We start from the raw sequence: 55,905 nt of genomic DNA, 5'->3' as shown, positions 1-55,905 counted from the left end.
CGCCGCCGCGCACCGGTAAGACGGTGCTGCTGCAGAATATCGCCAAGGCGATCACCGACAATCATCCCGAGGTCTATCTCATCGTCCTCCTCGTGGACGAACGTCCCGAGGAAGTCACCGACATGCAGCGCAGCGTGAACGGCGAAGTCGTCTCTTCGACTTTCGACGAACCCGCGACGCGCCACGTCCAAGTCGCCGAAATGGTGATCGAAAAGGCGAAGCGCCTCGTCGAGCACAAGAAGGATGTCGTCATCCTGCTCGATTCGATCACCCGCCTCGGCCGCGCCTACAACACCGTCGTTCCCTCGTCGGGCAAGGTGCTGACCGGCGGCGTCGATGCCAACGCGCTGCAGCGTCCCAAGCGCTTCTTCGGCGCCGCGCGCAACATTGAGGAAGGCGGTTCGCTCTCGATCATCGCGACCGCGCTGATCGACACCGGCAGCCGCATGGACGAGGTCATCTTCGAAGAATTCAAGGGCACCGGTAACTCGGAAATCGTCCTCGACCGCAAGGTCGCCGACAAGCGCATCTTCCCGTCGCTCGACGTCGGCAAGTCGGGCACCCGCAAGGAAGAGCTGCTCGTCGAGAAGGACAAGCTGTCGAAAATGTGGGTGCTGCGCCGCATCCTCATGCAGATGGGCACCGTCGACGCGATGGAATTCCTGCTCGACAAGATCAAGGATTCGAAGACCAACGAGGATTTCTTCGACAGCATGAACCAGTAAGCCTGCTTGGTGGCCGTTCTCGAACACGCATTGCTTCCGGTTCGCGCCGGATGCGAAGCCGGGTTCGAGGCGGCGATGGCCGAGGCGCGGCCGCTGATCGAAGCGTCGCCGGGCTTTATCTCGCTTGAAATCCGTCGCCCGGTGACGACCGGACAGGTCTATCTGCTGCTGGTGAGGTGGCGGTCGGTCGAAGATCATCGTGACGGCTTCCGGCAATCGGATCGCTACCGGCAGTGGCGGGCATTGCTGCATCACTTTTATGACCCTATGCCAGAGATCGGCTATTTCGGAGATCCGCTGTGATATTGGAATTTTTGACCCAAGCGGCTTCCGCCGCGCCGAGCTTCGGTTCGCCTGCCGAAATCTGGCAGCATATCGTCAATGATTTCAGCAATATCGGATCGCCAGCGGCGATGTCGGCTTTTCTGCAGGTGCTGATGATCGACATCGTGCTGGCGGGCGACAATGCGATCGTCGTCGGCGCACTGGCTGCGGGATTGCCCGCCGACCAGCGGCGCAAGGTTATCGTCATCGGTGTGCTCGCAGCATTGGTGCTGCGGGTGGCGTTCGCGCTGGTCGTCCAGCAACTGATGGGCATCGTCGGTCTGATCTTCGTCGGGGGCCTACTGCTCGTCTGGGTGGCGTGGAAGATGTGGCGCGAACTGCGCGAAGGCGCGCACTCGGCGGGTTCGCCCGAGGTCGAAGGCGACGAACATTCGGGCCTCAAGCCGGCCAAGAGCTTTGCTGCCGCCGCCTGGGCGGTCGCCGTCGCCGACGTCAGCATGAGCCTCGACAATGTGCTCGCGGTCGCCGGCGCGGCACGCGACCACCCCGGCATCATGATCGTCGGCCTGATCGTTGCCGTTGCCCTGATGGGCGTCGCGGCGAACATCATCGCCAAATATATCGAGCGGTACCGCTGGATCGCCTACATCGGCCTTGCGGTGATCCTCTATGTCGCGGTCAAGATGATCTACGAAGGCTGGGTCGATCCTGGCGTCGGGATCGGAACCCTGTTCGGTTGATCGTCTTCAGCCTGAAATGAAAGAGCCGGCTCCGCGAGGGGCTGGCTTTTTTCTTGCCGGCTACCCATGTGACAATCGTGTCCCGGCTTCACATGACCCGCGTTGCTGTCGGCTGTGCCGACTATCCTGCGTTGCAAGCGCGGATCGCCACCTATGCGCAAGACGGCGAGATCCGTTTTGCAACGCGCTTCAAACCCAAGCGCGCCGACGAGCTGATCGGCGGCAAGCTGCATTTCATCGTCAAACATACGCTGGTCGCGCGCGTCACGATCTTGCGTTTCGAGGACCGCAGCGATGGACGGGTCGATATCGTTTGCGTCGCCGATCTCCAGCGTATCCATCCGCAGCCGAAACGGGCGCATCAAGGCTGGCGCTATCTCGCCGACAGCGATGCGCCAAAAGGGGTCGATGTGGGGGATGGACTTTCCGACCTGCCGCCCGAACTCTACCGCGAGCTCGCCGAGCTCAGCCTGATCTAGAGCGCCGCCCGGAAGCTGCCGGCGCGCGCCATCTTCCAGTAGCGAGCGCTGCGCACCGAATTTGGATCGTCAAGCAGCACGCCGCGCGGATAGAAATTATAGATGCGGTCGATCGAATCCGATCGCGCCGAGTTGAGCCGTTCGCTCAGGTGATGCGGCTGGATCTGCCAAGGCGTGTCGAGCCCCATCGCCGCGGTAATGTCCCATAGCGCCGATACCGTCGCGGCTTGGAAGCGGCGGACCCGGTCGGCCTTGTCCTCCACCACCAGCCCACGCTGCCGGCCCGGATCCTGCGTTGCGACGCCGGTCGGGCATTTGTCGGTATGGCATTTCAGCGACTGGACGCAGCCGAGCGAGAACATGAAGGCGCGCGCCGCGTTCGACCAGTCGGCGCCGAGCGCGCAATTGACGGCGAGACCGGCGCCCGAATGGACCTTGCCCGAAGCGGCGAGCCGCACCTCTTCCTTGAGCCCGCAGCCGACGAGCGCGTTGCGCACGAAGATCAGCCCCTCGCGCAAGGGCATGCCGAGACTGTTCGAAAATTCGACCGGCGCAGCGCCCGTCCCGCCCTCGGCGCCGTCGACGACGATATAGTCGAGCCGGATGCCGGTTTCGATCATCGCCTTCATGACGGCATAAATCTCGTGCGGCTGGCCGACGCACAATTTGATGCCGACCGGCTTGCCGCCCGACAGTTCGCGCAGCCGTGCGGCCCATTCGACCAGTTCGACCGGCGTCGCAAAGGCCGAATGCGCGGCGGGCGAGATGCAGTCATGGCCTTCGATCACGCCGCGCGTCGCGGCGATCTCGGCACTCACCTTGGGTCCGGGCAGCACGCCGCCGTGGCCGGGCTTGGCGCCCTGGCTCAGCTTGATCTCGATCATCCTGACTTGATCGCCCTGCGCGACGTCCCGGAAACGCACCGGGTCGAAGTGCCCGGCATCGTCGCGGCAGCCGAAATAGCCGCTCCCCAGCTCCCAGACGATGTCGCCGCCGTGCAGGCGATGATAGGGGCTGAGCCCGCCTTCGCCGGTATCGTGATAGAAATCGCCGAGTTTTGCGCCGAGGTTGAGCGCCTCGATGGCTTTCGCGCCCAGCGACCCGAAGCTCATCGCCGAAATGTTGAGCAGGGCGGCCGCATAGGGTCGGGTGCATTGCGACCCGCCGACCGCGACGCGCTGCGTGCGGTCGCTTTCCATCGCCGGGTCGATGCTGTGGCTCATCCACTCATATTCGTCCGAATAGACGTCGAGTTCGGTGCCGAACGGATGCGCATCGAGATCGCCCTTGGCGCGGGCGTAAATGAGGTCGCGCTCGCTGCGCGCGAACGGCCGGCCCTCGAGCGGACTTTCGACGACATAGGCGTAAAGGAACGGCCGGAGCGCTTCGAACAGCCAGCGGATGCGCGCAATCAGGGGGAAGTTGCGGCGCAGCGAATGCCGGCGCTGCACCGCATCATAGAATGCGACGAGCAGCAGCGGGATCCACAGCAGCAGCGTCCAGCGCGCCGGACCCCACGAGCCCGCGATCGCCGCTGCGGCGATCAGGACGGGAAAGGCGGCCCAGCGCAGCACGGGATCGCTTTAGCCGGCCTGCGCCGCAAGCATCGCCGCCATCTTTTCCCACACCTTGTTGATCGCCTTGAGCGGGCGAACCATCACCTTGAAATCGCTTATTTTTCCTTCGCCGTTCCAAAGGATGATATCGACGCCGTTGATCTGGATACCGTCGAGCTCGCTGGCGAATTCGAGCATCGCCTGATTGCCGTCGACAATTTCGCGGAGATAGCGGAAATTCTCGCCGCCGAGCACATGGCTCGCCGCGTGCAGATAGGCGAACACTTTGTCGCGCCCGACCTGCGGCGTGTGGACCACGGGCGAGTGGAACACCGCATCCTCGGCGAGCAGGTCTTTCAGCGCCTGCGGGTCGCCGCCGCCCGCCATATAGTCATGCCAGGCAGCGAGACCCGTCTGCGCGCTCATGCGAGATTCTCGGCGAAAAAGGCGCGAGTACGGCCGTCGGCGAGCTGTGCTCCCGCTTCGTTGCGACGATTACCCATCGTCGCGGCAAAACCGTGGTCGAGACCCTGATAATCGTGGATCGTCACCTTCGGATGCGGATCGAGACCCGCGTGAATCCGCTTCTGCGCATCGTGATCGACCAGATGGTCTTCGGTCGGGATGTGGAGCATCAGCGGATGCGCGATCGCGTGGCTCTCGTTCAGCATCTGGTCGATCATGACGCCATAATAGCCGACCGACGCGTGAACATCGGTGCGTGCCGCGGCCATATAGGCAAGCCGCCCGCCGAGGCAGAAACCGACGCAGCCGACCTTCGTTGCGCCCTGACCGTGAAGCCAGCGGATCGCCGCTTCGATATCCTTCACGCCGTCGTCGGCATCATATTGGCCGAAATAGCCGAAGGCTTCCTGCAATTCGGCCTCGATATCGGGGTTGAGCTCGACCCCGGGTGCGAAGCGCCAGAAGATGTCGGGCGCGATCGCCAGATAGCCTTCGGCCGCCCAGTCGTCGCACTTCTTGCGGATGCCGGCGTTGACGCCGAAAATCTCGGGAATGACGATGATCGCACGCGAGCTGTCCGCATCGGGACGCGCGACATAGGCCGGGATATCGCCCTCGCCGTCGAGCGCGGGGATGGTGGTGTTCGTCGCGGGCGTGTCTGACATGGGGAGCTCTCCTGACTCTTGCTTCTTGGCGGTGAAAGCGCGAAGCTAGCGGCGCGCGGAGCAGGGCTCAAGCGGCTAACCGGCATTTCGGGGTGGAGACAGGCGATGAAGTTCAATATCGAGATCGATTGCACCCCCGAAGAGGCGCGGCGGCTGGTCGGCCTTCCCGACCTCGAGCCGCTGCACGATATTTATCTGAGCCGGGTCAAGGAGTTGATGGCCAAGGGGATCACCCCCGACATGGTCCAGACGATGGTTAAGAGCTGGGTGCCGATGGGCGAAAGCGGGCTCGGGCTCGTCCAGTCGTTGCTCGGGCAGTTCGGTGGCGGGCTGATGGGCGGGGCCGGGAAGTCCGCCGACAAGGATGATGATGCCGACAAGCCGGCGCGGAGCCGGAAGAGCTGATCGAAGATATTGAAAATGATACGATATTTGCGCTGTCGAGCGGGGTTCCGCCGGCGGCGATTGCGGTCGTGCGCGTTAGCGGTAGCGCGGCCGGAGCGGCGTTGAAATTACTTGCGGGGCGGCTGCCTACCCCCCGCCGGGCGGTTCTGGCCGAACTTCGCGATAGCGATGGCGATGCCCTCGATCGAGCGCTGATATTGTGGTTCCCCGGCCCCGCGACGGCGACGGGGGAGGATCTGGCGGAGCTTCATCTACACGGTGGCCGCGCGGTGGTCGCGGCGGTCGAAACAGCGCTGGCCGCGATCCCGGGATTGCGCCGCGCGGAGGCCGGCGAATTCACGCGGCGCGCCTTCTTCAATGGGCGGATCGATCTTGCTGAAGCCGAAGGGCTCGCGGATCTGCTTGCGGCCGAGACCGAAAGCCAGCGAGTCCAGGCGCTCAGCCTCGCGAACGGCCATGTGTCGCGCGCGGTTGCGGGCTGGCAGGAGCAATTGCTGGGATTGATGGCGGCGGCAGAGGCCGAACTCAATTTTGCCGACGAGGATGATGTCGAGGTCGGTGAGGTCGTGGCGCAAGGGTTGATTTCCGGGATGGGCGCACTGGCGGCGGAACTCGGCGCGTGGCTGGCGCGGCCGGCGGCGGAGGTGATTGCCGAGGGGTTGTCGGTCGTGATCGCAGGGCCGCCGAATGCGGGAAAATCGACCTTGATCAACGCTTTGGCGCAGCGCGAGCTGGCGATCGTGTCGCCCATCGAAGGAACGACGCGCGACGTCATCGAAACCCCGCTGGCGCTCGACGGAATCGCGATGCGCTTTTCGGACACGGCGGGGCTGCGCGCCGAAGGTGCCGATGCGATCGAGGCGATCGGTATCGATCGCGCGAAGGCGGCGGTGGAGGCGGCGGATATCCTTCTGTGGCTCGGTCCTCCGGAGAATATGCCCGACCATCCGCGCGCCATTCGAATCGCGGCGCAAGCCGACCGCTGGCAGGGCGATGCCGAAGCTGAAGCGGCCGCGGCGCGCTGCGACCTGACGCTGTCGGCGGCGACGGGGACGGGGATGGACGGCCTGCACCGGCGGATCGTCGATATCGCCCGCACCCTGCTGCCGCGCGAAGGCGAAGCCGCGCTGCGCCAGCGCCAGCGCGTCGCGCTCGCCGAAGCAAGGGACTGGCTGACAATCGTGCGGGGGTCGCGCGAGGCGAGCGATCTGATCCTGCTCGCCGAACGGCTGCGGCTCGCCGGCGCGGCGCTCGACCGCATCACCGGGCGCGCCGGGGTCGAGGACATGCTCGACGCCCTGTTTGGGCGTTTCTGCATCGGGAAATGATGTTCCACGTGAAACATCGCATCGGTCGCAGCGCGGTGGATTTGCGTCGCGCTTTGCGGTAAAGGCGCCGCAATCATGCAGGATCGCGCAACTTTCGATGTCATCGTCGTCGGCGGTGGGCACGCCGGAACCGAGGCCGCCGCCGCCGCGGCGCGGCTTGGCGCGCGCGTCGCGCTGGTCAGTTTCGACCCCGCCCTGATCGGGACAATGTCGTGCAACCCGGCGATCGGGGGGCTCGGCAAAGGCCATCTGATGCGCGAGGTCGATGCGCTGGACGGCTGGATGGCACGCGCCGCCGACAGCGCCGCGATCCATTACCGGATGCTCAACGCGTCGAAGGGCGCGGCGGTGCAAGGGCCGCGCATTCAGGCCGACCGCAAACTCTATCGCGAGGCGATCCAGGCGCTGCTCGCCGCCGAGGGTGGCATAACCGTCGTCGCGGGCGAGGCGGCGGCACTTCGCCTGTCGGCCGACGGCGCGCGGGTCGAAGGTCTCGACCTTGGCGACGGGACGGCGCTGGACGCGCCGGCGGTCGTGCTCGCGACCGGAACCTTTCTCGGCGGGCGGTTGTTCCGCGGCGAAGATCGAATGGAAGGCGGCCGCATCGGCGAGGCCGGCGCCCATCGGCTCGCCGAACAGTTGCGCAGCGCAAATCTTCCGATGGCGCGGCTCAAGACGGGGACGCCGCCGCGGCTCGACGCGCGGACGATCGACTGGGCAAGGCTCGCCGAACAGCCTTCGGACAGCGCCGAGGGTGCGGGCTGGACCTGTTCCACGTGGAACAGCGAGCGGACGGTGCCACAAATCTTCTGTGCGATCACGCGGACGAATGCCGAATCGCACCGTATCATCGCCGACAATCTCGACCGCTCGCCGCTCTTCACCGGCGCGATCGGTGCGGCGGGTCCGCGCTATTGCCCGTCGATCGAGGACAAGATCCACCGTTTCGCCGATCGCGACGGGCATCAGGTGTTTCTCGAACCCGAGGGGCTCGACACGCATCTGGTCTATCCGAACGGTATTTCGACCTCGCTTCCCGCCGACGTCCAGCTCGCGATGCTGCGGACGATGGAGGGGCTCGAAACGGTCGAGATGGTCGTTCCGGGCTATGCCGTCGAATATGATCATATCGACCCGCGCGCGCTCGACCGGACCTTGCAGGTCCGCGCGGTCTCGGGGCTCTGGTGCGCGGGGCAGATCAACGGCACGACCGGATATGAAGAGGCGGCGGCGCAGGGCCTGATCGCCGGGGCGAATGCGGCGCTCGCCGTGCAGGGGCGGGCGCCGATGATTCTCGACCGGTCCGAATCCTATATCGGGGTGATGGTCGATGATCTTGTCCTGCAAGGGGTGACCGAACCCTATCGCATGCTCACCGCGCGCGCCGAATATCGCTTGCGACTGCGCGCCGACAACGCCACGACCCGATTGACGCCGAAGGGGATCGAGCTGGGATTGGTGCGGCCCGCGACTGCCACGTTGTTCGCGGCGCGCATGGCGGCGCGAGCGGACGCTGAAGCGCTGCTCGACGCGCCCGTCGCGACCGCCGATTATGCCGCGATCGGACTGGCGCTGCCTGGCGACGGAATCGCGCGCAAGCGGATCGACCTGCTGCGATACCCCGGGGTGACGATGGCAACGCTGGCACAGCTTGCGTCCAAGCTGGCGTCGATCGGTGAGGCCATTCTTTCGGAGGTCGCCGAGGACGCGCATTACGCCCCCTATATCGCGCGGCAGGATGCCGAGCTGCGCGCGCTCGCGGCGAACGAGGCGATCATGCTCGACGCATCGCTCGATTATGGCACGATCGGCGGATTGTCGCGCGAGATGGTCGAGCGTCTGTCGAGGGCGCGCCCCGAAACATTGGGCCAGGCGTCGCGTATCGACGGCGTGACCCCGGCGGCATTGACGGCGATCATGGTGCATAGCCGGCGGCGCGCGGCGTGAGCGACGCCGGAACGACGATGCTTCTGGAGAATGAGGACGCTGCACGCGCCTGGATCGGCGCCCGTTTCGCTCCCACGGAGACGGAGTTGGCCCGGCTCGATCGCTTCGCAGCCCTTCTCGTGGCCGAAAATGCCCGACAGAATCTGATCGCTGCGTCGACGGTGCCGATGCTGTGGGTGCGCCATATTGCTGACAGTGCACAGTTGCTCGCTCTCGACGAACGCGAAGGCGGCGGGCTCTGGATCGACCTCGGTAGCGGGCCAGGGCTACCCGGACTGGTGGTCGCGATTCTGAGCGAGCGTCCGATGATGCTCGTCGAATCGCGCAAGCGGCGGTGCGATTTTCTGCGCGCGGCTGCGGCGGATCTTGATCTCCGTCACGTCGAGGTCGTTGAAGCACCGCTCGAGCGGGTCGAAACGCTACCCGCAGCAACGATCAGCGCCCGCGCGTTCGCACCGCTCGGCCGACTGATCGACCTATCCGCGCGTTTTTCCACCGAATCGACGCGTTGGCTGCTGCCAAAAGGCCGAAACGCGGTTAAGGAACTGGCGTTGTTACCGGAAGCATGGCAGAGTCTGTTTCACGTGGAACAAAGCCGCACCGACGCCGAAAGCCGGATTTTGGTCGGGCAAGGAAATGTCGCGGCAAACCAGCGAGGAAAGCGATGATCCGCATTGCCGTGGCGAACCAGAAGGGCGGGGTCGGCAAGACGACGACCGCGATCAATCTCGCCACCGCGCTGGCGGCAACCGGTTGGCGGACGCTGATCATCGACCTCGACCCGCAGGGCAATGCCTCGACCGGGCTCGGGATCAAGCAGTCGCAGCGCGACTGTTCGAGCTACGAGCTGCTGCGCGGCGACGCGACGCTCGCCGAATGCGCTATCCCAACAGCGGTGCCGCGGCTCTATATCGTCCCGGCGACGGTCGATCTGTCGGGCGCCGAGATCGAGCTGATCGAATATGGCGATCGCCTGCACCGGCTGCAGCAGGCATTGTCGGGCGCCGAGGCGGGGCAATGGGACATTTGCCTGATCGACTGCCCGCCGTCGCTCGGTATGCTGACGCTCAATGCGCTGATCGCCGCCGAATCGTTGATCGTGCCGTTGCAATGCGAATTTTTCGCGCTCGAGGGATTGAGCCAGCTGCTGACAACCGTCGAACGCGTCCACGTCCGTTTCAACCAGAAATTATCGATCCTCGGCGTCGCGCTCACCATGTTCGACCGGCGCAACCGGCTGACCGACCAAGTGTCCGACGATGTTCGCGAGGTGTTGGGCCCCGTCGTGTTCGAAACGGTGATTCCGCGCAATGTCCGCCTGTCCGAAGCCCCGAGCCATGGCTTGCCGGCGCTGATCTACGATCATCGTTGCACTGGATCGGCGGCGTATATTGCGCTGGCGCGCGAATTGATCGACCGCCTGCCGAATATTCGCAAGGCGGCGTAAATGACTGATAATAATGACGAAATTGAAAGGGGTGCGGCGCCGGTGCGCAAGCGGCCCTCGGGGCTGGGGCGCGGGCTCAACGCACTGTTCGGCGACGCGGCGGTCGAGGCGCCGGTGCTGGCGAGCCCGGGTGCCGCCAAACCGGCACCCGCTGCTGGCGACGCAGTCCAGCATATCGCGGTCGGATCGATTCGCCCGCTGCCCGGCCAGCCGCGACGCCATTTCGACGAGGCGGCGATCGCCGAACTCGCCGATTCGATCGGCGCGCGCGGCTTGTTGCAACCGATCATCGTGCGCGCCGCGCCGGATGGTCAGGGATATCAGCTCGTCGCCGGCGAACGGCGCTGGCGCGCGGCGCAGCGCGCCGGACTGCACCAGATTCCCGCGCTCGTGCGCGAGCTCGACGACGCTGCGACCTATGAGATCGCGCTGGTCGAGAATATCCAGCGGCAGGACCTCAACGCGATCGAAGAGGCGACCGCCTATCGCCGCCTGATCGAGGATTTCGGGCACAGCCAGGAAGCGCTGGCCAAGCTGGTCGGCAAGTCGCGCAGCCATGTCGCGAACCTGATGCGCCTGCTCGATCTGCCGAAGGGCGTGCAGGATCTTGTCGGCGACGGGTCGCTGGCGATGGGCCATGCACGCGCGCTGATCGGCGCCACAGCGGCCGAGGAGATTGCACGCAAGGTCGTCAAGGACGGCCTGTCGGTGCGCGCGGTCGAGGCGCTGGTCCGGGCGGAGAAGGGCGGCGGCCGCAAAGCGCCGCTCGAATATAAGAGCATCGACGGCGCCGGCGGGCGCGACCCCGACATCGTCGCGGTCGAACGCCATCTGTCCGAGCTGCTCGGCATCGGCGTCGCGATTCAATATGCCGGCGACGGCAAGGGCGCGCTGACGCTGAAATTCGCTTCGCTCGACCAGCTGGACATGATCTGCCAGCGGCTTTCGGGCGAATCGATCTGACGCTTGCGCGAACGTCTGCCGGCGGTCCGATTTGTGCCAGCGTGGGCCGTCAGCGCCAGGCGCGCTCGCGGTATATCGTGGCTAAATATGGCATAAGATATTGAATTACTTGCCTTATTGTCGAAATTGTGCGCCAATCCTTATCGCGCTGTTAACCATGCTTGCTGGCAAAAGCTGAACCGGTCGCCGTTAGAGAGGCCCGTGAATGGGGTGGGATTTCCATTCGATTGTGGGTTTATCGAGTTCAAGGGACCAAATCATATGCGCAACTTTGGAATGAAGCGCGCCCTTCTGGGTGCCGCGATTGCTGCTCTCGCCATGAACGCCTCGGCGGCGCAGGCGGCGACGGCCACGGGTACGGCGAAGGCCAAGATCCTGCGCCAGATCACGCTCACCAACACCAGCGACTTGCAGTTTGCGACGATCATCAGCGGCGCGACCGCTTCGACTGTTGCGGTGTCGACCGCCGGCGCGGCGACCTGCGGCGCGGGTCTGACCTGCACCGGCACGACGACGGCGGCCAATTTCAACATCGCCGGTACCAATGGTGCGGTGGTGCTTGTCGGCGGCGATTCGTCGGTGACGCTCAACGGCTCGCTCGGCGGCACGATGAGCTCGACGCTCAGCTATTCGGCGACGAGCGTGACGCTCGGCGCGACCGGCGGCAGCTTCCAGGTCGGCGGCACGCTGAGCGTCGGTGCCAATCAGGCGTCGGGCGACTATTCGGGGACGTTCAACGTCACCGCCAACTACCAGTAAGCTATTACTTTTGGGGGGACGGCGAAGCGCGCTTCGCCGGATGACAAAGGGTCGCCGGACGCGGGTCCGGCGGCCCTTTTCGTGCGTGCGGCGCGGATACGGGGCGCGTGGTTAGCAAAATATCAACCATGTTGCTGCAGGCAGGAGGCGGACCAACGGTGCGGTGGGGACTGCGCCGGACAACGATTGTGGGGATCGTGAATGATGCGCTTTCTGAAGGGCTTCGGCCTGTCTTTCGCGGCTGCGTGCAGCGCCGCGTTTTCTTCTCCTGCTGCAGCTTCGGGTGATCTTCTCGTCGCGCCGACGCGCCTCGTCCTCGACGGGTCGCTCGGGACCGAGGTCGTGCTCAACAATATCGGTGCCGAGGCCGCGACCTATCGCATCAGCCTTGAGATCAAGCGGATGACCGCGGCGGGCGGGCTCGACGAGATTGCCGAGGAGGATGCAACCGATGCCGAAAAGGCGGCGCTGGCGATGATCGCCTTCAGCCCGCGGCGCGTTTCGCTGCTGCCCAACCAGCCGCAGGTGATCCGCGTCGGGGTGCGAGTGCCCGAGGGCACGCCGGCGGGCGAATATCGCGCGCACATGCTCTTCCGCGCCGTGCCCGATGCGGCGCCGGCGGTGGTGCCGGATGCGGCAAAGCCGTCGGGCGAGGGCGTCTCGATCGCGCTGACCCCGATCTATGGCATCACCATCCCGGTGATCGTTCGCGTCGGCGACCTTGGCGCCGAGGCGGTGATCGGCGACGCGTGGGTCAGCGAAGGCGGCGACGGCCCGGCATTTAATTTCGACCTGACGCGCACGGGCAGCCGCTCGGTCTATGGCGATATCGAGGTAACGCGGCCGGGGTTGCCCGAGCCGCTGCTCCTCGCGCGCGGCATCGCGGTCTATCCCGAGGTCCGCGCGCGCAAGGTGTCGCTGCGCGTCCCCCCCGAACTCGCGGCGAAGCTCAAGGGCCCGGTGCATATCCGCTACAGCGAGGATCGTGAGATCGGCGGGGGAATGATCGATCAGGCCGACAGGGTGGTGAAATAGGCCGGGCAAGGCCGAACTGCGGGCGCAGCCATGATCCGCGCCGCCCTGTCCCGATATTTTCCGGCGCTCGCCGCCGGGCTGGCGCTGGTCGGGCTCGTCCCTTCCGGCGCGCATGCCTTTGACAAGGCGCCGGTTGCGGTCGGGGCTGACGGCTGGGCGCCGAACGAGGACGATAGCTGGCTGTTCGACCTTCGTTCGGGCCAGTACCGGCTCGGCGACGGGGTGCGCGGCTACCAGACGCCGCAGGGGGTGTGCGTCGACCTCGCCGACATGGTGCTCGCGCTCGACCTCGCGGTGCGCGTCGACAAGAAGTTGCGCCGCGCAACCGGCTGGGTGTTCGACGAGCGGCGCAGCCTGACCATCGACCGCGAAACGGGCGAGGTGCGGGTCGGCAGCGTCAGCATGGAGCTCGCCGCGACGACGATCCGCGACACGCCCGCGGGCTGGTGCGTCGATTTGGACAGCCTTGGCAAATGGCTGGGCGTGCCGATCGCGGCCGACTTGTCGAACGCGGTGCTGCGTATCGACGCGAAGGAAAAGCTGCCGTTCCAGCTTGCCGCCGAGCGCCGCGCGCGCGCGGCCGGGATCCGTCCGCAGGCGAGCTTCGACCTTGCCAGCCTGCCGCAGGCGACGCGGCCGTATCAGATGTGGGCGACGCCCTCGGTCGATGTCGTCGCGTCGGCCGGCGTCGTCGCGGACAAGCGCGGCGGCAATCATGTTCAGGCGCGCTATGAGATTTTCGCGGCGGGTGAGGTGCTGGGGCAGAGCTTCGACGCGCGGCTGTCGTCGGATGATCAGGGGGTGCCCGACAGCCTGCGGATGCGGCTTTATCGCACCGATCCGGCGGGGCAGTTGCTCGGACCGCTCAAAGCCACCCATTATGCTGTCGGCGATGTCAGCCTGCTGTCGACGGGGCTGGTCGCGCAGTCGGCGCCGGGACGCGGCGCGGTGCTGACCAACCGTCCGGTCGAGCGCCCCGACAGCTTCGACAAGACGAGCTTTCGCGGCGATCTGCCGGCGGGCTGGGACGCCGAACTATACCGCAACGGGCAGTTGCTGGCTTTCACCAGCCCGAATGGCGACGGGCGCTACGAATTTCTCGACGTGCCGCTGCAATATGGCGCGAATCGCTTCGAGATCGTGCTTTACGGTCCGCAGGGGCAGATCCGGCGCGAAATCCGGCAGGTGCAGGTGGGCATGGATTCGATCCCGCCGCGCGAGACCTGGTATTGGGCGGGCGTCGCGCAGGAAAATGCCGACCTGATCGAATTCGGCAACCGGCGACAGACCTGGCAGCGCGGCTGGCGCGGCACGCTGGGGATCGAGCGCGGGCTCGACACGCGAACGTCGGTTGCCGGCTATTTCCACAGCCTGATGATCGAAAACATCCGCCGCAACTATGGCGAGGTCGCGCTGCGCCGTTCGATCGGCCCGACGCTGCTCGAGGTCGCGGGAAGCTATGCAGATGATGGCGGCGGTGCCGTCCGGGCAAGCTGGCTGGCGGGGTTCGGCGAAACCTATGTCCGCGCCGACGCGATGCGCGGTTGGGGCGGTTTCGTGTCGGATCGTTTCATCAACAATATCAACGGCCTGTACCAGATCTCGGTCGACCAGTCGGTGAAGCTCGGACGGACGGTGCTGCCGCTCCACTTCGATCTTGCAAAGACGGACCGGCGTTCGGGGATTTCGACCCTCGAAGCGTCGGCGCGCGCCTCGGCGAGCTTTCGCGCACTCACCTTTACCGGCCAGCTCGACTGGACGCGGACCACGGTGCCGGTCGGACCCGATCCCCCCGACAATCTGACCGCCAGCCTGCTCGCCAATGCCCGTATCGGGCGCGTCCGCCTGCGCGGCGAGGCGCGCTTTGCGCTGTCGGGCGCCAACGCCGATTCGCGGATGACGATGATCGCCGAATGGGCGGGGAAGGGCGATGCCGAATGGCGCGCCGAACTGGGCTATGATCGCGGCCTGGAGCGCGCCCGCGCCGGGATTGGCTATACGCGCCGTTTCAAGGCGTTGCAGCTTACCGGATTTGGCGAAGTGGCCAGCGACGGCTCGGTCGCGGCGTCGCTGTCGCTTGCCTTCAGCTTCGGGCCCAGGGTGAGCGGTAGCGGCTGGCGGATGTCGAGCGAGAAACTCGGCGGTCGCGGTCAGGTGATCGCCGATGTGTGGATGGACGACAATGGCGACGGCATCCGCCAGCCGGGCGAAGCCGCCTTGGCCGACGTACCGCTGACCGCGGGTACCGCCTTTGTCGATGCCGCGACCGGCAAGGACGGGCGTGCGGCGATCGACGGGCTCGAACCGTTTCGTCCGGTGATGATCGGCATCGATGCCGGCAGCTTGCCCGATCCCTATATCCAGCCGGCGTTGCCCGGCGTCGTCGTCACGCCGCGCCCCGGCGTCGCGACGCGCGTCGCTTTGCCGATGACCGCGGCGGGCGAGATCGAGGGCGTCGCGATGCGTGATGGCGGCAATGCGATCGAGGGGCTGAGCCTCGAGCTTGTCGACGCCGAAGGGCGTGTGCGCGCAACGACCCTCACCGAATTCGACGGATATTTCCTTTTCGAAAGCGTCGCTTACGGGCGTTATACGGTGCGGCTGGCGAAAGCATCGGCGGCGGCGTTGCGGCTCGATCCCGGCTTTGCATTGAGCGCGGTACCGGGCAAGGCCGGCCCGCGGGTGCGGCTGGGAACGCTGACGCTGAAGCCGGTGCGCAGCGCTGCCGCGGTGCAGGGCGATGCGGCGCAAGGCGGCGGGACCAGCGCGCGCGGGCCGCCGGAAGCGACAGGGGGCGGCCGTTAGGGACAGCCCCGCCGTTACCCCGCATCACATCAGAGCGCGATAGAGGCCGAAGGCGCTGGTCGCGGTCAGCACGACGCCCACAAGGGTGAGCATCAGCTTGACCGAGAAGCGCTTGGCCATAAAGGCGCCGAGCGGTGCGGCGAGGACGCCGCCGATCAGCAGGCCGAGCGTCGCGCCGGCGATATCGGCGATGCCGAGGTTCCAGATGAAGGTCGCCGAGACCGCGAGGGTCAGGAAGAATTCGACGCTGTTGACCGTGCCGACGACCTTGCGCGGTTCGGCGCCCTGGACGAGCAGGTTCGAGGTGACGACCGGTCCCCAGCCACCGCCGCCCGCGGCATCAAGGAAGCCGCCGACGAGGCCGAGCGGGGCGATGACCGTCGGCTTCTGGATCTTGGGCGGATAGAGCAGGCCGCGGACGAGCAGCCAGATGCCGATCGCGACCAGATAGGCGAGCACGAAGGGCTTCACGATATCGGCGTGCAACGAGGTGAGGACATAAGCGCCGAGCACGCCGCCGATGACGCCGGGAATGAGCAGTTTCCAGAACAGCGACCATTCGATGTTGCGATGGAGCAGATGGCTGATCCCCGACACGCCGGTCGTAAACACCTCGACGACATGGATGCGCGCCGAAGCGACCGCCGGGGGTACGCCGAGCACTGCGACGAGCAGGGTGTTGCAGATGACGCCGAAGGCCATGCCGAGCGCGCCGTCGACGAGCTGGGCAGCGAAGCCGATAAGGATGAAGGGCAGCAGCGCGGAAACGTCGATGGCCGCAAAATCTAGCATGATGTCATCCCAACCCGTTTAGTTGACAACTCGCTGCCGCCTTTTTGGAGGATTCGCCAGCGTAATTTTTCTGCGGGCGGCAAAGGGATTTGTTTCCACGTCGGAACGAGGCGGCCTGCCGCGCTATCCGGTAACGTCATCGGGCAGGTAATCGCGCACATAATCGATGAAGGCGCGCAGCTTCGGCATCACCTGTTTGCGGCTGGGATAATAGAGGAACAGGCCTGAGGTCGAGCAGGCATGGTCGCCGAGCACGAGTTCGAGTTCGCCCGCGGCGATCATCGCCTTGACCACCGGCTCGGCGGTCATGCCCATCGCGACCCCGGCGCGCACCGCGACCATCATCGCGGTGTAGTCGTTGACGATCACCGGCCCGGTCACCCCGACCTCGATCTCGCGATTCCCCTTCTCGAACGTCCATGGCATCAAAGCGCCGCTGCCCATGCGCATGCGCACGCAGCGGTGACCCCGCAGTTCGTCGGGGCTCGCTGGACGGCCATATTTTTCCAGATAACCCGGGGTGGCGACGGCGACGAAGCGGAACGGCCCGGTCAGGCGAACCGCGATCACGTCGGCGTCGAGCGATTCGCCCATGCGCACCCCGGCGTCGAAACCGCCGGCGCTGAGATCGGCGAGCGCGTCCTCGGCATAGATTTCGAGCTCGATCTCGGGGTAGGATTCGCAGAAGCCCGCGATGATCGGCTCGAACAGCGGTTGGACCGCACCGCGCATCAGGTTGATGCGGAGCCGGCCCGCCGGGCGGTTGCCGAGGTTGCGGGCGGCTTCATAGGCGTCGGCAAGGCCCGAATAGGCGGGGGCGGCGCGTTCGTGGAACATCTCGCCCGCCTGCGTCAGGCCGACGCTGCGCGTCGTGCGCATGAACAAAGGCGCGCCGACGCGCGCTTCGAGCGCCTTGATCGTCTGGCTGATGGCCGAGGGGGAAACGCCGAGATCGGCGGCCGCGGCGGAAAAGCTCCGCCTTTCCGCAACACGCAGGAAAGCTTCGATCCCGTCGAGCGCCCCATGGGGGATTGTTAAATCCTGCTTCAAGGCACTTGCAGATTATAGAGGATTATCTATTTGCGCAACCGCAGCTAAAAAGGTTGCACAACGAAACGAAAGGAACCTCTCCCATGGCCTATCAGCTCTCCTCTTTCCGCCGCTTCCCCTCCGCGTTCGCCATCGTCGCCGGTTCGGCGCTTGCTTTCGGCGGCCTGATCGCTTCGACTTCGCCGGCTTATGCGCAGTCGGGTGACTATCGCTGCACCGGCCTCGCCGAGCAGGCTTCGACCGCCGCCGAAGGCGCGAACGCCGGCCAGAAGGCCAGCGCCAAGCGCTTCGTCTCGACCGGCAAGAAGCTGTGCGAAGCGGGCAATGAACGCGCCGCCGCCAAGCAGTTCCGCGCCGCGCTGAAGATCGCCGGCGTCGCCGAACTCGAAGGCGACAGCCAGGTCGCGTCGCGCTGAACGATATCAGCCAGACGTACCAATCTCCGGCCCGTCCTCTCCCTCTCCCCGGCGGGCTCCCAAACTGGGGCGGCACTCATAACGAGGCCGCCCCATTTGTTTGTGCCGGGGTGGACGTCGCGTCGTTACTAGGCCGCCAACATCGTCTCGCCGCTGCGCAGGGTCAGCACCTCGACGCCATCGCCGGTCACCGCGACCGTATGTTCGAACTGGGCCGAGAGCTTGCGGTCGTTCGTTACCACCGTCCAGCCGTCCTTTTCGGTCGAAACCTTGCGCGTGCCCTGATTGATCATCGGTTCGATCGTGAAGACCATGCCTTCGCGCAGCTTCAACCCCGTTCCGCGGCGCCCGAAATTGAGCACCGACGGCTCCTCGTGCATCTCGCGCCCGATGCCGTGCCCGCAATAGTCGCGGACGACCGAATAGCCGTGCTTTTTTGCATGGCGTTCGATGGCAAAGCCGATGTCGCCCAGATGCGCGCCGGGGCGCACTTCGGCGATTCCCTTCCACATCGCTTCCTGCGCGACGCGGACGAGTCGCCGCGTCGCGGGCGGGACCTCGCCGACGATAAATGTCTTGCTCGAATCGGCGATGAAGCCGTTTTTTTCGAGCGTGATGTCGAGGTTGATGATGTCGCCGCCGCGGATGATCGCGTCCGGATCGGGGACGCCGTGGCAGACGACGTGGTTGATCGAGCAGTTGAGGACATATTGGAAGCCGTACTGGCCCTTGCTCGCGGGGCGCGCGGCAAGGTCGACGGTAATGAAATCCTCGACAAGGTCGTTGACCTCCATCGTCGACCGGCCGGCGAGATCTATCCCGTCGAGCATTTCGAACACCGATGCGAGCAGCTTGCCCGATATGCGCATCAGCGCCAGTTCGTCGGGCGTCTTGACCATGTCAGGCGGCCGCGAGTTCGGTCGCGCTGCCCTGCGCCGCGCCGAGTTGCATCGCGACGAGATGGTTGAACGACAGCGTCGGATTGGCCTCGGCCAGCATGCCGATTTTCATCCAATATTCGGCCTGCGCGTTGATCGAGCGGCACATCACGGTGCTGGCCCGGCGTGCACCCTCATGCAGCGCGTCGTCGATTTTCACGATACCCATAAAGCCTCTTGGCAACGGAGAATATACGGAGCGTATATGGTCCGTATATTCGTGCGTCAACCGGCGCCCGCGTCAAGCCGGGCGGAAAGCGAGCGCTGCGCCGTTCATGCAATAACGCTTGCCGGTCGGTTTCGGCCCGTCGTTGAAGACATGGCCGAGATGGCCGCCGCAGCGTTTGCAATGCACCTCAGTGCGCGGATACCCGAGTTCGTGGTCGGTGGAGGTGCCGATCGCGCCCTTGAGCGGCGCCCAGAAGCTCGGCCAGCCGGTGCCGCTGTCGAACTTGGTCTTGCTCGAATAGAGCGGCAGCGCGCAGCCCGCGCAGACAAAGGTACCGCTACGCTTTTCCTTGTCGAGCGGGCTGGTGAAGGGGCGCTCGGTCGCCGCTTCGCGCAGCACGCGATACGCCAGCGGCGACAGGCGCTTTTGCCATTCGGCGTCGGAAAGCCGCCAGCCGGGTTCGGCGAGCGGACGTTTGCCGGGCTTGGCGAACAGCAAAGGCGCGGCGACGAGCGCACCGCCAAGGGCCAAGCCGCCTATGAGATAGCGTCGTTCGATCATCGAAGGGCTCCTTACGCCCCCTGCTGCCGTGCCGAAATGGGCGCGACCGCGATAATCGTCAATAGCGCTCGAGTTCGACCTGCATATGGCGATAACCGTGGACGAAGCTCGCGTTGACGCGCTCGGGCTCCGCCAGCACGTTCACGCGCAGGCGGCGCTTCTGCATTTCGGAGATCAAAGTCGTGAGTTGCAGTTCGGCGACCCGCGCCCCGACGCAGCGATGGATGCCGTAACCGAAGGCAAGATGGCGGCGGGCGTTCTCGCGGTCGACGATGATCCGGTCGCCGTCGGGAAAGATGCTTTCGTCGCGGTTCGCCGAGGCGTACCAGAGCGCGATCTTGTCGCGCGCCCTGATCTGGTGGCCGAACAATTCGGTGTCTTCGAGCGCGGTGCGGCGCATATGCGCGAGCGGGGTCTGCCAGCGGATGATCTCGTGCATCGCGTTGACCGCAAGGTCGGGATCGTGATTCGCTTCGAGCTTCGCGCGCTCTTCGGGGAAGCAATGGAGGCCATAGGCATAGGCCGACATCGAATTGCGCGTCGTGTCGTTGCCGCCGACAATGAGCAGGATCAGATTGCCCATGAATTCCTCATGGCTCATGTGATTCATCGCGTCGGACTGGAGCATGATCGAGATGAGATCGTGCTTGCCAGGATTCTTCGCCTTGTGATCCCATAATTCCTTGAACGCGGCGCCCATTTCGAAGGCGGTGGCGAGGCGCTGCTGGCGTTCCTCGAGCGTGTTGAAGCTTTCGATATCGCCGAGCGCGTCGGACCAGCGGGTCAGATTGTGGCGGTTTTCCCAAGGGAAATCGAACAGGATCGCCAGCATGTCGGTCGTGAGTTCGATCGACAGCCGCTCGACCCAGTCGAACGCCTCGCCGACCGGCAGCGTGTCGATCAGCGCCGCGGTGCGCGCCTGCGTGTCGGCGCGCATGCGCTCGATTTCGGAGGGGCCGAAGGCGGGGGCGACGGTGCGGCGCTGCGCGGTGTGCTGCGGCGGGTCCATCGCGATGAACATCGGCATCGGGATTTCGCCCTCTTTCAGATGCTCGATGCCATCGCCGGCGACGGTGATGCCGCCATATTCCCATGACGAGGAGAAGATCTTGGGTAGCGCCTCGATATGCTGGATCGGCTTGTAGGTCGTCACCGACCAATAGGGGCCGAACTTCGAATCCTCGCAATAATAGATCGGCGATTCGGCGCGCAACTGGCGCATCGGTTCCTGCCACTGATCCTCGCGCCACAGATCGGCGCGCGACAGGTCGAGGGGATGAAGGTCGGCGGGGGTTTCGCGGATGACGGTAGCCATGGGGCGCTCCTCTGTCGAAAGGCCGTCTGGCGCGGCCGATTCCGTTTCAGAATGCCACTATTTACAGCTTTGTCAATCGAGGCCGTCCGGCGTCGCCGTGGCCGCTGCGCGCCGCGTCCGCTGCCAGAATTTCCAGCTCGCGCCGCTGCTCAATACCCCGGCGCGGAACAGGCGCACCGACAGCCAGACGACGAGTGCGACCCAGATTGCCTGCCAGCCGAGCGCGAGCAGGTGGATTGCCTTGTCGCCGTCGGTCGCGGCGCGCGCCGCCATCGCGAAGGGCGAGGAGAAGGGAAAAATCTGGGCGAAATGCGCAAGGCCGGTTCCCGGCGCGCTCGCCGCGGCAGCGGACAGGCTGAACATGCCGACCTGGAAAATGGTGATCGGCAGGCTGAGCATCTGGATTTCGCGCACCGTGCTCGCCTGCGCGCCGACGCCGAGGAAGACCGAGCCGAGGAGCAGGAAAGCCATGATGAAATAGGCGACCCCGATGCCGAGAAAAAAGCCCCAGCCGCTCGCGGGAGCGGAGGCGAGGGCGGCGGCCGGTTTGCTGGCGGCGGCAAGTGCGGCGGGGTCCATCTGCGCCGTTGCGACGAAGCCGCCGGCGACCGCGACGACACCCCAGAAGCTGAGGAACAGGATCGCGACGCCGAGCATGCCGAGCAGCTTGCCGAGGAAGACGCTTTCGAGCGGCACCGCGGCGGCGAGGATTTCGATGACCTTGTTGCCTTTTTCCTCGGCGAGCGAGCCGACCGTCTGGCCGGCGAGAAGCAGCGTCACGAGGAAGATGACGAAGACCGCGGCAAAGCCCATCGACTGCTGCGCCGCGATGCTCGTGCCGCCGCTCCGGATACTCTGGAATTGCGGTGCGGCGGGCGCGACAGGCCCCGCGGCGCGATCGCGCAGCACATCGCTCGCGAGCAGCGCAAGATAGCGTCCGGCGCTGCTCCCCGCTTCGCGCTCGACGATCTGCGGCTTGCCCAGCGGCCCGGACAGTACGGCGTAGGTGTCGGCGCCTTTCTCCTGTGCGATCGCGAAGGGATCGACCGGCGTGGCGCTTTCGACGCGGATCTCGAGCGTCACCGGTCGTTCGCCGCGCGGCAGCGCCTCGCGCAGACGGTCGTCGGCGGCGCGCAGATCCTCGGCATCGCCCGCGGCGACGATCGCGACGATGCGGCCCTTGCCGCGCGCGCTGTCGGCAAGCTGCGAGGCGCCGATGCCGCCAACCGCGCCCATTCCGATCATGAAGAGCGGGGCAAGCAGGAAGAGGAGGAAGGTCGGCGTCGCGACGATCGCCAGAAAATCGCGGCGCGCGATGACGAACATATTCTTGAGGAAGGCGTTCATGCGGCGGCCTCCTCGATGGCGTCTTTTTCGGCGGTCGCGTCAAAGCCGGCGTCGACCTGGCGGACGATGTGCACGAAGGCGTCGTGGAGCCCGGGCCGCGCGATCGACAGGCCCGCGACGCCGTGCCCGCTCGCGGTGATCCGCGCCAGCAAGGGCTCGACGTCGGCCTCCTCGATGGCGAAATGCCATGCCTCGCCCTTGCGCTCGGCCCCGGCGGGGAGCAGCGCGGCCGCCGCGTCGCCGTCGGTGCGCGGCGTGTAGCGGACCTGCATCGGCAGCAGCGCGCGCGCCTCGTCGACGGTGCCCTCGAAACGCCGCTGCGATCGCGCGATGATCGCGATCCGGTCGCAGAGGCGTTCGGCGTGCGCCATGACATGGGTCGAGAAGAGGATCGTCGCGCCGCGGTCGCGTTCGCGCCGGACGAGCATTTCGAGCCGTTCCTGGTTGACCGGGTCGAGCCCGGAGAAAGGCTCGTCAAGCACGATCAGGTCGGGGGCGTGGACGATCGATCCGATGAGTTGGACCATCTGCGCCATGCCCTTCGACATCTTCCGGATCTTTTCGTCGATCACGCGCTCGAGTCCGAGTTCGGTCATGAAGGCGGCGGCGCGGCGGCGCCCCTCGGACCAGTCGAGCCCGCGCAGCGCGCCCATGAAGGCGATTGCCTCGCGCGCCTTCATGCCGGGATAGAGGCCGCGCTCTTCGGGAAGATAGCCGATGCGGTGGCGCACCGATTGCGGCGGGTGCGTGCCGAAGATACGGCTCGTGCCCGCGTCGGGGTCGATGATGCCGAGCGTCATGCGCAGGCTGGTCGTCTTGCCCGCACCGTTGGGACCGAGCACGCCGTAGATGCTGCCCGTCGGCACCGCGAGGCTGACATGATCGACTGCCTTGAAATTGCCGAAATATTTGGAGAGGCCGTTCGCCTCGACGCTGTAATTGTTCAAACCCGGGTCCCCGATCTTCTCACCTGCAAGCTATGGCACGGCAAGGCGCCTCGCGTATAGAGCGCCAATGGTTGCGGAAGCCTTGCCTTCACTGGAGCAAAGACTCGCCGATGTCGCGCGCGCGCACGGTTTCGTGGCGTTCGGCATCGCGCGCGCCGATGCGGCGCCGCAGACGGCGGCGCGGCTGAACGCGTGGCTTGCCGAGGGATGCCACGGCGGCATGATCTGGATGGAAAGCCGCGCAGCGCAGCGCGGCTCGCCGACCGGACTATGGCCCGAGGTCCGGTCGGTGATCGCGCTCGGCATGAGCTATGCCCCGGCGCACGATCCGCTGGCGCTGGAGGGCGTGCCCGACCGAGGGCGCATTTCGGTCTATGCGCAGGGCGGCGACTATCATGACGTCGTCAAAAGAGCGCTCAAAGCCGTCGCGCGCTGGCTCGTCGCCGAGGTGAAGGACGCCGAGGTCAAGGTGTTCGTCGATACCGCGCCGGTGATGGAAAAACCGCTGTCGGCGGCGGCGGGGCTCGGCTGGCAGGGCAAGCACACCAACCTCGTCAGCCGCGACCATGGCAGCTGGTTGTTCCTCGGCGCGATCTACACGACGCTCGATCTCGCGCCGTCGATGCCGGGGCGCGATACGTGCGGGAGTTGTTCTGCGTGTCAGGACGCGTGCCCGACCGACGCCTTTCCCGCGCCGTACCGGCTCGATGCCCGCCGCTGCGTTTCCTATCTGACGATCGAGCATGACGGGCCGATCCCCGAAGAGCTGCGGCGCGGAATCGGCAACCGCATCTATGGCTGCGACGATTGCCTGGCTGCCTGTCCGTGGAACAAGTTTGCCGAAACCGCGCATGCGCATCGCGCTTTCCTGCCGCGTGCCGAGCTCGTCGCACCGGCCCTTGCCGACCTGCTCGCGCTCGACGACGCGGGATTCCGGCAGGTGTTCGCAGGATCGCCGATCAAGCGGATCGGCCGCAACCGGATGGTCCGCAATGCCGCGATCGCTGCCGGCAACAGCGGCGATCCTGGGTTTCGCGAGATATTGCACCGGCTTGCCAATGACGAATCGCCGATGGTCGCCGATGCCGCGGCGTGGGCGCTGGCCGAACTGGCGTCATGACGCCGCCGCCCGCCTAACGCTGCTGCAGCGCCTGCGCGCAGCTATTCACTTCGGCGTTGCGCCCGTCGGGCGTCCGCGCATCGACATGCGTCGCGACCGGGTCGGCGCCCGCGCGGGCAGCGTAGAAATAAATGTCGAGGACGCACGCCGTGCCGGCGAATTGCAGCTTGCGGCCGGCACCTTCGGTGACGTCGAGCCGCGGCTTGCCGAACATGCGGCCGATCGCGTCGGCGCCGTTGCCGATCAGCGCATTGTTCTGCACCGGCCTGACCACCGTCGGCGGGGGTGCGACGGCGGCGGGCGGCGTCGATGGGCGCGGTATCGCGGGACCCGCACAGGCGCCGAGGGTAAGGGCGAGCCCGGCGATGGCGGCGAGGCGGTGGCTTTCAATCATCTGTGTTGGTCCCCATTCCGCAGGTGCAGCATGTGCACGGCCATAGCGGCGCTCAGGATGGGCGCAAACAAATTGGCGACGGGCACCATGAAGCTTGCGGCGGACAGCAGGCCGAGCGACCAGCGCGCACTGCGGTCGAAGCGCGGCCGGCGGGGATGGCGCGCAAGCACCATCGCCTCGAGATCCCGGCCGAGCAGCAGTGCGTTGACGGCCAGCGCGAGCAGGACGGTGCCGACGCCGGTGACGAGCAGCAGGAGATAGAGCGGCAGCGCGAGCAGGTTGCCGGCGATCAGCCGCGCCAGCGAAGCGAAGGCAAGCGCGATATTCTGCCGCCAGCCGACATCGACGGCCTCTGCGGCGGCGGCGGGATAATGGCGCCCCTCGACATCGGCGACGATGCCGTCGGCGAACAGCCCGACGACGACGATCGCGACGGCGCGGAACAGCAGCCAGCTTCCCGCGATCAGCAGAAGGACGATCAACAGCCCCGCCATGTCAGTCCCGGCCTCGCCCAGCCATTGCCAGTGCGCGAGGCCCCAGCGCGTGGCGAAGAAGATCGCGGCGCCGGCCGCGACGAAGATGAGCAATGTCAGCGCGAGGCTGAGCGCGAGAATGCGGAGCACGCGCGGCTGCGGCAGGTCGCGAAGCGCCAGAAGCAGGGCGTGGACGGCGCGGGTCATGGGGGTGAATGGCGCGCGGATGGGCGCTGCGTCAAGCGCGCGCGCTTGCACTGCCGTGCTGCCGTCCGTAAGGCCCGCGCAGCTTTTCTCTCCGGACAGGAAATTTCATGGCCTCAACCGCCCGTTTCGACGTCGTCGCCATCGGCAATGCGATCGTCGACGTTCTCGCCCGCGCCGACGACAGCCTGATCGAGGCCGAAGGACTGACCAAGGGCTCGATGCGGCTGATCGACGCGGCGGAGGCCGAGCGCCTCTATGCGGCGATGGGGCCGGCGGTCGAGGTATCGGGGGGCAGCGCGGCGAACACGCTTGCGGGCATGGCGGTGCTGGGCGAACGCTGCGCCTTCATCGGGCAGGTCGCCGACGACCAGCTTGGCCATGTCTTCACGCACGATCTCCGCGCGCTCGGCGTCGCCTATGAAACGCCGCCGCTGACGGAAGGCGCTCCGACCGCGCGCTGCCTGATCCTCGTGACGCCCGACGGCCAACGCACGATGAACACCTTCCTCGGCGCCAGCCACCTGCTCGAACAGCGGATGATCGACGAGGAGTGGATCGCCGATGCCGAAATCCTTTATCTCGAAGGCTATTTGTGGGATCCCGAATTGTCGCGCGCGGCGATGCGGCGGGCGATCGACGTATCGCGCAGTGCGGGGCGCAAGGTCGCCTTCACGCTTTCGGACGCCTTCATCATCGACCGCCACGGCGCCGATTTCCGCAAACTGATCGCCGAAGGGCTGTTCGACATATTGTTCGCGAATGAGGTCGAGATTCAGGCACTTGCCGAAACCGACGATTTCGAGGCGGCGGTTGCGAAGATCGCGCCGCAGGTGCCGCTGCTGGTGGTGACGCGCGGCTCGGACGGGGCGATCGCGTTGCAGGATGGCGAACGCACTGCGGTCGGTGCCGAATCGATCGAAACGGTCGTCGATACGACAGGCGCAGGCGACCTGTTTGCGGCCGGTTTCCTGTCGGGCCTCGCCGAAGGACGTTCGCTCAAGGATTGCCTGACGATGGGCGCCGTCTGTGCGCGCGAGATCATCGCGCAGGTCGGTCCGCGCGCGCAGACCGACCTCAAGGCGAAGGTCGCGGCGCGGCTGGCATAGGAACCTTCATCGGCGTTGAAGCGTCCTATGCGCCATCCAGCATAGGAGAATTCTTATGGCCGATGAAATCCACACGACGCGCGATCCCGACGGGACGACGCACACGACCACCGTCATCGACCGCGAACCGCGGCGCGGTGGGGGGATGGGCCTTGGCCTGATCCTGCTCGTCGCGATCGTGATCGCGGGCTTCTTTGCCTTCCAGTTCCTCGCCAACGACAAGGCAGAGAGCGGCGCGATCACCGAAGCGGCGCAAAAGGTCGGTGATGCCGCCGAAAATGTCGGCGACGCCGCACAGGAAGCGGTGAAATAATCAGCTTGCCGGCGTTTCCGCCGTCTCCGGGTGCTTCTTGAACAGTGCCCGGTCGGCGGGGCCGAAGCCACGGGTCCAGATCAGCCAGGCATAGATGCCGAGGATGAAGGGCACGCCGATCAAGAGCTCGGCCCATTCGGGGAGCTGCGTTGCGCCCCAGCCGAGCACCGCTGCTCCGGCCGTCGCCCAGACGAGCGCCCAGCGCAGGCTGTTGACCGGCGCCTTCAGGATATGCGCGAGCAGGCGCGCCTTGACGACCGAGGCGAAACCGAGCGCGAGCATCAGCGCGGCGGCGACCGCGACGGCATAATAAATGGGGTGCAGCCCCATCGATTTGGCGAAAAGGATCAGCGCGACGCTCAGGAGCGCCTGCAGCGCCAGCGTCGCGAGGCTGATCGCGAGATTGCGGTGGCGCGCGACATAGACGAGCGCCGCTTCGCTGACGACGGCGGTCGCGGCGACGACCTCGGCGGCGAGCAGGAAGGCGAGCGCGCCGGTGCCGCTGACGAATTGCGGTCCGACGAGGCCCATCACCGCCTCGCCCGGAATGCCGAGCGCGAGCGCGACGCCGGCCTGCGCGGCGATGATCCAGAAGCCGACCTGGCTCACTTGCGCCGCGACGGCGGCAAGGCGGTTTTCGGCAAGATTGCGGGTGATGACGGGGCCGAGGATCGGTTCGAAGCTGGTCTTGAGCTTCTGCGGCAGCGAGGCGACCTGCTGCGCCATATAATAGATGCCGTAGATCGTCGGCGAGGTGAACTGGCCGAGGATGAACAGGTCGAGGCGGCGGGTGCCCCATTCGATGGCATCTGCGGCGGCGAGCGGCGCGTTGCGCCGCGCAACTGTGATCAGATGCGCCGGGTGCGGGCGCCAGACGCCGGGGCCGCCATAGTGGCGGATCATCGGGATCAGCGCGGTCAGGAAGGCACCGACCATCGCGGCGGCGTAGGAGAGCATCAGCCCGTCGCGCACCGACACGAACCAGAATCCCGCCGCGGCGGCGCTGATCACCCAAGGTTCGACGATCGCGCGCGCGCGCACCGTTGCGCCGATATCGAAGCGATAGGCACAGGCGGCGAGCGCGATGTCGGTGCCGGCGATCGCAAAAACGAGCAGCGCCATCCAGCGGTCGGTGCCGTCGAGGTCGCCCGCCGGGAACATCAGTTGCGGCAGGAGGAAGAGCAGCGCCGATCCGGCAGCCGAGGCGAGGAAGGCGACGAACATGCCGTCCCACACGACGATGCGGTGATCGGCGCCGGGTGCGCTCAATTGCTCGGCGAGGCCGCGCTTGAGCCCGAGCGTCGCAAGCTGCGCGACGAGTTCGATGACGAGCACCGCGAAGGCGAAACGACCGACCGCTTCGGGGCCGTACCAGCGCCCCGCGACGTAGAGGAAGGGGAGGCGCGCGACGAGGCGGATGATGAAACCGAGCAAATTGGTGCGCCCGCCCTTGGCGAGCGCGGCGGTATCGGCGTCGCTCGGTGTCTCGGCCGAATCGGGCGCGGCTGCGCTGTCCGTCTGGCTCAAGCCTCGCGCCCCTTCTGTTTCGCCCCGATGCGCAGTCTAGCGCGGCCGGGGAGGCCAAGCAATCGGGCGAAGCTGTTCATCGACCTTCGGTTCGCAGCGGGCGGCTGAGCAATGCCTGAACGGCCTCGGCGACGAGTGTTTCGCCGGCGACCAGCCGCGCGACGGCGTCGGTGATCGGCATGTCGATGCCGTCGGCACGCGCTGCCGCCGCGACGACCGGGGCGCTGAACGCCCCTTCCGCCACGGTGCGGCGGTCGGCCATCAATATTGCGGCGGCTTCGCCGCGGCCGAGCCCCTGTCCGAGCGCGAAGTTGCGCGAATTGGCCGAGGTGCAGGTAAGGACGAGGTCGCCGAGACCGGCGAGCCCCGCAAGCGTTTCGGCCGCCGCGCCGCGCGCCAGCCCGAAGCGCGTCATTTCGGCAAAACCGCGGCTGATGAGCGCCGCGCGCGCGTTGAGCCCGAGCCCGGCGCCGTCGACGATGCCGCAGGCGATCGCGAGGATATTCTTGATCGCGCCGCCGATTTCGGCGCCGATCACGTCGGTGCTGGCATAGGGGCGGAAGTGCGGCCGCGCGAGGGCGCGCGCGATGTCGGCTGCAACCGCGGCATCGGCGGCGGCGAGGGTGATCGCGGTGGGCAGGCCGGCGGCGACTTCGTGCGCGAAGGTCGGGCCCGATAGCACCGCGTGCGGCCGGCCGGGCGCAAGCTCGCGTGCCATGTCGATCGGAAAGGCGAAGCTGCCCGCCTCCATCCCCTTGCTGCAGAGGATCAGCGGCGCGTCGCCCGCCGGGAGTTCGGCGAGCACCGCGCGGAGGAACGGGACCGGCACGACGACGAGCAGCGCGTCGCAGGCGGCGAGTTCGGCGAGATCGCCGGTCGCGGTCAGTGAGGGCGACAGTACGGCGTCGGGCAGGAACAGCGGATTGCGACGATCGGCGTTGATCGCCGCGACCACCTCGGCCTCGCGCGCCCAGAGCCGGACCGGCGCGCCTTCGGCGGCGAGCAGTTGCGCGAGCGCGGTGCCCCATGCGCCGCCGCCGACCACGCCGAAGTTCGAATATGACGTCATGCTTTCACTCCCGCGCCGCGCACCGCCTCGGCTTCAGGATCGAGCGGCCAGCGCGGGCGCGCCGCGACCCCAAGGTCGACGGTGATCCCGGCGGCGAAACGTTCGGCACCGGCCCAGGCGATCATCGCGCCATTGTCGGTACAAAGCCAGAGCGGCGGCGCGACGAACGGCTTATCGAAGCGCGCGGCGAGATCGGTCAGCGCATCGCGGATCGCGCCGTTTGCGGCGACGCCGCCGGCGACGACGAAGGCACGCGCTTCGGGACAGGCGGCCAGCGCGATACGGCTGCGGTCGACGAGGCAATCGACGACCGCCTGCTGGAAGGAGGCGGCGAGGTCGGGGACGCTTTGCGCGCCGGATGCAGCGGCGCGGGCAACCGCGCTCTTGAGCCCGGCGAAGGAGAAGTGCGGTTCGGCGCTGCCGACGAGCGGGCGCGGCAGCGGGACGGCTTGGCCGTTGCCGTCCCTGGCGACGCGTTCGACCGCGGGCCCACCTGGATAGCCGAGGCCGAGCAGCTTGGCGGTCTTGTCGAAGGCTTCACCCGCGGCGTCGTCGATCGTCGTCGCAAGCCGGCGGTAATCGCCGACGCCCTTGACGAGCAGCAACTGGCAATGGCCGCCCGAAACGAGGAGGAGCAGATAGGGAAATTCGAGCCCCGGATCGGCAAGGCGCGGGCTCAGCGCATGGCCTTCGAGATGGTTGACCGCGATCAGCGGCTTGTTCGACGCGTGCGCGAGCGCCTTGCCGGTGACGAGCCCGACCATCACCCCGCCGATCAGCCCCGGTCCGGCGGTCGCAGCGACCGCGTCGACGTCGGCGAGGGTGACGCCGGCGTCCTTCAGCACGGCTTCGACGATCGGCGCGAGCCGGTCGACATGCGCGCGCGCGGCGATCTCGGGCACGACGCCGCCATAGGGCGCGTGATCGGCCTCCTGTCCCGCGACACGGTGCGCCAATATGCGCCGGTCGCTGTCGACGAGCGCTGCCGCGGTTTCGTCGCAGCTCGATTCGAGGCCGAGGATCAGGGTCATATTGTTGCGCGCCCTTTACCCGCCCCTCTATCGCGAGGGCAAGTGAAGCCTCTGGAGCATTTTCCTGCCCAAAAACCGGTTCCCACTTTTTCGGGAAATGCTCTAGCGGGGGATATGGCTTCGATCCCGCTTCCCACCCCCGCCCGCCCGCTGCGCATCGGCACCCGCGCCTCGCCGCTCGCGCTGGCGCAGGCGAATATGGCCGCCGCCGCGCTGATGGCCGCACACGGCCTCGACCTCGCGGCGCTCGAAATCGTGCCGATGACCGCGACCGGCGACCGGATTCAGGACCGCGCGCTCGCCGAGGTCGGCGGCAAGGCGCTGTGGACGCGCGAACTCGACGCCGCGCTCGATGCGGGCGAGATCGACATTGCGGTGCACTCGCTGAAAGATGTCGAGACGCTGCGCGATCCGCGCTTTTCCCTTGTTGCGATGCTTGAGCGCGCCGATCCGCGCGACCGGTTGGTCGTCCGCGACGGGATCGATGGGGCGGCGATTGCCGAGCTGCCGCAGGGCGCGCGGCTGGGCACGAGCAGCCCGCGCCGCGCCGCGCAGGTCCGGCGGCTACGCCCCGATATGGAAACGACGCTGCTGCGCGGCAATGTCGCGACGCGGCTCGGCAAGCTCGCGGCGGGCGATGTCGATGCGACCTTGCTCGCGGCGGCGGGGCTCGACCGGCTGGGGATGTACGAAGTCGGCAAGGTGATACCGATCGACCTCTTGCTGCCCGCGGCGTCGCAGGGCGCGATCGGGATCGAATGCCGCGCCGACGATGCGGCGACCCGCGCGCTGCTTGTGGCGGTCGATCATGCGGCGACGCACGCGGCGGTTGCGGCCGAGCGGGCATTTCTCGCCGCGCTCGGCGGCGATTGCCGTTCGCCGGTGGCGGCGCACGCGCATTGGCGGGACGACGGCACGCTGCGGCTCGATGCCGAGATTTATTCGGAAGACGGCGCCGAGCATGTCGCGGGACATGCGCTGATGAGCGATGCCGCTGCCGCCGCGGATCTGGCGCGCCGGCTGCTCGACGAAGCGCCCGAGGCGGTGCGGAGCCTGTTCGCGGCATGACGGCGGGCCTGCCGCTGCTCGTCACGCGGCCCGATCCGGGCGGCGCGGCGACGGTGGAACGGGCGCGGGCGCTGGGGCTCGATGCGCGGCATATGCCGCTGTTCGAGGCGCATGCGTTGCCCTGGGAGGTGCCCGACCCGGCGGATTTCGATGCCATGCTGGTGACGAGCGCGCAGGCGGTGCGGCTGGCGGGTGCCGGACTCGGCCGTCTCGCCGCGTTGCCGGTCCATGCGGTCGGCGCCGCCACCGCGCGGGCGGCCGACTCAGCGGGTCTGTCGGTCGCGGCGGCGGGCGACAGCGACGCGCAGCATCTGCTGGACACAATGGCATCGCAGGGCATGGCCCGCATCCTGTGGCTTTGTGGCCGCGACCGTTCGGCGTTCGACGCGCGCGGCGCGGCGCTGGTGCCCGTTCCTTGCTATGCCGTCGATCCGGTGCCGCCGCCGCCTGGATGGGATGCGCTGCTCGCGGCGCCGGCGGTGCTGCTCGCCCATTCGGCGCGCGGCGCGGCGCGGACCGCCGATCTGGCCGGCGCGGCGCGTAAGCATTTGAAACTGGTGGCGATCAGCGCGAAAGCGGCCGCCGCGGCGGGAAGCGGGTGGGCGGAAATTGCCGTTGCCGGTCGCCCCGATGACGCCGCGATGTTGGCAGAGGCGCATGCTTTGTGCCACAAGGGGGACAAATAGGGTCGTTCGAAAGAGACACATGGCAATCGACAGCATCGACACGTCCTCGCCGATCGGCGGCGAGGCTCCGGTGAGAAGGCTATCGTTCCGCACGCTCGCCATCGGCGCGTTCATCCTGCTCCTGATCGGCGTGGTCGGCGGCGGTTGGGCGATGAATCGCCTGCTCGCCGACGGCAAGGACAAGACACCGCTGACCAAGGTGATCGACACGCCGGCGGTGGCCGGCGCGTTGGGGCTTGCCGAGCAGGCCGAGGCTGAGGCCGCGGCCGGGCAGCCGGCGATGGTGGTGGCGCCGGTCGACGGCGCGAATGCCCTGGCGGCGCGGGTTGCCGAACTGGAACAGCGATTGTCGCGGATCACACTCGAAGCCGAATCGGCGTCGGGCAATGCGTCGCGGGCCGAAGGGCTGCTCGTCGCCTTTGCCGTTCGCCGCGCGCTCGATCGCGGTCTGTCGCTCGGCTATCTCGACGCGCAGCTCCGCCTGCGCTTCGGCGACGACCAGCCCAATGCGGTCAAGACGATTATCGACACCTCGCGCGAGCCGGTGACGCTCGAACAATTGCGCAGCGATCTCGACACACTCGCGCCGCAGCTAGTCGGACGCAGCGACGGCGACGGCAGCCTGTGGACCGGGTTTCGCCGCGAGATCAGCGAGTTGTTCACCGTCCGGCCGGCGGGAACGCAATCGACGCGCGCGTCGGAACGGCTCGACCGCGCGCGCCGCTATTTGGCGGCCGGGCAGGTCGACAAGGCGATTGCCGAGGTCGAGGCGATGCCGGGGGCCGAGGCCGCGAGCGAATGGCTGATCGACGCGCGCCGCTATCACGAGGCGCGCCGTGCGCTTGACCTCATCGAGACCGCAGCGATATTGGAGCCGCGCGACAGCCCGGCTGCCGCGATGGCCGGGCGCAAACCGGCGCCGACCGAAACTCCCTAGTGCGTCGCCCGGCAGGGCGACTCGCTTTCTGAAGAAAGCCCGTGACCATGGCCTTGGCCGATCCGCAGCGCATCGAGGCGCTCGACCCGTTCGATCCGCTCCAGCTCGACGACCAACTGAGCGAAGAGGAGCGGATGATCCGCGATGCGGCGCGTGCCTATGCCGAAGGCGAGCTGTTGCCGCGCGTCACCTCGGCCTTTCTCGACGAGCGTTTCGACCGCGAGATCATGTCCGAAATGGGCGCGCTCGGCCTTCTCGGCGCGACGATCGACCCTGAATATGGCGGCGCTGGGCTGAATTATGTCAGCTATGGCTTGATCGCGCGTGAAGTCGAACGCGTCGATTCGGGCTATCGCTCGGCCTGTTCGGTGCAGAGCTCGCTCGTCATCCATCCGATCAATGCCTATGGCAGCGAGGAACAGAAGCGCAAATATCTGCCCGGGCTGACCTCGGGCGAGCTGGTCGGCTGCTTCGGCCTGACCGAGCCCGACGCGGGCAGCGACCCCGGCAGCATGCGCACCCGCGCCGAGAAGATCGCAGGCGGCTATCGCCTCAAGGGCGCGAAGATGTGGATCACCAATTCGCCGATCGCCGACGTCTTCGTCGTCTGGGCGAAGTCCGAAGCGCACGACGGCGCGATCCGCGGCTTCGTACTCGAAAAGGGGATGAAGGGCCTGTCGGCGCCGAAGATCGAGGGCAAGGTGAGCCTGCGCGCCTCGATCACCGGCGAAATCGTGATGGACGGGGTCGAGGTCGGCGAAGATGCGCTGTTGCCGCATGTTTCCGGGCTGAAAGGGCCGTTCGGCTGTCTCAACCGTGCGCGCTACGGCATCGGCTGGGGCGCGATGGGCGCCGCCGAATTCTGCTATGAAGCCGCGCGCAACTACACGCTCGAGCGCAAGCAGTTCGGGCGCCCGCTCGCGGCGAACCAGATCGTCCAGCTCAAGCTCGCCAACATGCTCACCGAAATCTCGCTCGGGTTGCAGGCGGCGCTGCGCGTCGGCCGGCTGATCGACGACGGGCGGCTCGTCCCCGACGCGATCAGCCTCTTGAAGCGCAACAATTGCGGCAAGGCGCTCGATATCGCGCGCGTCGCGCGTGATATGCACGGCGGCAACGGCATTTCCGCCGACTATCACGTCATCCGCCACGCGGTGAACCTCGAGACGGTGAACACCTATGAGGGCACGCACGACGTCCATGCGCTGATCCTCGGCCGCGCGATCACCGGCATCGCCGCTTTTTCCTGAGATGAAGCCGCTGGAGGGTCTGCGCGTCGTCGAACTGGCGCGCGTGCTCGCCGGGCCGTGGTGCGGGCAGTTGCTCGCCGATCTCGGCGCCGAGGTGATCAAGGTCGAGCGGCCGGGCGCCGGCGACGACACGCGCGAATGGGGCCCGCCGTTCGTGACCGGACCGGACGGCGAGGCGCTCGGCGCGGCCTATTATCATAGCTGCAATCGCGGCAAGCGGAGCGTCGCGATCGACATCGCCAGCGCGCAAGGGCAGGCCGAGGTGCGCGCGCTGCTTGCCGGCGCGGATGTCGTGATCGAGAATTACAAGGTCGGCGGGCTCGTCAAATACGGGCTCGATCCGGCGCGGCTGCGCGCCGATTTTCCGCGGCTGATTATCTGCTCGATCACCGGTTTCGGGCAGACGGGCCCCTATGCGCATCGCGCCGGCTACGACTATATCGTCCAGGCGATGAGCGGCTTCATGTCGCTGACCGGCGAACCCGACGGCGCGCCGCAAAAGGCGGGTATCGCCTACGCCGACATCTTTACCGGCATGTATGCGACGGTCGCGATCCTCGCCGCACTGCGACGCCGTCACGTCACGGATGCCAAAGACGGTGGCGGCGCGCATGTCGATATGGCGCTGCTCGACAGCCAGGTCGCAGTGCTCGCGAACCAGGCCGCCAATTATCTGGCGAGCGGCGTGGTGCCCAAGCGGATGGGCAACGGCCATGTCAATGTCGTGCCCTATCAGGTGTTTGCGACCGCCGACGGCCAGCTCGTCATCGCGGTCGGCAACGACAGCCAGTATCGCAAGCTTTGCGCGATCCTCGGCAGCCCCGAATGGGGCGACGACCCGCGTTTTGCCAATAATGCCGCACGGCTCGCCAACCGCGCCGAGTTGATCCCGCTGCTCGCGGCGAAGATCGCGGCGTGGGACGCGCAGCCGTTGTCGCTGGCGCTCGAGGCCGAAGGCGTGCCGTCGGGGCCGATCAACGATATGGCGGGGGTCTTCGCCGATCCGCAGGTCGTCGCGCGCGGTCTGCGCTTCCGTCCCGAAGGTGCGTCGATCGACGGCGTCGCGAGCCCGATCGTCATCGACGGCGAACGGATGGTCGCTGCCACCGGCGCGCCGCGGCTCGGCACATAAAAAGGGGCGCCCAAGCGGACGCCCCTTTCCCCTTTTTTCCGTTCCTTTTTCCGGTCGATCAGAATTTGACCCCGGCGCGCACGGTGAAGGTGCGGGGCGCGCCGTAATAGACGGTGCGGATGCTGCCGATGCTGGAGAAGTCCTGCCCGTCGGTCTTGTAGCGCTTGTCCGAGAGGTTCTGGCCGTAGAGGCCGAGGCTGAATTTGCGCGCCTCGTCTTCCCAGACTATGCGGGCGTCGTGGAGCCAGTAGCCGCGCTGGAACAGCCCTTCGATCTCGGTCGTCGTGCCGACGGTGCCGACGATATAGGTGTTGTCGACCGCGAGCGCCGTGGTCGAGCGATAGCGCGTCTGGCCGCCCACCGTCAGGAAACCCGACCCGCCGAGATCGGCCTCATATTGCGCCCCGAAGCGCATCGTCCATTTCGGCGCGAAGGCGGGGCGCTGGAAGGCGCGGCTGCCGTCGGGGAAGCGCGCGTCGTCGAATTCCTTATATTCGGCGTCGAGATAGCCGATCTGGGTGTCGAGCAGCAGCCCCGTTGCCGGGGTGAGCGCGAGTTCGAGTTCGGCGCCGCGGATCTGCAGCTTGCCCGCGTTGAGCACGCTCAGCACCGGCACCGGCAGCCCGGTGTTCGGGTCGGAATCGATGCCCGATACGCGCGCCTGGAAATCCTTATAGTCGTTGTGGAACACCGCGATGCTGAAGCGCGCGATATCGGCGACCGATCCCTTGAACCCGGCCTCGTACGACCAGACTTTTTCGGGCGCATAGGCGGTCGATTCGGCGGCGCTGTTCGCGCGGCCGTTGAAGCCGCCCGATTTGAAGCCCTTGGCGGCGCGCGCATAGAACATCAGATTGTCGGTGAAGCGATAGTCGATCGAGGCCATTGGCGACCAGTCGTCCCAGCTCTGCTTGCGCGCGAACACATAGGGCGTGACGCTGGTCAGCAACGGGCTGGTCGAGAAGGTCGAGGTTGTCCGCCAGTAATCCTTCTTCTCGTCGGTATAGCGGAGGCCCGCCGAGATGCGCAGCGCATCGGTGACCGCAAAGCTGGCATTGGCATAGGCGGCGTAGCTTTTCGTCGTCAGCGTATCGTCGATCGTCCGCAGGAAGGTCGGGTTGCCGAGCAGCGGCCCGATCAGGTCGTCGGCATAGGCTTCCTGATGCGACGCGATATCTTCTTTCAGATAATAGAGCCCGCCGACCGCCTGCAGCCGCTCGCCGGTATAGTTGAGCTGCAATTCCTGGCTGAACTGTTTCTGCCAGACGCCGACGAACACATCGCCCATCTCGAGCTCGGTCGCGTCGATATCGACATAATCCTTGGTGACGAGCCGGCGATAGGCGGTGATCGACTTCAGTTCGAGATCGTCGGTGACGTTCCACGCGGCGGCCGCACTGGCGCCCCAGTGACGCAGCTTGGTCGAATTGGGCAGGCTGGGCGTCGTGAGGCCGGTGAAGTCATAGTCTTTCGGATCGGGGTTGGTCGGCAGGGCAAGGGCGGTGCCGCCGCCGATCAGATAGGTCAGCGAATTGAGCGGTTGACCGACGGTCAACGACGCGTCGTCGCGCGTATAGTCTAGCGAGACGTCGAGGCGGAAATCGGCGCTGGGGGTAAAGGCCAGCGCCCCGCGTGCGGCGACGGTGTCCTTGTCGTTATAATCGCGGTCGAGCACCGCATCCTCGACATAGCCGTCGCGCTTCGCCCGCATCACCGCGAAGCCGGCCGCGAGCGTGTCTGAAACGGGCCCCGAAGCCGACGCCTTGATCTCGAACTGGTCGTAGGAGCCGTAGGCGGCGGAAACACCGCCACGGAAGGTCTGGCCGGGCTTGCGGGTGACGACTTTCAGCGCGCCGCCGATGGTGTTCTTGCCGTAGAGCGTGCCCTGCGGCCCGCGCAGCACCTCGACGCGTTCGAGGTCGAGCAGGTCGAGCTGGGTGCCGCGGATGCGGCTGTAATAGACGTCGTCGACATAAACGCCGACCGCGGGGTCGAAGGTCTGCAGCGCGTCGGGCTGGCCGATGCCGCGGATATAGATGTTGGTCGCGTTCGACGAGCCGCGGCCCTGCACGACGTTGAGGTTGGGGACGGCGCCCTGCAGCCCGGTGGTGTCCGACGCCTGGATGCGGTCGAGCGCGCGTTCGGAAAAGGCCGATACCGACACCGGAACGGTTTCGAGCCGTTCCTCGGTGCGGCGGGCGGTCACGACGATCTCTTCGCCGCCGCCAGAGGCATTCGCGCCCTCATCGGCGGCGTCCTGCGCGAAAGCGGCCGGGGCGAAGGCGAGCATCGAAAGCGCGGTCGAGGCGAGGACGGCGCTGCGCAGGCCGCGGGCGAAAGGACGCATGAAAACTCTCCCATGTCGGGGGTGACCCCTCGCCACCCGCTTGCTTTTAGCGTGCCCGGTCTTGCCAAGCCGCGCGCCAGCCAATAATGAAACATGAACCAAGTTTCAACTTGGAATGTGGATCGCGCGTTTTTTGCTTGCCACTGGTGCGGAAAAGCCACGATGGCGAAGCGGGGCGGAAGAGCGGGGAAGGACCGAGGCAGATGGATCAGCCGCATGTCGCGACAGGCGATGCCGCAGCCGAGGCGGGGAACCCGGACAAGACGCCGCGCACCGAACGCGGGCGGCGCACCTTGCGCAAGCTGCTCGACGCGGCGGCGATCGAGTTCGGCGAACGCGGCTTTCACGATGCCTCGATCAGCGCGATCACCCGCCGCGCCGGAACCGCGCTCGGCAGCTTCTACACCTATTTCGATTCGAAGGACGAAATCTTCCAGGCGCTCGTCCGCTATATGAGCGAGCAATTGCGCGACCATGTCACGCCGCTGGTGCAGGCGGCACCCGACGAGATCAGCGCCGAACGCATCGGGCTCGAATCTTTCCTCGGCTTTGTGCGCGAGCACAAGGAAATCTACCGGATCATCGACGAGGCCGAGTTCGTCGATTACGCCAGCTATCGCCGCCATTATGAAACGACCGTCGCGCGCGTCCGCCAGCGGCTGGAAGACGGCGCGGCGCGCGGCGAGATTCGCGCCGACGTCGGCGAGGTCCATGCCTGGGCGATCGGCGGCATGAACGTCTTTCTGGGGATGCGTTACGGATTATGGGACGAGGACGCCGATATCGCGGAGATTGCACGCGTGGCGAACGACCTGCTCGCGAACGGGCTGAAGAGGCAGGACTGAGCGGCGGCGATCGGTTTCCGGGTAATTCGGGCTAGTGCCGCGGAGCGACCGACGGCTTCGGAGTGGAGAGCGGACGTTCCGGCTCCTATATGTACCTCGGCTTTCGCCGGGGTACACGATCATTATGTCCGCCATCGGCTGCAAACCAGCCTGCACCCCGTCCCGCGCAAAAGCCAGCCATCCTCTACAGCCGCCTACTTGTACATCCCGTCGCGCAAATTGATCCCGTGCTCGATCCACACTTTCAGCGCGCAGAGCATCTGCGACCAGCCCTGGCAATTGCCATAGGAGGCGCCGAGCGCGCCCTGATTCTCGCGCCAGCCCTCTTCGGCAATCTCGACCAGCGTGCGCCCGTCGTCGAGGCCCTTGAAATTCATCGTCACGCGCGTGCGATACTCGGCACCCTTGGACTCACTGCCTTCGATATTGTGCGCCTCGCCCTCGCTTGCCTGCCATTCGAGGACGATCTTCTCGTCGGGGACCACCTCGACAACATAGACGGGGAAGGCGCCCGGAAAGTCGTGGAAATCCCAGGTCACCGTCGCGCCGGTTTCGAGCCGCCCCTCGGCGCCGCCGGTGGTGAAATAATGCGACAGCTTGGCGGGGTCGGCGACGGCTTCGAAAACCTCGTGCACCGGCTTGGCGATCCGCGCCGCGACCCTGAATTTCAGTTCCATGATCATTCTCCGCTTGAGTCGGGATGACTTATGTTATAAATTTATAACATGTCAATCCATGAAGATTATGACCGGGTTTTCAAGGCGCTGGCGTCGCATGTCCGCCGCCAGATCCTCGACGACCTCAAGGACCAGCCGCTGACCACAGGCGTGCTGTGCAGCCATTTTCCCGATATCGACCGCTGCACGGTGATGCAGCATCTGAAGGTGCTGGAGGAGGCGGGCCTGGTGATCGCCGAGCGCCGCGGCCGCGAACGCTGGAACCACCTCGACGCAATGCCGATCCAGGATATCCACGACCGCTGGATCGGCCCCCACGCCGCCGCCGCGACGACAAAGCTCGCGCGGCTCAAACAGTCGGTCGAAAAGCGGTCCGAGCGATAGGGTTAGGGCTGTTGCGGCGCGCGGAGATTGCCCGCCCGTTTTCGTCGTCCCACCTTGTCCCGGATCGGCGCAGCGTCGACCTTGTGGACCTCGAATCAAGTCCGGGTGACGACTGTCTGAAACCGACCGATTGCGGACGTTGGCGTATCCGTTAGGTTCGCTGCATGAAGATAGCGAACATCACCGCGGCCGTTGCAATTCTGCTCTGGTTTGGGCTGGCAATCCTCGGGCGCAATCTCCTGATCGATGCCCTCACAGACGACGTTCCAGACTGGCCCACCGTGTCGAGCATCGATTTCGGAATTATTCTCCCGATGTCGTTAGCGTCGGCGCTACTGGCTTGGGCTTGGCTATGTAATGGCTTCTTGCGTCGCCCTTGGGCGCTGGCGGTTCCGTCGGTAATGTGCCTGGCCACCATGCTCCCATATTTTATGGTTATGGGCGGCGGTGTTTGATGACATCTTCCGAAATCACACCGAATGTTTGTTTCCAGTTTCGATGGAACAGTCGCTAACGGCCGCTTCCGGTCGAAAACGGTCGTTCCCGCCATTCGCTATCCCGATATCCGAGACCACAAAGATACCGAGCGAACGCCCATCCGAAGTTTTGTGGCTTTAACCCCCCAGCCGCACCGTCCCGCCCTTGATCCAGCCCCAGCGGCACGGGCCCTGATATTCGCGCGCGTTCGGTACCGACTTGCCGACGCCGCACATGTCCGCGTCGGTGCCGGGCGCGGCGAACACCACGCCGAACCACGCGTCGTTATCGGCCGCCTCGCACAGCGACACGCTGGCGCCGCCCGCAAGCTTCGCCTTGACCGCGCGCGTTTCGCCCGGCGCCCAATAGACGTCGGTGCCGCCGTCCTTGACGCGGCTGATGCTCGAACAGGCGGGCAGGCTCGGCCCCTCGGTGCCGATCATCACCGCGCGGGTGGCCAGCGGTTCGCCCGCGACGGCGGGGGCATTGTCGGCGGGCGGCGTGGGCTGCGAACAGGCGGCCAGCGCAAGGAGGGAAAGCGAGACGATAAGGCGATGTTTCATGATCCGAAACTAGCTGTCGCGGCGCGGCGGCGCAACGCCCCATCGGGACACGCCGAGAGCGGCATTTTCGCTTGGGTTTTACCGCTTCCGACCCTATATAATCGATATGACGGACACCCCTGAAAATATCGCCCCGACCGCGCCCGCCAACCAGCCCAATACCAATGCCTATGGCGCCGATTCGATCAAGGTTCTGAAGGGCCTCGACGCGGTGCGGAAACGTCCGGGCATGTATATCGGCGACACCGACGACGGGTCGGGTCTGCATCACATGGTGTTCGAGGTTTCGGACAATGCGATCGACGAAGCGCTCGCGGGTCACTGCGACCTTGTCCTGATCACGCTCAACAGCGACGGATCGGTCAGCGTCGAGGATAACGGCCGCGGCATCCCCACCGGCATCCATGCCGAGGAAGGCATTTCGGCGGCCGAGGTCATCATGACCCAGCTCCATGCGGGCGGGAAGTTCGAGAACACCAGCGACGACAATGCCTATAAGGTGTCGGGCGGTCTCCACGGCGTCGGCGTCAGCGTCGTCAACGCGCTCAGCGAATGGCTCGAACTCACCATCTGGCGCGATGGCGAAGAGCATTGGATGCGTTTCGAACATGGCGATTCGGTCGCGCCGCTCAAGGTCAACGGCCCCGCCCCCGCCGGCAAGAAGGGCACGCGCGTGACCTTCATGGCGTCGACCGAGACTTTCAAGAATGTCACCGAATTCGATTTCGAAAAGCTCGAGCATCGCTATCGCGAGCTCGCTTTCCTGAACTCGGGCGTCCGCATCAAGCTCGTCGACGCGCGCCATGCCGAACATCAAAGCCACGACCTTTTCTACGAAGGCGGGATCGCGGCATTCGTCAAATATCTCGACCGCAACAAGAATGCGCTGCTCCCCGATCCGATCGCGATCAGCAGCGAACGCGACGGTATCGGCATCGACGTCGCGCTCGAGTGGAACGACAGCTATTATGAAAATGTCCTCTGCTTCACGAACAACATCCCGCAACGCGACGGCGGCACGCACCTCGCCGCCTTCCGCGCCGCGCTGACGCGCACCTTGAACGGCTATGGCGACAAGTCGGGCATCCTCAAGAAGGAGAAGGTGTCGCTGACTGGCGAGGATATGCGCGAAGGTCTGACTGCGATTGTGTCGGTCAAACTGCCCGATCCGAAGTTCAGCTCGCAGACCAAGGACAAGCTGGTCAGCAGCGAGGTCCGCCAGCCGCTCGAAAGCCTGATGGCCGACCGGATGACCGAATGGCTCGAGGAAAACCCCGCCTATGCCAAGGCGGTGATCCAGAAGGTGATCGACGCCGCCGCGGCGCGCGAAGCTGCGAAAAAAGCGCGCGAGTTGACGCGGCGCAAGGGCGCGATGGATATCGCGAGCCTGCCCGGCAAGCTCGCCGACTGTCAGGAACGCGATCCCAGCAAGTGCGAACTCTTCCTCGTCGAGGGTGACTCGGCAGGCGGCTCGGCCAAGCAGGGCCGCGACCGCCATGTGCAGGCGATCCTGCCCTTGAAGGGCAAGATTCTGAACGTCGAGCGCGCCCGCTTCGACCGCATCATCTCGTCGAAGGAAGTCGGGACGCTGATCCAGGCGCTCGGCACCGGCATTCGCGACGAGTTCAACCTCGAAAAATTGCGCTATCACAAGATCGTGATCATGACCGACGCCGACGTCGACGGCGCGCATATCCGCACCTTGCTGCTTACCTTCTTCTACCGCCAGATGCCCGAGATCATCGAGGGCGGCCACCTCTACATCGCCCAGCCGCCGCTCTACAAGGTCGCGAAGGGGCGCAGCGAGGTGTACCTCAAGGACGATACCGCGCTCGAAAATTACCTCGTCGATGGCGGTATCGACGCGCTGATGCTCGAAACCACGGGCGGCGCAAGATCGGGTGCCGACCTGCGCGACCTGATCGAGCATGGCCGCCGCCTGCGCGCGCTGATGCGCTATGTTCCGCGCGGCCATAATTACGAGCTCGTCGAAGCCTTGGCGCTGAACGGCGCGCTCGATCCCGAACTCGACAGCGGCGGACGGACCGCGGCGGGCGTGCGCGCCGCCGAATGGCTCAACGCCGCTGAACGCGCGCTCACCGGAGGCGCCGAGGCGAAATGGACGATCGTCGCGGTTGACGGAGGTTATACGCTCGAAAAGCGCTGGCGCGGGGTCAGCGATCATCACGCGATCGACGCCGCCTTCCTCGCGAGCCAGGAGGCCCGCCGCCTGCACAAGCTCGCGAGCGAACAAGCCGAGACCTACGCCCATCCCGGCCGTTTGGTGAAGGGCAGCAGCGCCGCGGCCATCGCCGCCGACGCGGCCGCGCTGGCCGCCGCCGAGACCGCCGAAGACGATGCCGAAGCGAGCGACAGCGATCTGCCCGCCGCCACCGCCGGCAAGGTCACGCCAATCACGCGTCCGTCCGAACTGCTCGACGCGATCTTCGCGCACAGCCGCAAGGGCCTCGCGATCAGCCGCTACAAGGGGCTGGGCGAGATGAATGCGGAGCAGCTTTGGGAAACCACGCTCGATCCGTCGAACCGCTCGCTGCTCCGCGTCGAGGCTGAACAGGCCGACGTCGCGCACGAAATCTTCGAGCGGCTGATGGGCGACGAGGTCGAACCGCGGCGCGATTTCATCCAGACCAATGCGCTCAGCGTCGCCAATCTCGACGTCTGATGTCGTTTCAGCATAGCTGAAACGGTACGGCACCAGCCCGCTCCCCCACCCGGCCTCCCATTTCAGGATACGCTGTTGGGAGGCCCTGCGACGCCACGCGTCGTCTTCGGGCGGTGGGGGAGCGGGCTGGTGCCGTTTTTCCACAAGTGGCCGCAATTTCGGTTCGATTTAACGCGCGGCGGCTTGCCTCGGTACGCCGCCGCTGCTTTTGGCCCTCCACCACAAGGGGAGGATGTCATGCGGGCCTTTTCAGCCGTGCTGATCCCGCTTCTGCTGACGGTTTCGGCCGCGGCGCAGGAAGCCGAAGTCTTGGGCGACCCGATCGCCGCTGTCGATCAGGACACCGAAATCGACGGCGGCATGGCGAGCTATTATGGCGACGAACTCGCCGGCAATCGCACCGCGAGCGGCGAACGCTTCGACCCCGACGGGCTCACCGCGGCGCACCGCACGCTTCCCTTCGGCAGCATGGTCCGCGTCACCAACACGGTAAACGGCGACAGCGTCATCGTCCGCATCAACGACCGCGGTCCCTTTTCGCGCGGCCGCGTGATCGACGTCAGCCACGCCGCGGCGCGCCAGATCGGTATGCACCGCAGCGGCACCGCGCGCGTCAAGCTGGCGTTACTCAACGCCGACTGAGACCGGCGACGTTGAAGAGCGTCCGCTTCCGGCCGCAAGCCGCCGCAGCGTTCGTGAACGCGGATCAACGCCGCGAAATCAGGAAGATCGCATGTTCGGCGCGCCAGCTTGCGGCGGCGTCGCTCGTCGGCTTGTCGCCCGACAGATACCATGCCGCCTCGACCGCGATGCCCTTTTCGCGGAGCAGGTCGCGAAAGTCGCTGACCGTCACATGGTGGATATTGGGGGTCGCGTACCAGGCGACCGGGATCAACCGCGTCACCGGCATGCGCCCGCCCCACAAAAGCGCGAGGCGGATGCGCCAGTGCGCGAAATTGGGAAAGCTGACGAAGGCGCGCGGCGCGATGCGGAGGAGTTCGTCGACGACGCGGTCGGGACGCTCGGTCGTCTGCAGCGTCTGCGACAGGATCGCATAGTCGAACGCGTCGCCCGGATAGTCGGCGAGGTCGCGGTTGGCGTCGCCCTGCACCACCGACTGGCCGCGCGCGATCGCCGCGGTGACGTTCGCGGGGTCGATTTCCAGCCCGCGCGCATCGACGCCCTTGTCGCGCAGCGCCGCCATCAGCTCGCCGTCGCCGCAGCCGATGTCGAGCGCGCGCGATCCGGGCGGCACGGCATCGGCGATGATCGCGAGGTCGGGGCGCAGCGCCATCGTCAGCCGCCGCTGCCGAGCGCGCCGGCGACGAGCCGGTCGAGCGCGGGGACGTCGAGGAGGAACGAGTCGTGGCCGAACGGCGCCGACAGCTCGACGAAGCTCGCCGCCGCGCCGACGCTTTGCAGCGCCTGGACAATGCGGCGCGATTCGGCGGTCGGATAGAGCCAGTCGGTGTCGAAGCTGACGAGCGTGAAGCGCACGTCCTTCGCGCCAGCGAACGCACCCGCGAGCCGCCCGTCGTGCGCGTCGGCGAGGTCGAAATAGTCCATCGCGCGCGTGATATAGAGATAGGCGTTCGCGTCGAAGCGGTCGGTGAAGGCGAGCCCCTGATGCCGCAGATAGGATTCGATCTGGAAATCGGCGTCGAAGCCGAAGCTCTTGATGTCGCGCGCCTGCAGGCGGCGGCCGAATTTCTCGGTCAGCCCCGCTTCGGAGAGATAGGTGATATGCGCCGCCATCCGCGCGACCGCGAGCCCCTTGGCCGGGGCGCGGCGGCTGCCGTAATATTGGCCGTCCTGCCAGTCGGGGTCGGCCATGATCGCCTGCCGCCCGACTTCATGGAACGCAATATTCTGCGCCGAATGCCGCGCCGCGCTGGCGATGACGATCGCTGAGCCGAGCCGTTCGGGATAATATGTCGTCCACGCGAGTGCCTGCATCCCGCCCATCGAGCCGCCGACGACCGCATGCAGGCGGTCGATGCCGAGATGATCGAGCAGCATCGCCTGCGCGCGCACCATGTCGGCGATGGTGATGACGGGGAAATGCATGCCGAGCGGCGCGCCGGTCGCCGCATCGGGGCTCGCGGGGCCGCTCGACCCCATGCAGCTCCCGAGCACATTGGCGCAGAGGACGAAATAGCGGTCGGTGTCGATCGGCTTGCCGGGGCCGACCATGCGCGCCCACCAGCCGGGCTTGCCCGTCGCGGGATGGTCGCTCGCGACATATTGGTCGCCGGTCAGCGCGTGGCAGACGAGCACGGCGTTCGCCCGGTCGGCGGCGAGCGTGCCATAGCTTTGATAGGCGATCGTCACCGATGGCAAGATTTGCCCGCTGTCGAGCGGCAGCGGCGCGGCAATCGTCACGCTCTGGTGCTGGATCTGGTGGAGCAGGCTCGCCATGACAGGCGCGGGGCTAAGGGGGTGCGGGAGTGCTGTCAATGCGCTGGACTTGGCGCGCGCAGCCGCTAAACGGCGCCGCATGACCGACAGCAGCGCCATCCTCACTCCGAAGCCGTGGATCAGCGGTATCGCACCCTATGTGCCGGGCAAGTCGGCGGGTGCGGACGGTCGTCCGCTCATAAAGCTTTCGGCGAACGAAAATCCGCTTGGCACTGGCGAAAGGGCCCGCGCAGCTTTCGCGGCGGCGCAGGCGGCCCCCGACGCGCTGTCGCGCTATCCCGATCCCGGCGCGGCCGAGTTGCGCGAGACGATCGCGGCGAAATTCGGGCTCGATCCGGCGCGGGTGATCTGCGGCAACGGATCGGACGAACTGCTCCATCTCGCCGCGGGAACCTATGCCGGGGCGGGGGACGAGATCCTCTATGTCCGTTACGGCTTTGCGGTCTACGAGATCGCCGCGCGCCGGGTCGGCGCGGTGCCGGTCGAGGCCGACGACCGCGACTATGCGACCGACGTCGACGCGCTGCTCGCCGCGGTGACCGACAAGACGCGCGTCGTCTATCTTGCCAACCCGAACAATCCGACGGGCACGCTCGCGACGCGCGAAGAGGTCGCGCGCCTCTACGCCGGGCTGCCGAAAAATGTCCTGTTCGTGATCGATCAGGCCTATAGCGAATATCTGTCGGAGGCCGAGGACGACGGCGGGCTCGAGCTCGCGAAGACGCAGCCCAATGTGTTGGTCACGCGCACCTTTTCCAAGATTCACGGGCTTGCCGCCGAGCGCATCGGCTGGGGCTATGCGGCGGCCGAGGTGATTTCGGCGCTGCACCGAATCCGCCTGCCGTTCAACGTTACGCGCGCCGGACAGGCCGCGGCGGTCGCGGCGCTCGGCGACGACGACTTCGTGACGCACAGTCGCGAGCATAATGCGAAGTGGCGGGCGTGGCTGACCGGCGAACTCGAAAGCCTCGGCAATCACGGGATTCGCGTCGTGCCGTCGGCGTGCAATTTCCTGCTCGTGCTGTTCGAGGGCGAGACGAGTGCCGAGACCGTCTACAACCGGCTGATGGAGGCGGGCTATATCGTCCGCTGGCTGCCGGGGCAGGGGATTCCGCAGGCGCTGCGCATGACGATCGGCACCGAGGACGAAACGCGCGGGCTCGCGGCGGCGATCCGCGCCGTGCTGAACGGCTGATGGCGATAGAGCGCGTCGCCATCGTCGGCTTGGGCCTGATCGGCTCGTCGGTCGCGCGCGCCGTCAAGGAGCGGTTGCCGCAGGTGGTGGTCGTCGGCCATGACGCCAAGGCCGAGGTGCGCGACATCGCACGCGAACTCGGCTTCTGCGACGCGATCGTCGATGCGCCGGCCGCTGCGGTCGCCGACGCCGACCTGGTCATCTTCGCCGTCCCCGTCGGCGGCATGGCCGATGCGGCGCGCGCGGTGGCGCCGGGACTCCGCGACGGCGTGATCATTTCGGACGTCGGTTCGTCGAAGGCGGGGGTCGCCGCTGCGCTCGGCGCCGCGCTGCCCGGCCATATCGTCATTCCGGCGCACCCGGTCGCAGGGACCGAGAACAGCGGTCCGGCGGCGGGGTTCGCGAGCCTGTTCGAGGGCCGCTGGTGCATCGTCACCCCGGGCGCCGGAGCGCCCGAGGATGCCGTCCAAGCGCTCGCCGGCTTCTGGCAGGCGCTCGGTGCGCGGGTCGAGACGATGGATGCGGCGCACCACGACATGGTGCTCGCGGTGACCAGCCACCTGCCGCACCTCATCGCCTATACGATCGTCGGCACGGCCAGCGAGCTCGAGGAAGTGACCGAGAGCGAGGTGATCAAATATTCGGCGGGCGGTTTCCGCGACTTCACGCGCATCGCGGCGAGCGATCCGGTGATGTGGCGCGACGTATTCCTCGCCAACAAGGAAGCGGTGCTGGCGACCTTGCAGCGCTTCAACGAGGATCTGACCGTTCTCCAGCAGGCGATCCGCCGCGGCGACGCCGGCAAGCTCGAGGACTGGTTTACGCGGACCCGCGCAATCCGCCGCTCGATCATCGAACAGGGGCAGGATGACGCCGCGCCCGACTTCGGGCGCAAGCATTAAAACCAAGCGCCCAACCTCCGTTCGTATCGAGCGAAGTCGAGATACGCTTGCACCGCCTTTGCCTTCACGTGTCTCGACTTCGCTCGACACGAACGGGAATCAAGGAGCTTTGTATCCCTCCAGCAAGGCTCCGGGCGGGTTCAGCGCGTTGATCGCGCGCCACACGCGGTCCTCGGCCTCCTCGCGCGGCAGGCCGGCGGGGATCGTTTCGCCGATCTTGTAGGTGATCGTCCCCGGCCATTTGACCCAGCGGCGCGGCGGATAGGCGATGCCGCTGTTCACCGCGACCGGGATCACCGGCACGCCGAGCAGGCGGTAGATGCCCGCGAAGCCCGAGCGCAGCGGCGGCGCTTCGCCATGCGGAATGCGCGTTCCTTCGGCGAACAGCACCAGCGGGCGGCCCTTGGCGAGCGCGGCCTTGGCAGCGTTCAGCATGGCGCGCATTGCCTTGCCGCCGCCGTCGCGGTCGACCGGAATCAGGCCATAGAAATGCGCCGCCTGCCCCCAGACGGGAATATTGAACAATTGTTCCTTGGCGAACACCGCGGGATGCCTGAAGAGCCCCGGCTGCTCGATCGTCTCGAACGCGCCTTCATGCTTGAAGACATAGAGGACGGGAATGTCGGGCATCTCGCCGTCGACGACGATCTTGTGGCCGAGCACGAAGCGGCAGATCAGCCGGTGGAACTGCGCCCAGATGCGCACGAACCAGATCGTCGCCTTGTGCGAGACCGGCAGCGAGATTACCGCGCCGATCGAGCTGAAGCTGCTCATCAGGACGAACAGCAGCCAGAACAGGATCGAGCGGAGGAGGGCGATGGTGTAGCGCACGAAAGGGCGTTTACAGGCCGAGCAGCCCGCCCGCCAGCCCCGCGAGATATTTATGATATTCGCGGAACAATGTCGCGAAATTGGGCTGGCTGCGCACCGCGTCGGGGAGGATCGTCACCTTGTCGCCGATCGCGCGGCCGATCTCATATTCGGCGCGGCGCATATGCCAGTCGGTGGTGATCAGGCGGATGCTCTTGTAGCCCCGCCGTGCAACCCATGTCGCCACTTCGGTGGCGTTCGACCGCGTGTCTTCGGCCTCGAAACCCAGTGCGATGCAGCAAGCGAACAATTCTTCGGGGCGCTTATATTCGGCGGCGAGCTCCCTGGGCTTCACCTCACGCGCGACGCCGCTGATCAACAAGCGCTTGGCGTCGCCCGCTTCGAGCCGCTCGAGCGCGCGGTCGATCCGGCCCGGGCCACCGGTGAGGACGACGATGGCGTCGGTCTTTTCGGCCTTGGCGGGGAGCGGCAGCAGCAGCGCGAACCATGCGAAGCCGAGCACCCAGGCCAGGAACAGGAGGGAAAGCAGGCGCTTGATCATAAAATCTTCTTGAGCGCGGCGAGCAGGGTCTGGCGCGCCGTCAGGGCTGCGAGCGCGATAGCCAATAGCGGCAACGCCAGCAAGAGCGCCCAGCCCGCCGGGCCCAGCGACGCGGTCGCGGCGAGCCCCGATGTCACTCCCGACCATTGCCAGCCGATCAGCAGCAGGATCGCCGCCGCGACGACGCTGCCGAGCGCGATCCCGTAAGCGGTGTCGATGGCGATGCGGCGCTGGAACAGGCGAGTGATCTGGCGGTCGGTTGCGCCGATCAGGTGCAGCATCTCGATCGTCGCATAATGGGTGCCGAGCGCGGCGCGCGCGGTCATGATCACGACGGCGGCGCTCGCCAGCGTCATCAGCAGCACGAGCGCCCCCGCGACCCACGCGAGGCTGCGGATCAGCCGCGCGACCGGCCCCAGCCATTCGGCGTGCGGGATGATGCGCGCACCGGGAGCTTCCTGGGCGACCAGCGTGCGCAGCGCTTCCATATGCCCGGCGCGATCCTCGCCGACGAAATCGATATCGACCAATGCGGGCAGGGGCAGCGACCGCAGCACCGGGTCGTCGCCCCCCGCGCCGCCGTCCTCGCCGCCGAACCACTGGCCGAGCGTCGCCCGCAGTTCCTGCTGGTCGACGCTGCGCGCCGAGCGGACAAAGGATTGCGCGGCGGCGCGGCGGCGGAGCGCCGCCGCCTGTTCGGCGCGGGTCACCGGATTGGCGGTGACGATCTGTACCGTCACCCGGCCGGCGATCGCGCTGCCGATCGCATTCGCCGAGCGCGCAAGCCCGACCCCCGCGGCGGCGGCAAGCAGGGTCAGCATCATCAATATCGCGATCACCCACGGCGTCGGCCCCGAGAGGCGGCGGTCGGGGAGCAGGCGGCGGTGCTGGACGGGGACGCGCGGGATGATCATGCGCGATTCGGCGGATAGCGCAGCGCGCCGGTCGGATCGGCGAGCCGCCCCTTTTCGAGGCGCATCATCTGGGCGTTGTCGATACGGCTGATCAGATGGATATCGTGGGTCGCGACGACGACGGTGGTGCCGAGGCGGTTCAATGCCTCGAACAGCCCGAGCAGGCGCATCGCCATGTCGGGATCGACGTTACCCGTCGGTTCGTCGGCGACGAGCAATTGCGGCCGCGCGATCACCGCGCGCGCAATCGCGACGCGCTGTTGCTCGCCGCCCGACAGCGTCGCGGGGCGCGCGTCGGCGCGTTCGTCGAGCCCGATCCAGCTCAACATCTCGCCGACCGGTCCCGACAGATCCTCTTCGCTCACCCCCGAAATGCGCAGCGGCAGTGCGATATTGTCGCGTGCCGACAGATGGGGGATCAGGCGGAAGTCCTGGAAGACGACGCCGATGCGGCGGCGAAAGCCAGGCAGGCGGTGGCGCGGCATGCTGACCAGATCCTCGCCGAACAGCCGCACGATGCCACGGCTCGGCCGCTGCGCGAGATAGAGCATCTTGAGCAGCGAGGTCTTGCCCGCGCCCGAAGCGCCGGTGAGGAAATAGAAGCTGCCCGGCTGGAGATTGAAACTGATGTCCGAAAGCACCTCGGCATCGGGGCCGTAGCGCAGCCCGACACCGTTGAATTCGACCATCGCGCCGCCCGGGCGCGGGCTGAGGGCGTCGGTCATGGCGTCACGCGCGCGTCAGGCCGCGCGGGCGTCGGAATAAGGTTCGGGGGCGCTGCGGCGCTCATCCGCTGCCTGTTACACGGCTGCCGGGCGAGGTAAAGTGGGGAGTAACCTCGCTGTCGCGACGCGGCGCTTGCAACGGTGCGAATCAGCGTGTTTAGAGTGACGCATGATCCTTGCCTGCCCGTCCTGTCATACGCGGTATGTCGTGCCCGATACGGCAATCGGACCCAATGGCCGCACCGTCCGCTGCGCCAATTGCCGGCATAGCTGGTTCCAGGAACCCGCCGCCGCGGCGACGGTGGCACCGCCGGTCGCAAGTGCGACGCCGGCCGAAGCCGCGCCTGCACCGGCACCGGCAACTCCGGCTTCTCCCCCGGTCGAGCCTCCGCCCCCGGCGCCCGCCCCGGTCGTCGAACCGGCTCCGCCGCCGCCGCCGGAGGCCTTTGCCGCCGAACCCGCGCCGCGGCCCGCCGCGGCGGTTGCTGCGAGCGAGGCGCCCCTGCCCTTCCGCCGCCCGCGGCGCAATCCGGCGAAGCGCTGGACGCTGATCGCCGCGAGCGCCGCGGTGCTGATGATCGCCGCCACCGGCGCGCTCTACTGGTTCGGGCTGCCGGGCTGGGCACAGGGGCTCGGCATTCCGGGGATGGTCGACGAGCCCGATCTGGTCATCGAACTGCCGCCGAACCAGGACCATCGCGAGCTCGCCGACGGGACGATCTATTTCGCCGCGTCGGGGGTGATCATCAACCCGACCGACCGTGAACAGCGCGTGCCGCCGATCCTCGCCGAGCTGCGCGATGCGCAGGGGACGATCGTCTATAGCTGGACGATCAAGCCGCCGGTGCGCACGCTGCCGCCGAACGAGAAGGTCAATTTCAGCGAGGCCAAGCTCGACATCCCGCGCCGGGCAACGCAGCTCACGGTAAGCTGGGCGCTCCCGAAAGAGTGATTTGCGCTATTTGGCGTGACGTCGCGGCGTCACAGGCTGAGCGCCGCGGCGAGCGAGAGCAGGAAGCTGGTCAGCGTCGCGACGATGATCGGCGCGAAGCTGCGCCATCCCTGATCGAGCAGCAGGTGGAGCCGCGCCTTCATCGCGGTGGCGACGATGGCGAGCAGGAGCAGCGCCTGCGCCCCGGTGGCGGCGGCGCCCTGCACCGGCTGCGGGATCGCGACGAGCGAATTGACCGCGGCGACGGCGAGAAAGCCGATAATGAACCATGGCAGGCGGAGCGGGATACGGAACTTTCCGTCGCTTTCGCCGCTGCGGCCGAGCCATAGCGCGACGAGCATCAGCATCGGCGCGAGCAGCGCGACACGCGCGAGCTTGACGATCGTCGCGACCTCGCCCGCTTGCGGCGAGAAGGAGAAGCCGCCGCCGATCGCCTGCGCCACGTCGTGGATCGAGGCACCGATCAGGAAACCCGCTTGCGCATCGGTCAGGCCAAGCTGCGCCGCGAGCACCGGATAGAGCGTCATCGCCAGCGCGCTCGCGACGGTGATCCCGACCAGCGTCAGCGTGAAGCGCGCCTGATCGACCCGCTTGTCGCCGATCAGCGAATAAAGCGCGAGCGCCGCCGACGCGCCGCAGATCGCGGTGGCACCGCCCGCCAGCAGCGCGGCGTGGCGGTCCTGCGCGAACAGCCGCGCGGTCGAGACGGTGACGACGATCACCGCGAGCATGATGAGGAGGAGCAGCGCGAAGGGCAGCGGCCCGAGTTCGGCAAGCTGCTGCGCGGTGACGCGGGCGCCGACCAGAACGATGCCGACCCGCAAGGCGGTTTGCGACATCAGGTCGAGCCCGGCGTGGGTGCGCGCATCCTGCGACAGGAAACTCAGCGCGAGCCCGATCAGCAGCCCCATCAGCACGATCGGCGCGGCATAATGATCGGCGAGCCAGGCGGCGGCGAGCGCGGCGATCGCAGTGACGAGCACCCCGGGCAGATAGTCGCGCCAGCGATGCCGTGCGGGTGGATGCGCCTCGAGCTGCATCTCGCCATACAGGTCGGCGGCCATCGGCCAATGCTGTTCGGATGCTTTCACGCGTGTTCCCGGCCCCGTTTCGCGCGTCGGCTTGGCACATCTGTGCGGTCCGGTCGATAGGCCATTGCTGGCGCGCTCTACCGGAACGCTGCGCTAAGCGACCCACCCCAAATCATTGAGCGCTGGCCGTCATGGGATTCTCGTGGCCATGATGATTGATGCGTCCAGATCGAAACGGGCCAGATATTTTCGCAGGCGGTCGGCGTCATTTGTCGATTTGCGAAGTTCTCGGGAAGCCGCGAATAATTTTCGTCCAGCCGCCGACAGGCTGCCGCTGCAACGGCATATCTCCACCGCATAGGCGAGTTGTACACGGTCAAAGGGATCGATCCGGGCGAGCGCCTCGTCGGATAACAGGGTGCCGAGACGATCGGTATCGTCTTTGGTGCCGGTCCAGAGTGAGCGGAGGCGCGATAGTTCGACGTCGACGATGTCGGTGTCGATGCGTCCGGTCGGCGTGAGCGTCGCCATTCGCGTGATGCTTGCGGCGAGATCGCGGAAATTGCCGCGCCACAAGGCGGCCGGATCTTCCGCGAAGCGCAGGTAGCGGTCGCGTGCTTCCTTGTTGAAGGTCACGCGCATCCCCTCGCGTTCGGCGAAACGTTCGAGTTCGAAATCGAGATTGGGAGCGATATCCTCGCGCCGCTGCGCCAGCCCCGGCAAGCTGAACGTCCAGAGATTCAGTCGCGCAAACAGGTCCTCGCGAAACCGCCCGGCCGCCACTTCGCCGACCAGATCGCGATTGGTGCCGGCGATAAGCTGGAAATCGCTCGCCGCCTCCTTGTCGGCGCCGACGGGAAGGAAGCATCCTTCCTCCACCGCACGCAGGATCATCGCCTGCTCGTCGAGACCGAGTTCGCCGATCTCGTCGAGGAAGAGAAGGCCCTTGTCGGCGGTTTTCAGAAGGCCGGGACGATCCTGCACGGCGCCCGTAAACGCCCCTTTGCGGTGGCCGAACAGCGCCGACATCGCACTGTCGCCCTTCAGCGTCGCGCAGTTCACCTCGACGAAAGCGCCGCCGGTCCGGTGCCGCAGCTTCTTGAGCTCATAAATTTTGCGCGCAAGCTGGCTCTTGCCTGCACCCGTCGGTCCCATCAACAGGATCGGCGCACAGCTGCGCACCGCGACATGCTCGATCTCGTCGATCATGCGGTTGAAAGCGGCGTTTCGCGTTTCGATCCCGTTCTTCAGGAAGCTGGCGCTCTCCGCACTCGCCTCGGCAAAGCGTGTCGCGATGCTGTCGTAGCGCGAGAGGTCGAGATCGATGACGCCCCACGTCCCGACCGGTTGCGGCGCGCCGCGCTGCGGTTGGGTCTGGAGCAGCTTGCCCGGCAGGTAGCGCGCCTCGGTCAGCAGGAAGAGGCAGATCTGCGCGACGTGCGTGCCCGTCGTGATATGGATCAGATAATCCTGCGCATCGGGATCGAAGGGGAAGTCGCGCGCGAAGTCGAGCAGCTTCCCATAGACCTCCTCGAAATCCCACGCGTCGTCGAAGTCGAGGAGGTGCGGCACGACCTCGGTCTCCGGCGATACGTCACGGATGTCGTCGGCGACGAACTCGGCCAGGCGGCGATGATAGCTGCCGTGGATGAGGATGAAGCGGTCGATGCGCAGGTCTTCCTGCATGCATATGCTCACCGTCGGCCGCCACTTGTTCCAGCGCGAGGGGCCGAACTTGGCTGCGTCGAGCGTCGACCCGAGAAATCCGATGACCGTGAGTGGTTTCATGCCGACCTTTATACAACAGTATAAGAAACGATACCATAATATCGGATTATGCCAAGCGGCGATGCGCGATACCTTCGCCAGCAGAAAATAAAATTATTTAATAACAACTATATAGAGAAAAATCGCACGAAAATCGTCATTTGGCACAGCTCCTGCAATACATTCGGCGTCGGGGTTCACGTCCCCCGATGGAGTGGAGCGATGGGGTGGCCGGAATCGCCCGGCCACCCCCGAAGCCCGAAACGCGACGTGAAGATTTTCGGCAAGGCTCGCCTCCCGGCAAAGCTTGCTCCAGAAGGAAAGCGAGGAGGTCCGCGATGACGCAGACGACCTTTGAAGTGATGAATGTCGAGGGCGGACGCCCTGTCAAGATGTGGACGCGCGGCGTTCCCGTCGAGGATATGGCGCGTGCGCAGCTGACCAAGGCGGCGAAAATGCCGTTCGTGTTCAAGCATGTCGCCGCGATGCCCGACGTCCATGTCGGGATCGGCGCGACCGTCGGATCGGTGATCCCGACCAAGGGCGCAGTGATCCCGGCCGCCGTCGGCGTCGACATCGGCTGCGGCATGATGGCCGCGCGCACGACGCTGATGGCGCACGATCTGCCCGACAATCTGGAGGGCATCCGCAGCGCGATCGAGGCGGCGGTGCCGCACGGACGTTCGGTTGGCCGTGGCAAGCGCGACAGCGGCTCGTGGGGCGACCCGTCGGCCGCGATCATCGACGCCTGGGCGACGCTCGCCGAACGCTTCGGACGCATCGTCGCCAAGCATCCGCGGCTGAAGAACACCAACAACCTGACGCATCTGGGGACGCTCGGAACGGGCAACCATTTCATCGAGCTGTGCCTCGATCAGGATGCGCGGGTTTGGGTGATGCTGCATTCGGGTTCGCGCGGCGTCGGCAATGCGATCGGCACCTATTTCATCGACCTCGCGAAGCAGGACATGCGCAAATGGTTCATCAATCTGCCCGACGAAGACCTCGCCTATTTCCCGGAAGGGACCGACCATTTCGACGATTATGTCGAGGCGGTGGGCTGGGCGCAGGACTTTGCGGCGCTGAACCGGCGCTTGATGATGGCAAACGTCATCGCGGCGCTGCGGCTCCAGATCGCCAAGCCCTTCGAGGCCGAGGCCGAAGCGGTGAACTGCCATCACAATTATGTGACGCGCGAGAA

General features: G+C 66.5%; 58 protein-coding genes (2 of these 58 running past the window's edge). 31 read left to right on the top strand and 27 right to left on the bottom strand.

The annotated features are described in order from the left end of the window. From rho to AN936_RS20260, 4 genes are all read left to right on the top strand, one after another. A protein-coding gene (gene rho, locus AN936_RS20275; protein WP_037557490.1) for a transcription termination factor Rho crosses the window boundary here: on the top strand, positions 1-725 show its 3' portion. 532 nt of this gene lie to the left of the window's left edge; only the last 725 of its 1,257 coding nucleotides appear in the window; its start codon lies off the left edge, out of view; its stop codon occupies positions 723-725. Positions 726-734: 9 nt separating this feature from the next. Next, positions 735-1,028: an antibiotic biosynthesis monooxygenase family protein gene (locus tag AN936_RS20270; protein WP_054590448.1), complete on the top strand. Its 294-nt coding sequence runs from the start codon at positions 735-737 to the stop codon at positions 1,026-1,028. Continuing rightward, entirely contained in the window at positions 1,025-1,750 is a 726-nt protein-coding gene (locus AN936_RS20265) for a TerC family protein (protein WP_054589666.1), read from the top strand. The genes AN936_RS20270 and AN936_RS20265 overlap by 4 nt, the downstream gene beginning before the upstream one ends. Positions 1,751-1,842: 92 nt before the next feature. Next, positions 1,843-2,229: a DUF1489 domain-containing protein gene (locus AN936_RS20260; RefSeq protein ID WP_234715658.1), complete on the top strand. Its 387-nt coding sequence runs from the start codon at positions 1,843-1,845 to the stop codon at positions 2,227-2,229. Here the strand turns inward: AN936_RS20260 and AN936_RS20255 are convergent. Genes AN936_RS20255 through AN936_RS20245 form a run of 3 tightly spaced genes read right to left on the bottom strand, consistent with a single transcriptional unit; the run spans position 2,226 to position 4,915 of the window. Next, positions 2,226-3,803 carry an FMN-binding glutamate synthase family protein gene (locus tag AN936_RS20255; RefSeq protein ID WP_054589664.1) on the bottom strand — a complete coding sequence of 526 codons (1,578 nt, stop codon included), beginning with the start codon at positions 3,801-3,803 and terminating at the stop codon, positions 2,226-2,228. The genes AN936_RS20260 and AN936_RS20255 overlap by 4 nt on opposite strands. A 9-nt stretch (positions 3,804-3,812) precedes the next feature. Further along, positions 3,813-4,211 (bottom strand): nuclear transport factor 2 family protein, encoded by a 399-nt coding sequence (locus AN936_RS20250; RefSeq protein ID WP_054589663.1) that lies wholly within the window; start codon positions 4,209-4,211, stop codon positions 3,813-3,815. After that, complete coding sequence (locus AN936_RS20245; RefSeq protein WP_054589662.1) at positions 4,208-4,915, bottom strand: dienelactone hydrolase family protein; 708 nt, start codon at positions 4,913-4,915, stop codon at positions 4,208-4,210. Before AN936_RS20245 ends, AN936_RS20250 begins: the two co-directional genes overlap by 4 nt. A 105-nt stretch (positions 4,916-5,020) precedes the next feature. Between AN936_RS20245 and AN936_RS20240 the strand changes: the two genes are divergently transcribed. The 9 genes from AN936_RS20240 (at position 5,021) to AN936_RS20200 (ending at position 15,604) form a co-directional block, all read left to right on the top strand. After that, positions 5,021-5,320 (top strand): DUF6489 family protein, encoded by a 300-nt coding sequence (locus tag AN936_RS20240; protein WP_054589661.1) that lies wholly within the window; start codon positions 5,021-5,023, stop codon positions 5,318-5,320. 8 nt (positions 5,321-5,328) lie between these two features. After that, entirely contained in the window at positions 5,329-6,648 is a 1,320-nt protein-coding gene (mnmE, locus tag AN936_RS20235; protein WP_054589660.1) for a tRNA uridine-5-carboxymethylaminomethyl(34) synthesis GTPase MnmE, read from the top strand. A 75-nt stretch (positions 6,649-6,723) separates the two neighbouring features. Then, the gene (gene mnmG, locus AN936_RS20230; protein ID WP_054589659.1) at positions 6,724-8,595 is read left to right on the top strand and encodes a tRNA uridine-5-carboxymethylaminomethyl(34) synthesis enzyme MnmG; all 1,872 of its coding nucleotides are present in this window, start codon (positions 6,724-6,726) and stop codon (positions 8,593-8,595) included. After that, positions 8,592-9,263, top strand: coding sequence for a 16S rRNA (guanine(527)-N(7))-methyltransferase RsmG (gene rsmG, locus AN936_RS20225; protein WP_335337288.1), 672 nt, complete (start codon positions 8,592-8,594; stop codon positions 9,261-9,263). The genes mnmG and rsmG overlap by 4 nt, the downstream gene beginning before the upstream one ends. Continuing rightward, a complete protein-coding gene (locus tag AN936_RS20220; RefSeq protein WP_054589658.1) occupies positions 9,260-10,042 on the top strand; it encodes a ParA family protein in 783 nt (260 codons plus the stop codon). The genes rsmG and AN936_RS20220 overlap by 4 nt, the downstream gene beginning before the upstream one ends. Then, a complete protein-coding gene (locus AN936_RS20215) occupies positions 10,043-11,005 on the top strand; it encodes a ParB/RepB/Spo0J family partition protein (protein ID WP_054589657.1) in 963 nt (320 codons plus the stop codon). 276 nt (positions 11,006-11,281) lie between these two features. After that, positions 11,282-11,764 carry a DUF4402 domain-containing protein gene (locus AN936_RS20210; protein ID WP_234715656.1) on the top strand — a complete coding sequence of 161 codons (483 nt, stop codon included), beginning with the start codon at positions 11,282-11,284 and terminating at the stop codon, positions 11,762-11,764. 201 nt (positions 11,765-11,965) lie between these two features. Continuing rightward, on the top strand, positions 11,966-12,799 hold the full coding sequence (locus tag AN936_RS20205) for a hypothetical protein (protein ID WP_054589655.1): 834 nt from the start codon (positions 11,966-11,968) through the stop codon (positions 12,797-12,799). Positions 12,800-12,829: 30 nt separating this feature from the next. Beyond that, complete coding sequence (locus tag AN936_RS20200; RefSeq protein ID WP_054589654.1) at positions 12,830-15,604, top strand: MSCRAMM family protein; 2,775 nt, start codon at positions 12,830-12,832, stop codon at positions 15,602-15,604. 24 nt (positions 15,605-15,628) lie between these two features. Here the strand turns inward: AN936_RS20200 and AN936_RS20195 are convergent, their stop codons facing one another. Together AN936_RS20195 and AN936_RS20190 are read right to left on the bottom strand one after the other, a co-directional pair. Further along, entirely contained in the window at positions 15,629-16,396 is a 768-nt protein-coding gene (locus AN936_RS20195; protein ID WP_054589653.1) for a sulfite exporter TauE/SafE family protein, read from the bottom strand. A gap of 123 nt (positions 16,397-16,519) precedes the next feature. Further along, a complete protein-coding gene (locus AN936_RS20190; RefSeq protein WP_054589652.1) occupies positions 16,520-17,446 on the bottom strand; it encodes a LysR family transcriptional regulator in 927 nt (308 codons plus the stop codon). 83 nt (positions 17,447-17,529) lie between these two features. Between AN936_RS20190 and AN936_RS20185 the strand changes: the two genes are divergently transcribed. Then, the gene (locus tag AN936_RS20185; RefSeq protein ID WP_054589651.1) at positions 17,530-17,862 is read left to right on the top strand and encodes a hypothetical protein; all 333 of its coding nucleotides are present in this window, start codon (positions 17,530-17,532) and stop codon (positions 17,860-17,862) included. Positions 17,863-17,990: 128 nt separating this feature from the next. On the opposite strand, the gene map is transcribed toward AN936_RS20185, so the two are convergent. The 6 genes from map to AN936_RS20155 form a co-directional block, all read right to left on the bottom strand. Then, positions 17,991-18,761, bottom strand: coding sequence for a type I methionyl aminopeptidase (gene map, locus AN936_RS20180; protein WP_054589650.1), 771 nt, complete (start codon positions 18,759-18,761; stop codon positions 17,991-17,993). 1 nt (position 18,762) lies between these two features. Next, entirely contained in the window at positions 18,763-18,969 is a 207-nt protein-coding gene (locus tag AN936_RS20175; protein WP_054589649.1) for a ParD-like family protein, read from the bottom strand. Positions 18,970-19,041: 72 nt separating this feature from the next. Further along, positions 19,042-19,530: a peptide-methionine (R)-S-oxide reductase MsrB gene (msrB, locus tag AN936_RS20170; protein WP_054589648.1), complete on the bottom strand. Its 489-nt coding sequence runs from the start codon at positions 19,528-19,530 to the stop codon at positions 19,042-19,044. A gap of 58 nt (positions 19,531-19,588) precedes the next feature. Next, entirely contained in the window at positions 19,589-20,845 is a 1,257-nt protein-coding gene (locus AN936_RS20165) for a cytochrome P450 (RefSeq protein WP_054589647.1), read from the bottom strand. Between the two features lie 72 nt (positions 20,846-20,917). Further along, the gene (locus AN936_RS20160) at positions 20,918-22,192 is read right to left on the bottom strand and encodes an ABC transporter permease (protein ID WP_054589646.1); all 1,275 of its coding nucleotides are present in this window, start codon (positions 22,190-22,192) and stop codon (positions 20,918-20,920) included. Next, on the bottom strand, positions 22,189-23,139 hold the full coding sequence (locus AN936_RS20155; RefSeq protein ID WP_084758560.1) for an ABC transporter ATP-binding protein: 951 nt from the start codon (positions 23,137-23,139) through the stop codon (positions 22,189-22,191). Before AN936_RS20155 ends, AN936_RS20160 begins: the two co-directional genes overlap by 4 nt. Before the next feature lie 67 nt (positions 23,140-23,206). Here AN936_RS20155 and queG point away from each other — a divergent pair, with 67 nt between their 5' ends. Continuing rightward, the gene (gene queG / locus AN936_RS20150; protein WP_054589644.1) at positions 23,207-24,259 is read left to right on the top strand and encodes a tRNA epoxyqueuosine(34) reductase QueG; all 1,053 of its coding nucleotides are present in this window, start codon (positions 23,207-23,209) and stop codon (positions 24,257-24,259) included. Between the two features lie 13 nt (positions 24,260-24,272). Here the strand turns inward: queG and AN936_RS20145 are convergent, their stop codons facing one another. Both AN936_RS20145 and AN936_RS20140 read right to left on the bottom strand, forming a co-directional pair. Continuing rightward, the gene (locus tag AN936_RS20145) at positions 24,273-24,653 is read right to left on the bottom strand and encodes a hypothetical protein (RefSeq protein ID WP_054589643.1); all 381 of its coding nucleotides are present in this window, start codon (positions 24,651-24,653) and stop codon (positions 24,273-24,275) included. Beyond that, complete coding sequence (locus AN936_RS20140; protein ID WP_054590446.1) at positions 24,650-25,333, bottom strand: EI24 domain-containing protein; 684 nt, start codon at positions 25,331-25,333, stop codon at positions 24,650-24,652. The genes AN936_RS20145 and AN936_RS20140 overlap by 4 nt, the downstream gene beginning before the upstream one ends. A gap of 107 nt (positions 25,334-25,440) precedes the next feature. On the opposite strand from AN936_RS20140, the gene AN936_RS20135 reads away from it, so the two are divergent. Both AN936_RS20135 and AN936_RS20130 read left to right on the top strand, forming a co-directional pair. Next, complete coding sequence (locus AN936_RS20135; RefSeq protein WP_054589642.1) at positions 25,441-26,439, top strand: adenosine kinase; 999 nt, start codon at positions 25,441-25,443, stop codon at positions 26,437-26,439. A gap of 55 nt (positions 26,440-26,494) precedes the next feature. Further along, a complete protein-coding gene (locus tag AN936_RS20130) occupies positions 26,495-26,752 on the top strand; it encodes a hypothetical protein (protein WP_054589641.1) in 258 nt (85 codons plus the stop codon). Here AN936_RS20130 and AN936_RS20125 read toward each other — a convergent pair whose 3' ends face one another. The 3 genes from AN936_RS20125 to tsaD all read right to left on the bottom strand — a co-directional run bounded on the left by AN936_RS20125 (position 26,753) and on the right by tsaD (position 30,379). Next, positions 26,753-28,279, bottom strand: a complete 1,527-nt coding sequence (locus tag AN936_RS20125) for a lipopolysaccharide biosynthesis protein (protein ID WP_054589640.1) — start codon at positions 28,277-28,279, stop codon at positions 26,753-26,755. Positions 28,280-28,355: 76 nt separating this feature from the next. Further along, positions 28,356-29,348 carry an NAD(P)H-dependent glycerol-3-phosphate dehydrogenase gene (locus AN936_RS20120; RefSeq protein WP_054589639.1) on the bottom strand — a complete coding sequence of 331 codons (993 nt, stop codon included), beginning with the start codon at positions 29,346-29,348 and terminating at the stop codon, positions 28,356-28,358. Continuing rightward, a complete protein-coding gene (gene tsaD / locus AN936_RS20115) occupies positions 29,345-30,379 on the bottom strand; it encodes a tRNA (adenosine(37)-N6)-threonylcarbamoyltransferase complex transferase subunit TsaD (protein ID WP_054589638.1) in 1,035 nt (344 codons plus the stop codon). Before tsaD ends, AN936_RS20120 begins: the two co-directional genes overlap by 4 nt. Before the next feature lie 114 nt (positions 30,380-30,493). Between tsaD and hemC the strand changes: the two genes are divergently transcribed. The 5 genes from hemC to AN936_RS20090 are packed head-to-tail and all read left to right on the top strand — an operon-like array spanning position 30,494 to position 35,452. Beyond that, positions 30,494-31,447 (top strand): hydroxymethylbilane synthase, encoded by a 954-nt coding sequence (gene hemC, locus AN936_RS20110; protein WP_054589637.1) that lies wholly within the window; start codon positions 30,494-30,496, stop codon positions 31,445-31,447. Beyond that, on the top strand, positions 31,444-32,133 hold the full coding sequence (locus AN936_RS20105; RefSeq protein WP_054589636.1) for a uroporphyrinogen-III synthase: 690 nt from the start codon (positions 31,444-31,446) through the stop codon (positions 32,131-32,133). The genes hemC and AN936_RS20105 overlap by 4 nt, the downstream gene beginning before the upstream one ends. Before the next feature lie 19 nt (positions 32,134-32,152). Then, on the top strand, positions 32,153-33,070 hold the full coding sequence (locus AN936_RS20100; RefSeq protein ID WP_054589635.1) for a mitofilin family membrane protein: 918 nt from the start codon (positions 32,153-32,155) through the stop codon (positions 33,068-33,070). 47 nt (positions 33,071-33,117) lie between these two features. Then, positions 33,118-34,320, top strand: coding sequence for an acyl-CoA dehydrogenase (locus tag AN936_RS20095; protein WP_054589634.1), 1,203 nt, complete (start codon positions 33,118-33,120; stop codon positions 34,318-34,320). Between the two features lies 1 nt (position 34,321). Continuing rightward, a complete protein-coding gene (locus AN936_RS20090; protein ID WP_054589633.1) occupies positions 34,322-35,452 on the top strand; it encodes a CaiB/BaiF CoA transferase family protein in 1,131 nt (376 codons plus the stop codon). A gap of 58 nt (positions 35,453-35,510) precedes the next feature. On the opposite strand, the gene AN936_RS20085 is transcribed toward AN936_RS20090, so the two are convergent. Then, entirely contained in the window at positions 35,511-37,799 is a 2,289-nt protein-coding gene (locus AN936_RS20085) for a TonB-dependent receptor (RefSeq protein ID WP_054589632.1), read from the bottom strand. Positions 37,800-38,002: 203 nt separating this feature from the next. Between AN936_RS20085 and AN936_RS20080 the strand changes: the two genes are divergently transcribed. After that, a complete protein-coding gene (locus tag AN936_RS20080) occupies positions 38,003-38,644 on the top strand; it encodes a TetR/AcrR family transcriptional regulator (RefSeq protein WP_054589631.1) in 642 nt (213 codons plus the stop codon). Between the two features lie 194 nt (positions 38,645-38,838). Here AN936_RS20080 and AN936_RS20075 read toward each other — a convergent pair whose 3' ends face one another. Next, a complete protein-coding gene (locus AN936_RS20075) occupies positions 38,839-39,321 on the bottom strand; it encodes an SRPBCC family protein (RefSeq protein WP_054589630.1) in 483 nt (160 codons plus the stop codon). A 48-nt stretch (positions 39,322-39,369) separates the two neighbouring features. Here AN936_RS20075 and AN936_RS20070 point away from each other — a divergent pair, with 48 nt between their 5' ends. Together AN936_RS20070 and AN936_RS20065 are read left to right on the top strand one after the other, a co-directional pair. Next, entirely contained in the window at positions 39,370-39,705 is a 336-nt protein-coding gene (locus tag AN936_RS20070; protein WP_054589629.1) for an ArsR/SmtB family transcription factor, read from the top strand. A gap of 164 nt (positions 39,706-39,869) precedes the next feature. Next, positions 39,870-40,160 carry a hypothetical protein gene (locus AN936_RS20065; protein WP_054589628.1) on the top strand — a complete coding sequence of 97 codons (291 nt, stop codon included), beginning with the start codon at positions 39,870-39,872 and terminating at the stop codon, positions 40,158-40,160. Positions 40,161-40,319: 159 nt separating this feature from the next. Here the strand turns inward: AN936_RS20065 and AN936_RS20060 are convergent, their stop codons facing one another. Continuing rightward, positions 40,320-40,745: a hypothetical protein gene (locus AN936_RS20060; RefSeq protein ID WP_054589627.1), complete on the bottom strand. Its 426-nt coding sequence runs from the start codon at positions 40,743-40,745 to the stop codon at positions 40,320-40,322. A 106-nt stretch (positions 40,746-40,851) separates the two neighbouring features. Here AN936_RS20060 and gyrB point away from each other — a divergent pair, with 106 nt between their 5' ends. Next, entirely contained in the window at positions 40,852-43,428 is a 2,577-nt protein-coding gene (gene gyrB, locus AN936_RS20055; protein ID WP_054589626.1) for a DNA topoisomerase (ATP-hydrolyzing) subunit B, read from the top strand. 237 nt (positions 43,429-43,665) lie between these two features. Continuing rightward, a complete protein-coding gene (locus AN936_RS20050) occupies positions 43,666-44,070 on the top strand; it encodes a septal ring lytic transglycosylase RlpA family protein (protein WP_054589625.1) in 405 nt (134 codons plus the stop codon). Between the two features lie 64 nt (positions 44,071-44,134). Here AN936_RS20050 and metW read toward each other — a convergent pair whose 3' ends face one another. Continuing rightward, positions 44,135-44,722, bottom strand: a complete 588-nt coding sequence (gene metW / locus AN936_RS20045) for a methionine biosynthesis protein MetW (protein ID WP_054589624.1) — start codon at positions 44,720-44,722, stop codon at positions 44,135-44,137. A 2-nt stretch (positions 44,723-44,724) separates the two neighbouring features. After that, a complete protein-coding gene (metX, locus tag AN936_RS20040) occupies positions 44,725-45,846 on the bottom strand; it encodes a homoserine O-acetyltransferase MetX (protein ID WP_054589623.1) in 1,122 nt (373 codons plus the stop codon). Positions 45,847-45,925: 79 nt separating this feature from the next. Between metX and hisC the strand changes: the two genes are divergently transcribed. Together hisC and AN936_RS20030 are read left to right on the top strand one after the other, a co-directional pair. Further along, a complete protein-coding gene (gene hisC, locus AN936_RS20035) occupies positions 45,926-47,041 on the top strand; it encodes a histidinol-phosphate transaminase (RefSeq protein ID WP_054589622.1) in 1,116 nt (371 codons plus the stop codon). Next, positions 47,038-47,943: a prephenate/arogenate dehydrogenase family protein gene (locus tag AN936_RS20030; RefSeq protein ID WP_054590445.1), complete on the top strand. Its 906-nt coding sequence runs from the start codon at positions 47,038-47,040 to the stop codon at positions 47,941-47,943. The genes hisC and AN936_RS20030 overlap by 4 nt, the downstream gene beginning before the upstream one ends. A gap of 99 nt (positions 47,944-48,042) precedes the next feature. Here AN936_RS20030 and AN936_RS20025 read toward each other — a convergent pair whose 3' ends face one another. The 4 genes from AN936_RS20025 to ftsE are packed head-to-tail and all read right to left on the bottom strand — an operon-like array spanning position 48,043 to position 50,954. After that, on the bottom strand, positions 48,043-48,774 hold the full coding sequence (locus AN936_RS20025; protein WP_084758559.1) for a lysophospholipid acyltransferase family protein: 732 nt from the start codon (positions 48,772-48,774) through the stop codon (positions 48,043-48,045). A gap of 10 nt (positions 48,775-48,784) precedes the next feature. Further along, a complete protein-coding gene (locus AN936_RS20020) occupies positions 48,785-49,315 on the bottom strand; it encodes a YdcF family protein (RefSeq protein WP_054589621.1) in 531 nt (176 codons plus the stop codon). Beyond that, positions 49,312-50,229, bottom strand: coding sequence for a cell division protein FtsX (locus AN936_RS20015; protein ID WP_054589620.1), 918 nt, complete (start codon positions 50,227-50,229; stop codon positions 49,312-49,314). Before AN936_RS20015 ends, AN936_RS20020 begins: the two co-directional genes overlap by 4 nt. Continuing rightward, positions 50,226-50,954: a cell division ATP-binding protein FtsE gene (gene ftsE, locus AN936_RS20010; protein ID WP_054589619.1), complete on the bottom strand. Its 729-nt coding sequence runs from the start codon at positions 50,952-50,954 to the stop codon at positions 50,226-50,228. The genes AN936_RS20015 and ftsE overlap by 4 nt, the downstream gene beginning before the upstream one ends. Positions 50,955-51,123: 169 nt before the next feature. Here ftsE and AN936_RS20005 point away from each other — a divergent pair, with 169 nt between their 5' ends. Beyond that, on the top strand, positions 51,124-51,906 hold the full coding sequence (locus tag AN936_RS20005; RefSeq protein ID WP_054589618.1) for a zinc-ribbon domain-containing protein: 783 nt from the start codon (positions 51,124-51,126) through the stop codon (positions 51,904-51,906). Between the two features lie 29 nt (positions 51,907-51,935). Here the strand turns inward: AN936_RS20005 and AN936_RS20000 are convergent, their stop codons facing one another. Next, positions 51,936-52,997 carry a YeiH family protein gene (locus tag AN936_RS20000; RefSeq protein ID WP_084758558.1) on the bottom strand — a complete coding sequence of 354 codons (1,062 nt, stop codon included), beginning with the start codon at positions 52,995-52,997 and terminating at the stop codon, positions 51,936-51,938. A gap of 129 nt (positions 52,998-53,126) precedes the next feature. Continuing rightward, positions 53,127-54,725 carry an RNA repair transcriptional activator RtcR gene (rtcR, locus tag AN936_RS19995; RefSeq protein WP_054589616.1) on the bottom strand — a complete coding sequence of 533 codons (1,599 nt, stop codon included), beginning with the start codon at positions 54,723-54,725 and terminating at the stop codon, positions 53,127-53,129. 317 nt (positions 54,726-55,042) lie between these two features. Between rtcR and AN936_RS19990 the strand changes: the two genes are divergently transcribed. Then, positions 55,043-55,905, top strand: partial view of an RtcB family protein gene (locus AN936_RS19990; protein ID WP_054589615.1) — the 5' portion only. The gene runs 364 nt beyond the window's last position; the window shows 863 of its 1,227 coding nt (coding positions 1-863); the start codon lies at positions 55,043-55,045; its stop codon lies beyond the right edge, outside the window.

Origin of the sequence: Sphingopyxis macrogoltabida (assembly GCF_001307295.1) — a bacterium.
GTDB classification, from domain to species: domain Bacteria; phylum Pseudomonadota; class Alphaproteobacteria; order Sphingomonadales; family Sphingomonadaceae; genus Sphingopyxis; species Sphingopyxis macrogoltabida_B.
Note: the sequence above shows the minus strand (reverse complement) of the source record. Positions and strands in the feature narration are given on the sequence as shown.

Coding starts and splice junctions, on each gene's coding strand:
- AN936_RS20260 (WP_234715658.1), top strand. CDS start 1,843: ATGACCCGCGTTGCTGTCGGCTGTGCCGACTATCCTGCGTTGCAAGCG.
- AN936_RS20250 (WP_054589663.1), bottom strand. CDS start 4,211: ATGAGCGCGCAGACGGGTCTCGCTGCCTGGCATGACTATATGGCGGGC.
- AN936_RS20245 (WP_054589662.1), bottom strand. CDS start 4,915: ATGTCAGACACGCCCGCGACGAACACCACCATCCCCGCGCTCGACGGC.
- AN936_RS20240 (WP_054589661.1), top strand. CDS start 5,021: ATGAAGTTCAATATCGAGATCGATTGCACCCCCGAAGAGGCGCGGCGG.
- mnmG (WP_054589659.1), top strand. CDS start 6,724: ATGCAGGATCGCGCAACTTTCGATGTCATCGTCGTCGGCGGTGGGCAC.
- AN936_RS20220 (WP_054589658.1), top strand. CDS start 9,260: ATGATCCGCATTGCCGTGGCGAACCAGAAGGGCGGGGTCGGCAAGACG.
- AN936_RS20215 (WP_054589657.1), top strand. CDS start 10,043: ATGACTGATAATAATGACGAAATTGAAAGGGGTGCGGCGCCGGTGCGC.
- AN936_RS20210 (WP_234715656.1), top strand. CDS start 11,282: ATGAAGCGCGCCCTTCTGGGTGCCGCGATTGCTGCTCTCGCCATGAAC.
- AN936_RS20205 (WP_054589655.1), top strand. CDS start 11,966: ATGATGCGCTTTCTGAAGGGCTTCGGCCTGTCTTTCGCGGCTGCGTGC.
- AN936_RS20200 (WP_054589654.1), top strand. CDS start 12,830: ATGATCCGCGCCGCCCTGTCCCGATATTTTCCGGCGCTCGCCGCCGGG.
- AN936_RS20195 (WP_054589653.1), bottom strand. CDS start 16,396: ATGCTAGATTTTGCGGCCATCGACGTTTCCGCGCTGCTGCCCTTCATC.
- AN936_RS20185 (WP_054589651.1), top strand. CDS start 17,530: ATGGCCTATCAGCTCTCCTCTTTCCGCCGCTTCCCCTCCGCGTTCGCC.
- map (WP_054589650.1), bottom strand. CDS start 18,761: ATGGTCAAGACGCCCGACGAACTGGCGCTGATGCGCATATCGGGCAAG.
- AN936_RS20175 (WP_054589649.1), bottom strand. CDS start 18,969: ATGGGTATCGTGAAAATCGACGACGCGCTGCATGAGGGTGCACGCCGG.
- msrB (WP_054589648.1), bottom strand. CDS start 19,530: ATGATCGAACGACGCTATCTCATAGGCGGCTTGGCCCTTGGCGGTGCG.
- AN936_RS20165 (WP_054589647.1), bottom strand. CDS start 20,845: ATGGCTACCGTCATCCGCGAAACCCCCGCCGACCTTCATCCCCTCGAC.
- AN936_RS20160 (WP_054589646.1), bottom strand. CDS start 22,192: ATGAACGCCTTCCTCAAGAATATGTTCGTCATCGCGCGCCGCGATTTT.
- queG (WP_054589644.1), top strand. CDS start 23,207: ATGGTTGCGGAAGCCTTGCCTTCACTGGAGCAAAGACTCGCCGATGTC.
- AN936_RS20145 (WP_054589643.1), bottom strand. CDS start 24,653: ATGATTGAAAGCCACCGCCTCGCCGCCATCGCCGGGCTCGCCCTTACC.
- AN936_RS20140 (WP_054590446.1), bottom strand. CDS start 25,333: ATGACCCGCGCCGTCCACGCCCTGCTTCTGGCGCTTCGCGACCTGCCG.
- AN936_RS20135 (WP_054589642.1), top strand. CDS start 25,441: ATGGCCTCAACCGCCCGTTTCGACGTCGTCGCCATCGGCAATGCGATC.
- AN936_RS20130 (WP_054589641.1), top strand. CDS start 26,495: ATGGCCGATGAAATCCACACGACGCGCGATCCCGACGGGACGACGCAC.
- AN936_RS20120 (WP_054589639.1), bottom strand. CDS start 29,348: ATGACGTCATATTCGAACTTCGGCGTGGTCGGCGGCGGCGCATGGGGC.
- tsaD (WP_054589638.1), bottom strand. CDS start 30,379: ATGACCCTGATCCTCGGCCTCGAATCGAGCTGCGACGAAACCGCGGCA.
- hemC (WP_054589637.1), top strand. CDS start 30,494: ATGGCTTCGATCCCGCTTCCCACCCCCGCCCGCCCGCTGCGCATCGGC.
- AN936_RS20105 (WP_054589636.1), top strand. CDS start 31,444: ATGACGGCGGGCCTGCCGCTGCTCGTCACGCGGCCCGATCCGGGCGGC.
- AN936_RS20100 (WP_054589635.1), top strand. CDS start 32,153: ATGGCAATCGACAGCATCGACACGTCCTCGCCGATCGGCGGCGAGGCT.
- AN936_RS20095 (WP_054589634.1), top strand. CDS start 33,118: ATGGCCTTGGCCGATCCGCAGCGCATCGAGGCGCTCGACCCGTTCGAT.
- AN936_RS20090 (WP_054589633.1), top strand. CDS start 34,322: ATGAAGCCGCTGGAGGGTCTGCGCGTCGTCGAACTGGCGCGCGTGCTC.
- AN936_RS20085 (WP_054589632.1), bottom strand. CDS start 37,799: ATGCGTCCTTTCGCCCGCGGCCTGCGCAGCGCCGTCCTCGCCTCGACC.
- AN936_RS20080 (WP_054589631.1), top strand. CDS start 38,003: ATGGATCAGCCGCATGTCGCGACAGGCGATGCCGCAGCCGAGGCGGGG.
- AN936_RS20075 (WP_054589630.1), bottom strand. CDS start 39,321: ATGGAACTGAAATTCAGGGTCGCGGCGCGGATCGCCAAGCCGGTGCAC.
- AN936_RS20070 (WP_054589629.1), top strand. CDS start 39,370: ATGTCAATCCATGAAGATTATGACCGGGTTTTCAAGGCGCTGGCGTCG.
- AN936_RS20065 (WP_054589628.1), top strand. CDS start 39,870: ATGAAGATAGCGAACATCACCGCGGCCGTTGCAATTCTGCTCTGGTTT.
- AN936_RS20060 (WP_054589627.1), bottom strand. CDS start 40,745: ATGAAACATCGCCTTATCGTCTCGCTTTCCCTCCTTGCGCTGGCCGCC.
- gyrB (WP_054589626.1), top strand. CDS start 40,852: ATGACGGACACCCCTGAAAATATCGCCCCGACCGCGCCCGCCAACCAG.
- AN936_RS20050 (WP_054589625.1), top strand. CDS start 43,666: ATGCGGGCCTTTTCAGCCGTGCTGATCCCGCTTCTGCTGACGGTTTCG.
- metW (WP_054589624.1), bottom strand. CDS start 44,722: ATGGCGCTGCGCCCCGACCTCGCGATCATCGCCGATGCCGTGCCGCCC.
- metX (WP_054589623.1), bottom strand. CDS start 45,846: ATGGCGAGCCTGCTCCACCAGATCCAGCACCAGAGCGTGACGATTGCC.
- hisC (WP_054589622.1), top strand. CDS start 45,926: ATGACCGACAGCAGCGCCATCCTCACTCCGAAGCCGTGGATCAGCGGT.
- AN936_RS20020 (WP_054589621.1), bottom strand. CDS start 49,315: ATGATCAAGCGCCTGCTTTCCCTCCTGTTCCTGGCCTGGGTGCTCGGC.
- AN936_RS20015 (WP_054589620.1), bottom strand. CDS start 50,229: ATGATCATCCCGCGCGTCCCCGTCCAGCACCGCCGCCTGCTCCCCGAC.
- ftsE (WP_054589619.1), bottom strand. CDS start 50,954: ATGACCGACGCCCTCAGCCCGCGCCCGGGCGGCGCGATGGTCGAATTC.
- AN936_RS20005 (WP_054589618.1), top strand. CDS start 51,124: ATGATCCTTGCCTGCCCGTCCTGTCATACGCGGTATGTCGTGCCCGAT.
- rtcR (WP_054589616.1), bottom strand. CDS start 54,725: ATGAAACCACTCACGGTCATCGGATTTCTCGGGTCGACGCTCGACGCA.